Raw genomic sequence first — 57,671 nt, forward strand, 5'->3', positions numbered from 1 at the left:
GCAGGTTATCTACCCATCTCATGAGAAGCTCTGGTTTTTCAGCTTTTTTAGTAATGGCGAAAGAACCGTGCGTCGTTAGACCCGTTAGATTTTTCATCCACATTTGATGTCCATCCGGACCCTTTAGTGGACCTATTGCAATATAATCACCAACTTCTTCCTCTGTATTTGCCCAAGCCGTACTGCGCCAGCCTTGAAATGCACCTACAATTCGGGGAACTGTTTTGATTTTGGAGCCCATAACACTTCCATCCTGTGTAAATGACTCGTTATCAATCAGCCCCTGGGAATACAATCTATGGAAATATTTAATTGCGTTTTTATATTCTTCAGTTGCTGCCGTATAGAATACTTCGTTGTCTTTATTATAGATATGAGCACCGAATTGATTGGAGCCTGTTGGATAATAATCAATAACACCGAAAGCACCGAAAAGCTGTGAGAAAAAATTATTGCCCGGACCTGTAGTAAGTGGGATAACGGCCGATCCTTCAACAGTCTTTTTCTGCTCTTTGAATGCGAGCAGCATTTGTTCGAACTCATCCGTAGTTACCGGAACTTCCAGGCCCACATCCTCCAACCATTGTTTATTTACAAATAGCGGATAACCTACTTCTGGAACAACGCCATCATCGAAGGTTGGGATACTATAAATATGTCCGTCTGGAGCTGTTAATTGTTGCTTTAGCTCAGGGTATTCCACAAACACTTTATTCAAATTTGGTGCATATTCCTCAATTAACTTTTCAAGCGGGATTAACTGGCCTTGTGCTCCATAATTCAACAAATCAATTTCACTTAAAATGGCATGTCCTATAAAGGCATCCGGCAGCTCATCGCTGGCGAACAGCAGCCCTTTCTTCTCGTTCCATTGACTTTGAGCAACATCTTGAAACTTAACGCGGACATTAGTCTCCGCTTCTATATCTTTCCAATAAAGTATTTCTGAGCTTGCGGGCTTCCCATCGAGAACTACTGTAACTATATTCACTTCTTGCAGTTCCTTTGATAGAGGCAGTCCTTCCCTAGGTACCGCATCTTCTTTTGTCTCTTTGTTGCCTGTAGTTTCGCTCGGTGATGAAGATGGCTTATCCCCATTTTTCTTCCCCCCATTGTTGCTCGAGCATGCAGATAATAAAGTGACGCCAAGCAGCATGATCGCCAGCAAAAACACCAGCTTCTGACTTATTTTCATTGCTAACCCTCCTGGATTTTTATCAATCTATGCTAAGGAACGCTGCAGACATTCCAGATAGCCAACTTGACGATTTCATAGGACACCTTTCATGCTTTAACTGCACCGATCATAACACCCTTGACAAAATATTTTTGCAGGAAAGGATATACGATCAGCATAGGCAAGCTTGTCATAATAATAAGAGCATACTTAAGCTGTTCCATTTCCCTCTGATGGCGAACAGCGTCTTCAGCTCCTGCCACAAGATCGGATTGTACAGCGCTTTCAATCAATATGCCTCGTAAGACCAATTGCAGTGAAAACAAATTTTTGTCGTTCAAATAAATAAGAGCTGTGAAAAACTCATTCCAATGATCGACCCCGTAATACAACACCAATACAGCGATGATAGAACTGGAAAGAGGAAGAATAATCCGAAAAAAGTAGGTGAAATGATTGCAGCCGTCTATTTGAGCAGCCTCGTAAAGTTCCTCAGGAATGGACACCTGAATAAAGGTACGGGCGATAATTACATTGAATATACTTACTGCTCCCATAATAATCATGATCAATGGTGTGTTATACAGTCCAAGATCCTTCACAAGCAAATACGTCGGTACTAGACCGCCGCCAAAAAACATAGGGATCAAAATAAATACAATCAACGCTTTTTTTCCAACAAAGCTCCTGCGCGACAATGTATAAGCAATGCCCATTGTCAATGCTACATTCAATGAAGTTCCGCAAACCGCATATAAAATCGTATTGCGGAAGCCAATCCAAACATCCTTGTATTGGAACACCTTTTCGTAGCCCAACGTCATCCACCCTACAGGCCACAACAACATTTTCCCGTTGTTCACATAGGTTGGATCGGAAAATGAAGCAATAAAAATGAAGTATAGCGGATAAAAAATGATCAATAAAATGATGCTTAATATTACATAATTGACAACATCGAAGATGCGGTCCCCTTTGGATAGCTTAATCGCCTTCACTGCTGTTTTCCCTCCTTCATTCCTTTACCACAGGCTTGTGTTTGATGCGCGTCTTGCTATTTGATTGACGGTAATAAGCAGGACCACATTAATAATTGAATTAAATAAATTAATTGCAGTAGAATAGCTGAAATCGGAATGAATCAAACCAATCTTATAAACATACGTACTAATAATTTCTTGCGATGCGGCGGTTAATGGCGTCTGCATCAGAAATACTTTCTGAAATCCAACATTCATAATTTGTCCGACTTGAAGGATGAGCAAGATGGTTGCTGTAGGCATAATACTCGGAAGATCGATTTTCAAAATCTGCTGCCATTTATTCGCTCCATCTACCTTGGCTGCCTCATACATCTCCGGGCTTATCGAAGCGAGTGCAGCCAAATAAATAATGCTCGACCACCCCATATTCTGCCAAACACCAGAAAGGACATAAATGGTTTTGAAATAGGCAGGTTCACCCATAAATAACATTCTCTCACCGCCGAAAGCGGCAATCACATGATTCACAAGACCTGATCCCGGAGATAGGAAAATAAAAACCATACCGACAAGTACAACTATCGAAATAAAATGCGGCGCATAAGTAACCGTCTGCACAATGGACTTAAAGCGCTTATTTCTCGTTTGATTAAGCAGCATCGCCAGAATAATTGGAATCGGAAACCCTACCGCCAATTGGTATACGCTTAAAGTCAGCGTGTTTTTTATGATGGGCCAAAATTGATACGATTTGAAAAATCTTTGGAAATGTTCGAATGCCACCCATTCACTTCCCCAAATCCCTAATACCGCGTTAAATTTTTTAAAAGCCATCAGTACGCCATAAATCGGAATGTAATGAAAGATGAGTAAGTAAGCGATTGCAGGTAAAGCCAAAACATACAATTGATAATCTCTAAAAACTTTTGTAAGGACGCCTCTTCTCTCCTTTACTGTTTCCATGTTCCACCTCTGCTGTTTTCTTTGTTCCGGCAGATCCAAGCTATAGCTGCCTTTCCATTTCACAATATCCGAGGGGCAATCATTTTGTAAATTTACAATTTCTCAGGTCCATGCAATTTATTAGTATTCACCCATAAACCTGCACCCGCTAGCGGTTTACCGGCTGTCAGTAACGAATTGTATATCCAAAATAATTGTATATCACACAAGGTGAAACGGCTGTCGCCGTCCTTTTCGTGATCGCGAGTGTACAATAAAAATAAGAGGGGAATAAACTCCCCTCTTACCAATCACGATTTTCAACTAGACATATACTTGCTGTTCTGTTTCCTATATTCCCCCGGAGTTACTCCAGTCACTTGCTTGAACCTGCGGATAAAGCTGGTCACATTATAATAGCCTACTTCTAACGAGACATCCTTAAGAGGAAGCTTTGTTGAACTTAACAGTTGCTTTGCTTTTTCCATCTTTAGAAAAGTATCATATTCCAATATCGTTGATCCCGTTTGCTCTTTATAATATTGACTCAAATAGGCTTGAGACATTTGAAAAACCTCTGCCATTGAAACAACACTGAAATCAGGGTTCGTATAATTTTCTTGAATGTAAGCGGTCATGCTTTCGGCTGGAGTTTCTTCTTTCTGTTGATTTTGCCTGTCAAGCAGGTCGCTAATTTCCCGGCTAATAGATTTAACAATTTCCACCAGTTCGTCAATCGTTTCAAATTCCTTGAGAAGAAGCGCATTAGGCAAAGCTGCATTGAAGGAGTGGCTGGATCTGTTAATTTCATCGAATGCTCTTACTGCTGTATGTATAATATCGAAGCAAACCATCCTTACAGCAAATAATGTCGTTTGTTTATTTTTAATACTGTTAATCACATCGTTGAGCAGCAACTCGATCTGTTCTTGATTACTCTGTTTAATATAATGACCGAGCTTCTCCACGATCTGTGCCGAATTAAGAACTAGCAGTTGATCACTTAAATGATTTTCTTCGAAATAGATCGATTGTCCAATCCCTTTAATTAGCCGATAATCTATCGCCGACATAGCTTCTAAATAAGACTTCGGAATAGCTGTTGGAGATATATAAATTCCACTTACTCCCATAGTGACATAGCTGTTGCTATATGCTTGCAGCTGCTCCTTTGATTTCTCCAACAACTCTTTCGCTTCAACAACAGCCTCTTGATCGAAATTTATTAGCATAATTAACTTTTGTTGGTCCAGATCATCTCTGACATAGCTTAGCACGGGCTCGGAATCCCTTACCTCCAATAAAGCTTTCATTTTTGCATAGTTCAGGGCAGATTGCCCGTTTAGATGAAAATAAAAAATGGCAACTTGATAGGAGGATTTATCTAATCGCAAACCGACTTCCATTTGCTGCTTCTTAATTTGCTCCTCTGACATGTTTGTCCCTTTAAAAAGATTAAATAAAAAGTAATCCTGCGCCAGAACAGACTGATCCAGCAGCTGAACATTTAACTGTCGATTTTGATGACTTAAATAATCAAGTGCTTCCTTAACAGCATCAAGCTCATTTCCGTTATTTTTGCCCCCGCCCCATAGCATGTCGGAATACTTCTTTAAATTATAAATAGGTCTGTAATTTAGCCTGATCGAGGCCCAAATCACACATGCGCCAAAAAGGAGAAGAATAACCGCAGTATACAGAAATACAAGTCTGGCATCATTAATTTTGTGCAATGCTTCTTCCTTAGGCACTATCGTTATATATTTCCAATTTGTTTGATCAGATTTTATATAGGAAAGAAGGTAAGCATTATGATTAAGTGTCACTGTGTCGTTAATGGAATAGCGATCCTCCCCGAACGAACTCACCATTTCTGTAATATCCAGGGAAGGGTCAGAAAGCAGTGATGCAACTACTTGATTTTCTTTGTCCAGCACGTAAGTATTTCCTGTATATTCATTATTAGCATCCCGCAAAAGTTCTGTTAACGCTTGTTCAGAAACAAGAACCATTAAGGTCCGATCGGCTGTAAAGCCGTCACTCGAGAGTGGATATAAAAACGTAACGACCCGACTTTTCACTTGGTTAGAAACCAATCCTTCGGCAGCCCGTACCTTAGGGTTTTTTAATGTGTTCAATTCATTCTTGATCGCTTCGAAACTCCATGAATCGTATTGATATAATTTTTTTTCGAACAATTGAAGAGGCATAGAGCTTGAAGAGGAATAGATGTATTCATCCCCGCGATGATAAAGGAACATCTCATAAAAAAATCGATCCGTTACCAAATAATTGCGCAGCTCCTTTGAAGCATTAAGAGCATTCAACGGATCATCGCTAAAATGAAAATAGCCAAGATCTCTCCGCAAGGAAATCTGCATGCTAATATTATACAATTGCTGCAATTTATCATCTGTTATGCTGCGCACCTGATCCAGTTTATTAAGATTTGCCGTAAGAATTTCATTTTCCAAACTATTAATAAAATGCAAATTAATAAGTCCGCCCAACACGATAACTGGCAGCATTAACAAGATCATATAAGAAGCAAGATGCTTAAAGAAAATCTTATGCGAATTTGAAGTAAAACTTTTCAATGCTTTCCCTTCCCTCTGAGTCCTTATCCCGGCATTTTGAATGCGTTTACAAAAATCTTATTCTCACTTTGTTTATGAAGGAGAACACATGCTAAAGTCAGTTTAATAACTCATTATAAGTCTTTTCAAAAAAAAGAGAAACCCGGCGTTTTGAAAAAAACGCGGATTTCTCTAATACCTGAGGAGCCAGCACTATACCAACTCCTTTTTTATGCCAACATATTTACTTATTTTTTGCTGGATTGCCGGTCAATCCCGATTGGGTGGCGGACTGCAGGTGGGATGAAGCTTTATGTATAGAAAAAATGAATGAACTATGTAAAACAAATGATTATCCGACTGCTTTTTTTGCAGCCAGCGACTTAATGGCTATGGCGGCGCTTAATAGTTTGTATAACAATGGTATATCCGTGCCTGACCAAGTAGCCGTTATGGGCTTATCGAATATAGAGGTGTCGAGTGTCGAAGTATTCCAATCCTCCGTTATCGACGATTCATGTACCAACCAAAGAAATAGGCATGTTAGCTCTTGATCTTTTATTGGAGCGCATTAATGGAAATACATTTTTGCCAAGGAGAGTTACCCTCCCTACACATCTCGTATTGCGCAGTTCAACTTAGATTTAAGTAACGATCAAAAGTGCAAGTTCCAGAGCTAATATTGCCCCGGAACTTGCACTTTCACTTCAGCAAATTATTGTTCATCCTCTTGTCATTTTCACAAACCCCAAACCTCAACCTCTGTATAGCTGTTCCAGGCATTTTTTGTATTGCCATGCCCGATTATTCTGACATAACGCGCAGTTGAATCGGCAATATCGAAGGTTTGTAAATTATTATTTAAAGCATTCTGCAGGCCGACGCTATGAGTAGTCCAGACGGTACCATCCACCGATGTTTGAATATCGAAGGTAAACGTTCTTTTGGAGGCATCATAAAATGCTATTTTTATAAAGGCAACCGTTTTGCTGGAGCCCAGATCAAATTTGATCCAAGCGCCATCGCCTTCGCCTGACCAGCGCGTGCTCAAGCTTCCATCCACGGCTCTGGCGGGAAGATTGAAATCAGAAGTGCTTGCCGTCACATTCGCTGCAGGTACCGTAAATTTTATAGGCGTTGACGGCGTGATGTCGTCGCTGCAGCTTGTATACGAGGTTACCGCTCCTAAATACATATTCCCGGCCGGGGTGCGCGTATTATTGCACGCATTTGCTGAGCCTGCTTTGACATTGATAACATATCCGGCCGCATTATTCATATCGACGACATTGTTGTAAATATCGTTGTTATATCCCCATCCCGGCGATTTTTCATTTGTTTGAAACGCATCGTTGATTTGCGGGTTATTGTTGCGGTAGCCAATATTATTGCGAATGATGCTATTATTCCCTTTAATATCTATAAAGCTGTCCGCGGCGTTTGCGCCAGAGATGCCCGTCCCATCGAATGTATTGCCTTCTACTATGGTTCCTGTAGCGCCTTCTTTAATATCAATAGATTCAGCCCTTACGTTAGGGCCAATAACGTTATTTTTAATAACATTATGATCCGTTTCCTTGACGAATGATCCCCATTTGCCTACATCTGAACCTACATAAACGCCTTCGCCGTACTGCGGATTTACAGTACCTATATCATAAATGTTAGAGTTTTGAAGCGTATTGAAAGAGCTTCCATCGCGATAATGAATGGCTTCCTCACCAATGTGATAAACCTCTACATTATCGATTAATGTATAATTGGCATTGTCCAGCACAATTCCTTTTTTGGCATTCGTAATTTTCACATTTTTTACAATCCAATAATCGCCTGTCATGTGCAAATTATAGTTTGCACTCGTTCCTGGTCCTTCAAGTATAGCTTTGTTGGAGCTATCGGATTGAAGGATGATTGGGTTAGCAGAGGTGCCATTAGCGCTGGCTACAAATACACCTGAAAACGTCACGCCAGCAGCCAGAGTAATAACATCGCCAGGCGCAGCATTCGATAATGCCGTGGTCAGACAAGCAGATGTGCTGCAAGTAATAGATGCAGCTATCGTTTTTTGAGGCAATAACCCAAAAGACAGCAGCACCAAGCATAGGCAGAAAAAAACAGCATAAATCTTGCTGATAAACCTGCGTTCCTTAATTACCATACAACAACTCCTCCTATTTTCATTTGGACAAGCGGTTACGGCTGGATACTGGATATGGTGGCGGGATCACCTCCTTTATAACAAAGAGCTAATAGGAACGCGTCTTCATTGCGGGCAACTCTGGATGAAGCAAAGGAAAGGGAAACGGAGAGCAAGATTGGAACTTATGTGGTGAAGAAAAGAAGCTTGCGGGTAATGAGCTGTGCCTACATCTTGACAGAAGTATATTTTATTTGTCTTGTTTTTTTTCAAGATCGTGTAGGGATGTTTGCAGATTTATAGATTATGCGAAGAATTGAACATACAAAAGACACCCGATCGGGTGTCTTTTAATGACTCTGTATAAACTATACGGCGTTTCTTATTGATTTCGGATCATATAATCAAAGGCTCCTAGCGCTGCTGTAGCACCTGATCCCATAGAAATAATAATTTGCTTATAAGGTGTATTTGTACAATCACCTGCAGCAAATACGCCAGGAATACTTGTTGCGCCATGACTATCTACAATAATTTCGCCCATACGCGTACGTTCGACCGTGCCTTCTAACCACTCTGTGCTAGGTACGAGCCCGATCTGTACAAATACGCCCTCCAGATCAATATGCTTCGTTTCACCGCTTTCACGCTCGATGTAACTAATGCCGTCAACCTTGCTGGTTCCCGTAATTTCCTTCACTTGAGCATTCTTGATTACCGTTGTATTTGTTAGAGAATTAAGACGGTCTTGCAAAACAGAATCGGCTTTCAGCTCAGGCATGAACTCCAGCACCGTTACTTGCTTCGCGATGCCCGCAAGATCAATCGCCGCTTCAATGCCAGAGTTGCCGCCGCCAATAACTGCGACGTGTTTTCCCGCAAATAAAGGACCATCACAATGCGGACAGTAAGCTACACCTTTGTTCTTGAATTCCGCCTCGCCAGGCACGCCCAGATTGCGCCAGCGAGCACCTGTAGAAATGATGACGGTTTTACTTTTCAGAATAGCCCCATTTTCCAACTCTACTTCAATAAGTTCCTTTTTCTCCAGACGCTTCGCACGCTGCGCCTTCATAATATCTATATTATATTCCTTCGCATGCTCTTCAAGGCTTGCAGCAAGCTTAGGACCCTCGGTATACTTCACACTAATAAAATTCTCGATACTTAGCGTATCATTCACTTGTCCGCCAAAGCGATCAGCGACAATCCCTGTTCGAATTCCTTTACGTGCTGCATAGATTGCCGCACTCGCACCGGCAGGTCCGCCTCCGACAACTAGAACGTCATAGGGCTCTTTGTTTTCAAACTCGGATTGATCAGCAGTACCCAGCTTGGCAAGAATATCGTCGATCGTCATTCTTCCGCTTTCGAAAAATTCTCCGCCCAAGTGAACCGTCGGCACCGCCATAATTTCCTTGCTTTCAACTTCTTCCTTAAAAGCTGCGCCGTCGATCATCGTATGGGTAATGCCGGGGTTAAGAACACTCATTAAATTCAAAGCTTGTACAACATCAGGACAGTTATGGCAGCTTAGGCTGACATAGGTTTCAAAATGATACTCGCCTTGTATGCTTTTAATCTGATCAATGACGTTTTGTTCAACCTTTGGAGGTCTTCCGCTTACTTGAAGCAATGCTAACACTAACGAAGTAAACTCATGTCCTAGCGGTACTCCGGCAAAGGTGACGCCAGTGTCTTCACCGATACGATTTACACTAAAGCTTGGTGTTCTAGACAATTGAGTTTGTTCAATCGTAATTTTGCTGGACATGCTGGATAACTCATTAACTAAATCCAGCATATCTTGAGATACCGAATCGTCTCCTGCACTGACTTTCAGCAGGACGTCACCTTCCATAAGCTGAAGATATTGCTCCAGCTGTGTTTTTATTTCTGCATCCAGTTTCATAGTCTCTCCCCCTTATATTTTACCTACAAGATCAAGGCTCGGCTTTAGCGTTTCAGTGCCTAGTTACTCCTACCTCCTAGTGAACTGAACCCGCTATAGTCTCACTTAACAAGTTAACCAGTCCTTATTTATAATTATTATTATATAGTAACGATTTTCAATGTCAACCTGTTCACTAACTCTTCATATTTGCTAGTATGTATCAAAAAATATAGATTAGTCCTGCAAATGCACATCATGTTTTAATTTTAGCGATGAGAGATTGAAAAAACCAGCCTCACGGCTGGCTTCGATACTTCTTATACAATCAGATTTTCTAACAGCTTAATTGAGCTTCTGGCCGCAATTCGGACAGAAGTTCGCTCCTTCATTTTTCGTGCCGCAATTTGGGCAGAAGTTAGCCTTTTTGCTGTCCCCCTCAGAGGTTGGAGCGGAAGATGCTGATTGTTGATTTTGATTTTGATTTTGATTCTGGTTTTGATTCATGTTTTTCAACATTTCGTTAGCCATATTCATCCCCATCATCATACCCGCCATATCCGAAGCTGCGCCGCCGCCTTGAACTTTGCCCGATGCAATCCCTTCCGTCATAGCTGCCTGCTGATACTTCTGCATATTGCCGATCATCTCATAGGATGCATTCTTCGTAATCATGTCCTGAATTTCCTGCGGATAGTTGAAACTCATCACCTGGAAATTTGTAATGGAGAAGCCGTCATCCAACACCTGCATATCCAGGTCTTCACGAATACCCTTGGCGATATCAGAAGCGTTTGCTTGCAGATTAAACATATCTTTTCCTTCGCGGCTGATCCATTTCATCAATAGCTGGTCAAGCACGGAAGTAATACGGATTTTTACATCCTCTACCAGATAGCTGTTTTTCACGCCAGCAACTTTATTAATAAGGGTAACATAGTCGCTCACCTTAAAATTAAACGTGCCGTTTGCGCGAATAGGCATACCGCCTGGAAGCTGTGGAACAGGGATCATAATCGGGTTTTGCGTTCCCCATCTCACTGTAAATTCCTTCGTGTTCACGAATAGAACCTCTACACGCATCCCACTGTTGAAGCCGAATTTGAACCCTTTTAGCGTAGAAAGAAAGGGAATGATCTCGGAATCTACATTATACTCTCCGTCATCCGTAAAGACACCTTCGATTTTGCCATTATTTACGAAGATAGCATCCTGGCCAGGGCGAATAATGAGCTTGCTTCCTTTTTTAATCTCACGATTGCTCCATTTCCAAAAAATCATGTCATCGCGAAATTCTTCCCATTCTACTACGTTTGCAAATTGATTTCTAAAAAAAGACATTTTCATCCATCCTTTCGATTAAAACCTTCCTCTGCTGCCGCTATGCGAATGTCCGCCGCCCGATATTCCGCCGCCTCCGCGTCCAGAACCGCCGCCGCCGTTGTTTCGTTCGATTTTATGCTTCGTCACTGTTGTATTAATATAACGATCCTCTCGTTCCAGCACTCCGGATTGATTGCTCGCCTCATAGGTTTTAGCATTTACGGTAACACGGCCTCCGGAACGATGAACCATGATCCACACCACTAAGGATGCCAAGCCTAGCGAAACGGCAAGCTGGAACCAGCGATTAAACAAAATATTGTCAGGGTTGGTCCCCGGTTCAAATCCCATATATCTGTGAGCCGTTTTAATATACATTTCAAAAGCTCGCTTATATTCTCCATCTGACAAATTCGGGGTAATTTTATCGCGAATCTTGTTTAATCTCTTGTCATCCAAGTATGTCTCAGCTTTATAAAAACCTGCCAAGTATATTTCACGATTTCTCATATCCAGTGTCAGAATTACTGCATTGCCATGCGGCTTATCATAACCGGGAGCTTGATCGTCATAAAAGTCCTCTGTCAAAATTTGAACGTCTTTATTGTCAGCATTATTAATAGTCAAAATTATAATATCCGTTTCTCTTTCCGCTCCCAGCTCATTTGCCAAGGCAGTCAGCTCGCTGCGTTCGCCTTCTGAAAGCAGGCGCGCTTGATCAAATACTAACTGCTTCTGCTCAGGCGCAGCCATCAAACTTACAGGAACGAGCAAGGAAATAATAAGGCATACAAATGCAACTGCCGATACATATTTTCTCACCAGAATCCTCCTCCCATCAACCACGAGATGGTCTTTAAGGATAGGATAGAAACTCCCCATATTCCCGCGAACCAAGCCATTACCTTGTTAGGGCTAATAGGAGGCTTTCCGACTACTTTGCCGGTTTGGCCGTTCATTGCAAACGTATATACCTTTTTATTGTAATCATAGTATACCATCCACACAGGAAGCAGCACATAATCAGAGTTTTTGAGCCTTGTATTAATTTGCTTATCGGAATAATTGACCGTATTGTAGCCCGCCACAGTAGACCCGATATAGGAGTCAATATAATGCTTTATTTTGTCTTTTACACGCGGCAGCAGCTCATTATCTGTATAACTGTATTTTTCTGCAATATATCCCGCAAGATACTGCGTTTTGAAGCTTTTCAGCTGATCATAAGGAAATGGCTCCAATTTGTCCATCAACTGATCATTCATTTTTTCAGATGCATCAATTGGCACCTTCACATAATTCAAGCGGATTTTTCGATAAATCTCGAAATGCCTGGTTTCGGTGTACCGATAGTCGCCTTGCTCATACATTCTAATTTTTGTGGCACGCCCGTGCACCTCAATATGATTGTCCAGATCATACAGCCAAAAGGGGACGTATAAGCCGGTAATATTTTTGACGCGATCTGCTGTCATGAAATCTTTAGGTGTTAATAGTCCATTTCGGCACCACTTTCGAAAGGCCTTCATCGCTTCTTCCTTTGGAATTGAAAAAGGGATCACCATTACCGGGGCAAGCTTTCCTGACAACCTGTCTCCAAGAACGACCGCTGATCCGCAAAAGCTGCAAGAGGTTGCGCTCGTCTCTTCCTCGGTCATAATGACAGCTCCGCAGCTGTTGCAATGATATTCTAACGTTTTGTCTTCATCTGAAAAAAACTGATTCGCAATTGGATCGGACAGTTGCTCGATATTATCCTGTCTTCCGCAGCTGTGACAAGTCAGCGTTCCTGTCTCTCCATCAAAGACCATCCCGCTGCCGCAATTGGGGCATTTATATTCGATAACCGGCATTTGCTTATTCCTTCTTCTTCATTTTTTCTTTAATGACAGACAGTTCCTGTTCGGTACTCATAGCTGCATTTTCGTCAGAATCGCTAACCGTATCTTGTTCCAATGCTTTGAACTTTTCATCCAGATCAATGGCTTGCCCATCATGCGAGAGCTCCGCTCTTGCCGCCGCTTCATCCAAAATCCGGTTCGCTTCTTCTTCTACAGCCTTGAAGGCATCATGAATCGAAGAGCCTGCAGTATTCAGCTGCTGCTGCAGCTTTACATCTGCCAGCTTTCCCTTCAAGTCTAAACGGCGTGCTTCCAAACGATCTAAATCTGCCGCAAGCTTATCTTGAATCTGCTGCAAGCTTGCAGCTTTAGAGGCAGCCCGCTCATAACCTGCCTGCAATTGCTTCTGCTTCGCCGCCTGCAGTGACTTGCGCTCCAAAAATTTAAGAGCATCGTCATCGTTTGCGGCTTCTACTGCCTTTTCAGCATAACGCTGAAGCTTATTCATTTCGCTTTTCGATTCATCAAGCGCTCTTTTTGCTGTATTCATCTCCGCTTGCGCCGATGCTGCCTCTGCTTTGATTTTGCCAAGCTCCATATTCGCATTTCGAAAAAAATCATCTAGCGCCTTCTCTGGATTTTTTGTACTGTCCTTCGAGGCGTTCACATTAGCTTTCACAATATTTTTGAATCTGGATAAAAGTCCCATGCCGAACTCCTCCTACAAAAAATGTTCTTTAAAATTGTTCTTATTTTATTATATACATTTTCTGCGCCCAAATGGTTTCATATTAAAGCATTATATTGTTATTAGTAAATTTTGCGACATTGTTATGCAATGTCTGCTAGCATGAAAATTTTTAAAGTAAAAAGCCGAGCTTAAGGATAACAATACTCAGCTCGGCTACTTTGAATTTATTGATTTGGCATGCGAATAACTCCTTGCTTGTCAGCCTGCTGGAGCATTCCCTTCGTTCTCATTTGCGGATCTATTAACAGCAATTTCCCTCCATAACCTTGAACATATTGGATAAAGCTGTGCAGCAGCGCTTCGCCGGTAGTATCGATATAAGGCACTTCGCCCATATCAAGCTGTATAATTCCAGGCTTAGAGGAAGCAAGCTGCAGCAGCGCTTCTTTAACTTGCGGAGCACTGATGAAGCTCATCGCCCCCTGAAGCTTTACATGGATGCTGGTCTGTTGATGATTGGAAAAGTCAGCAGCAGCCATTTCCGATATTTTGCCAGAAGCGGATACTGGCATCACTTTACATTGAAATTTGTACCAGCTTGTAGCATTTTTAAATGCTTGACCCCATCCTTTGGCAATACGTTGCAGAACGTTTGATTCTTTGCTGGATTCAAGCGTTCTAACATGAGCAGCAACCATTCGCAGCAGGTAGAAAACGACCGCAGCAGCCATGCCGATCCAAATAGCGGTAACTAAATCAGTTAAAACAGTCAATACAAAGGTACTGATTAGCAATAGGGAATCCGTTGTTTTTGCTTTTAAAATTTGGCTGAATTCCTTCCGCTCACTCATATTCCATGCGACAATCATCAAGATCGGAGCCATACTGGCTAGAGGAATTTCAGACGCCCATCTTGCGAACAGCATAACGACAAGCAGTACAAATAGCCCGTGAATAACCGCTGCGATAGGTGAGGCTGCTCCATTTTTAATATTAGCTGCCGTACGCGCAATGGCGCCTGTTGCGGGTATCCCGCCGAACAAAGGCACGGCCATATTAGCTAAGCCTTGTCCAACAAGCTCCCGATTGCTGTTATGAGCTGTTCCGCTCATACGGTCTGCAACAACCGCAGACAATAATGATTCGATTCCGCCGAGTAAAGCGATCGTCAAGGCCGGAAAGAGCAGCATGCGAATATCGTGCAGCTGAATGTCAAGCCATTGGAATTTCGGCAGTGCGCTTGGGATCGCTCCATATGCAGTACGAATCGTTTCGACATGTGCAGGAAAGAGCAGCATCGCGATTACTGCTGAGGCAATCATGCCAATAAAGGAGCCTGGAATTTTAGGAAGCCAGCGTTGAACCGCCATAATAACTAAAAAGCAAATGATAGCAGTCAAAAGACTGTAGAAATGAACGGATGACAGATGAAGCAGTATTTCTTTCATATTGAGCAAAAAATATTCATGCTTCTCGAGCTGGCCCAAACCAAGTACATTTGGAATTTGCCCGCTGAATATAAGAACAGCTATGCCTGCAGTAAAGCCGATTGTGACGGGACGGGGAATAAATTGAATAGCTTTGCCCACACGCAATAACCCCATCATGATTAATAAAATGCCAGATAGAAAGCCTGCGATTAACAATTCCTTGTATCCATACTGCAGTACGATGGCTAGCAAAACCGGCACGAATGCGCCTGTAGGCCCGCCAATCTGAAAGCGGGTGCCCCCAAACAAAGCGATAATAATTCCAGCGATAATCGTTGTATACAGGCCATACTCCGGTTTAACCCCAACAGCAATAGCAAAAGCCATCCCGAGCGGGATAGCAATCATTCCTACAATTAAGCCTGCAATAAGATCTTTTCTGAACAAATCCCGATTATAGCCAACAAAACGGTCGAGCGCCCTCATGATAAGCACCTTCAATATTCATATATTTGATTATTTGAATATATTAAAGTTACTATACGATGGCTTGACCTGTCAATGCACTCATAATTGAATTACCAATAAAAAAGACCCGCTCTCAACATGCGAGATGGATCGTTTATGTATGGAGTGATGCAAAATTAAATTTACTGTTCATTGCGGAATTCTTCCAACAGGGAAACCGCATCAACCAAATGGTTGTCAAAAATTTGTTTAGCGATTAAAAGCAAATCCTTAATAAGCGGATCCCGCAAGGAATAAGTTACCGTGGTGCCTTCCTTCGTGCCGGTCACTACATTTTTATTGCGCAGCACAGCCAGCTGCTGAGAAACCGCTGATCCTTCTGAGCCCAGAATGGCTTGCAGTTCATTGACACTGCGCGGTCCGTTGCATAGCACCTCTAAAATATGAATACGCATAGGATGGGCCAATGCTTTAAAAAAATCAGATTTGAATTGCTGTATTGATGAACTCATAATATCCTCCTCAGAATTTAAAGCCAGAAACACGTTTTCCGGTGTAATACTATCTTACATTATACATGATCCTGCAAAAGGGGATAGAAGCATATTGCATTCTCAGCTGTTTATGTTTCAAGAAGACCTCCACCCGCCTTGTTAAAGAGACAGGGGAGCCATTTTTCTCTTACACTCTTACAACGTAACTCAACAACCCTATGCGTATCTGCGTTACCTCAAAACGTCTCAATGTATATGAAATTTCATACACAATACGCTGAAGTGACCAAAAAAACACAATTATATATGAAAATTCATACAGAATTGGTGGGCGTTACCTCAAAACGTCTCAATGTATATGAAATTTCATATACATCACGCTGAAATGCCACAAAAAACACAATTGTATATGAAATTTCATACAGAATTGGCCGGCGCCACCCCAAAACGCCTGAAAAACTACCGTTAGTTTGGGGGAGTGCCATCGGGCTACTCCATTCTTCTTGCAATCCTTCCCGAGTTTATCCATTCTTCCCGCAAACTTTCTCGACAAACTTAAAGCCGCCATATTGGCGGCTTTATCCTGACATTGAACGAGCACCTTGCTGTAAAGTTTCAATTTTATCCACTCATACCAGTCGTTATTTCAGCCTTTCTTTTCGCCCTAAAGACAAAGCCTAACAAAGCGAAAATAAGGAACACACTCCCTAGAAACAGGAAAATACTATAAATAGATATATAGTGTATGCTGTATCCGCCCAATGTTGGACCGATCATACTTCCGATGCTGAAATGAATAGACGCGATTACATTGGCAGTCGGCAATATCGCCCGTGGCAAAATATCAGCTGCGTAGGCGAGGCCAAGCGAATAAAACGATCCCACAACGCCTCCCGCAATCGCGAACAGGATGAACAATAATCCTATATTGCTGCCAGCCGCAGGTACCAGGAAAAAGGCCAGCGATCCCACTATTCCGCAGCTGATTAGTACAGGCTTTCTTCCGATTCTGTCGCTCAGCATGCCGAGCGGCAGCTGCAATATCAATCCGCCTATGCCAAATGCCATTAATAAAAGGGATATCCAATGCTGGTCCAATTCAATACGAAGACCATACAGCGGGAAGCTGCTATTCATGGAAGATTCCATCAATCCATACAACAGACCCGGTATAAGCACAAACCACGCAGCGCGATACGTTGCTTTAAAACGATTCTCTTGAGCCGCTTCCTTCTTTATCCGCTCTGGCAGCTCATTCGTAAGCCGCAGCACAAGCAGCAGCACGCTAGTAAAAAACAAGCTGCTTATAATAAACGGAACCGCTTTGCCCAGCGGAAGCAGGTTTATGCCCAGCGGCCCCAAGCTAAAGCCAATCCCGTACGCCATGCCATAAAACGAAATATACTTCCCGCGCCCCTCGGCAGGGCTGGAGCTAATAATCCATAGCTGGGTCGTATAATGAAGCAAACTATCTCCTACCCCTACTATAAACCGCAGCAAAAACCACACCGCCAGCAGCTCAGTAAAAGGAAAAAGTATATTGGCAAAAGTAATAAGCAATATCCCGGCAGTAATAACCTTCTTATAGCCAAAGCGCCTTACAGGCTTCTCGACCAAGAACATCGTACAAAATATCCCGATATACATCGCGGCAGAATTAATGCCATTCAAGCTAGAAGAAACACCCGCTTCCTCAAGCATAATAGACAATAGCGGCAGCAGCATGCCTTGGCTCATGCCAGCCACTATAACGACAAGAAGCAATATAATGAGACGTTTACGAAAGGATAAAGTCGCTGAAGCGATAACATCTGATGACAAAATGATTGCACTCTCCTTGCTTCGATAACAAACTGCAATTTCACCTAACACATTGTATCTTTGCAGGCTGCATCTTGCAAGCAAATCGTCATTACATAATATAGCTTCAAAACAGCGTTAGATGCTTCTCCTTAAATGGCTGAGCACGGTCTTCGGCTTTCTTCCAACTACTAGCTCGCCGTCATCTACATAGCCTTCCTCGCGCCCCGTTAATTCCTGTACAAGCCGTTCTCTCCAGCTTTGCAGTACCGATTGCCACTCCGGGTTACCCGCCAGATTATGCAATTCGCCCGGGTCAACAGTCAGATCAAACAATTGCTCTTCTCCGTTTTGTGAATACCAGATATATTTTTGCATGCCATTTGTCAAATAATGATGCGATAATTCGCCATAGGTGTGTTCCCCGTGCATAAATTCCCGCCAAACGGTGTTTTCTTCTGCCCGGCATAAAGGCAGCAAGCTTTTGCCGTCAACCGATTCGGGAATGGCTGTGTCAGCCGCTTCCAGCAGTGTAGGCATAATATCGCGTAATTCCACCACAGCTTGCTCGCGAAACCCTTTGCCGATGCCTAATCTTCCTGTATAATCGGCCACTATTAAAGGTACTTTCGCACTTCCTTCGTAAGCAAGCGCTTTGCGGAAGAAATGGTGGTCTCCCATCATTTCGCCATGGTCAGAAGTAAATACAACGATTGTGTTATTCAGCACGCCATACTCGTTCAATGCATTCAGCAGTCGGCCGATTTGGTAATCGAGATGTGTAATAAGAGCATAGTAGGCCGCTTTGGCTCGATTGAGGCGGCTTGTGGATATGCTGCCAAATCCGGTCGTTGTATGCTTCGAGCCTGCGCTCGCTATCTCGGGATCAACCCAATCGCCGACGGGTGAATCGGGCATTGGTTCCCCTAAATACATATCAAAATAAGCCTGCGGCGGATCAAATGGCGGATGCGGCCGAACAAAGGATGTCCAAAGAAAAAATGGCTTGCCTGGGTCACGCCTGCGCAAAAAATCAATGGACTCTGTGACCGCCCAATTTGTTGGGTGAAGCCTTTCTTCCAAATGCCAAGGCATAGCAACTGTCGAAGCGTTGCAATCAAGTCCGTTATCCATCAGATCGTAAGAAGCACCAGCTGTTTTTTTCAACCCGTTCAAATAGTCATCACACTCATTATAATGTTCCGCGTACGTATTTCGATCATTATATCGGTTATAGTGCATATAACCGTCATGCAATACTACATGGTGAAAGCCGCATAAACTGCGTGTCGGGTATACATGCATTTTACCTACGCATTGCGTATGGTATCCAGCCCTGGCTAACTCACCGGGCAGCGTATGCTCGTAAGTCCATGGAATATGCTCTTCATAACCTACCCGCCCATGTGATCGCTGGCTCATTCCAGTAAACAGCGCTGCTCTCGCCGGAATACACGTTGGTGTCGCTGAATATGCGCTTGTAAATAGAACGCCATCCTCAGCCAATTTATCTAGATTCGGCGTTTGCACGACAGGATGCCCAAGCACGCTCAAGCAATCGCCCCTCATTTGATCAACGGTTATAAACAGTATGTTTGGTTTCAAAAGTCGTTGCCTCCTTGTAAACAAGATACGCGTATATACCCTCCAATTGGTATTTACGCGTATCTGTTACTATACCTGGTCTAATTATTACTTAACTTTTTTCCACTCCTCATTTGCTTGCTGCTCAATTTTTGTCCCGCCTTGCTGATAATATTTTTCCACGAATTCATCAAACTTCTCAATTGGCCAAACGCCTGTAACGATTTTTACAAAATATTCAGCCCAAAGCTTCGTCTCCAAATCCGGATAATCCAGCTCTGCTGGAACGGTCTTCCAAAATGCATTCGGAATCACATTTTGCGAAGCAACTTCAATAGCTGCGCGTACTTCTTCGGTAGTCCAGCGTCTATCTGTAATAAAAGCCATTCGAATCGGATTATTATAGCCCTTCTTATATAAATCTGCGTAGCTGGTCGTCTGTGTAATTAAGTTTTTCTCTTTATCGTACGTATAGTCTGTTCCTTCAATGCCGTACAGAGCCAGATTAAATCCTCCGCCTTCACTGTCATCAACAAACCAATTCAGGAAACGGAACAATCTTTCCGGATCTTGTGCATTTACAGACAATGCGCGCAGTGGAGCAGCCGCTACTGCATTTACTTGCGGAGTGCCTGATTTACCCTCAGGTCCCTTAGGAGGAGGTATTAAAACAAGCTTGGAAGACGGCGTTGTCTTGTTTAATGCCTCGGACGTCGGGTTCGCTTTGGGATCGACCAGATAAGCATCATTTTCAAATAAGCCTATTTTGGAATTAATAATTTTCTCGTTCAATTGTTTGGATTCCATTACCGGGAAATCAGGGTCGATTAAGCCTTCCTTGTACCACTGCTGCAGCAAAGCGAGCGCTTGCTTCGTTTCAGGAAGTGTGAAGCCTTTCTTGATCTGGCCGTCTCTCTCTATCCAAAAGTTTGGTATTACCCCGTAAGCTCCAAATATAGAATTGAAGCGTGACAGTTTGGTGCCGCTAAAGCCAAAGGTGTCTTTCTTTCCATTTTGATCCGGATCGTCATTAACGAATGCTTTTAGAATGGTATAAAGCTCATCCAAATTTGTAGGCGCTTTCAAATTCAGCGTATCCAGCCAATCCTGTCTGATCAAAATAGAGCCTACATTCGGGCTATTAAATGCTTCCTCTCTCAAACCATTAGGCAGCGCGTAAATCTTGCCATCGAAAGTAACTTGCTCCCAGTAATGCTGCGGAATCAGCTTCATTAAATTAGGAGCAGCTTTTAAATATTCATCAATAGGCTGTACAAGGCCCTGCTCAACAAAGCGGCTTAGCGTCAAAGCATCAATATCGAAAAAGTCTGGAAGCTCACCCGATGAGGCCAACAAGTTCAGCTTCGTATTGTAATCATCGCCAGGCGCTTGCTGGGCAACAAAATCGACGCCTTTCACTCCAGCCTTGGCAGCGGCTTCTGTAAGCACCTTTCTAGCTTCTCCGCCATCAGCCGGATATTCGGCTATTCCGCTATTGCGTAAAAATTGATACGTAATTGCTTTCTCTTCAGCCGTATTGCCTTTTGGTGTTGTTGAATTGGTCGTGCTTCCACAGCCTGCGGCTGTAACAGCCAATACTGCTGTGCAAGCTGCTGCCATTACTCTTTTCCATTTCTTTTGCATACAAAGACCTCCCTATTTATCTCCAAAATATTGGTTAGGATTTAACAGAACCGAGCATAACGCCCTTTACAAAATATTTTTGCAAAAAAGGATAAACAGCAATAATCGGAATAATAGATAGAATAATAGTAGCCGCTATAACCGACTCCGTAGAAGAATCAGACAATTGCCCTGTTTCCTCCGCCAGCTGCTGGCCCGCTATAATTTGTCTGATCAGCAAAGGCAGCGTTGTAAGCGATTTGTCATTCAAATAAATAAGCGCCTGAAAAAAATTGTTCCACAAACCTACCGCAATCCACAATGCCAGCGTTGCCAATACCGGCTTGCATAAAGGAACAATAATAGAAAAGTAAATACGAATTGGATTAGCGCCGTCGATCATAGCCGATTCTTCAATTTCCTCCGGAATTCCGCGAATAAAATTAATAACGATAATGATATTAAATGCGGATGCCAAGTTTGGAATAATTAAAGCCCACAACGTATTTAACAAATGAAGCTGCTTCACAATCAAATATACGGGAATCATACCGCCGCTGAAAATCATTGTAAAGAGAATGACAGTCAGCCATAACTTTTTCCATGGCAGCGTTCTTTTCGCAAGCGGGTATGCCATACTCGATGTTACAAGCAGCGATAATAAAGTGCCCGCAACCGTTATAAATATGGTATTCCCGTAAGCTGTCCAAATATAATCTGAGGAAAGGACGCTTGTATACGCTTGAAAAGTAAAGCTGCGGGGCCAGAAGAAAAAGCCTCCCTGCAATGCTTCCGTCTTTGAGCTTAATGACAGTGATATTTCATGCCATAAAGGATAGAGTGTAATCGCGCTTAGCAGAATAAGGATCAGTCCATTGGAGTAATCAAAAAGTCTGGATAAATAATGTTTTCTCATAGTCACCTCACCATAATCCGCGCTCACCCAAACGTCTGGCCACGCCATTGGTGATCAACAGCAACAGCAAGCCTACGATGGATTGGAATAATCCGGCGGCTGTAGCAAATGAATATCTGCCCATCGTTAAACCTGTCCGGTACACATAAGTATCCAGTACATCCGATACATCGAAAACGAGCGGATTATACAAAATGAAAATTTGCTCAAAACCTACATGCAGAATTTGTCCAGTGCGCAAAATGAGCAGAATAACAATGGTATTCGTTATTGAAGGAAGCGTAATATGCCGTACTAGCTGGAATCTGTTCGCCCCGTCTATCCGAGCGGCTTCATACATTTCCGGATTTATGCTTGAAATAGCCGCCAAATAAATAATGGTTCCCCATCCGATTTCCTTCCACATCTCGCTAATTACCAGGAACCCGCGGAATGATCCAGGATCCATTAATGGGGAGGTTTTCATGCCGAGAAAGCTTAATATCCCGGAACCGGAGGAAAATAAAGAGAACATGATTCCACCCAAGATGACCCAAGACAAAAAATGCGGAAAGTATACAATCGTTTGTACAATTCGCTTAAAGGTCGCATTGTATACTTCATTCAATAACAGAGCCAACAGGATGGGGGCTGGAAAGTTGAATACAAGCTTATAAATACTAATGATGATCGTATTTTTCAGTGCTGTCCAAAAGTCCGGAGCATCAAATAAAATACGGAACCATTTCAGCCCGACCCAAGGACTGTTCATAATCCCTTCCAGCAATCGGAAATCTTTGAATGCGATCATAATGCCTGCCATAGGCCAATAATGAAATATCGCAAAGTATACAAGGCCCGGCAGTAAAAGCGCAAAATAGTATTTGTGCTTGCCCCATTCTTTCCAATGTCTTCTTATATTCCATACCGATTTTTGTCTTGTTGCGGGAGCTGAAGACACTGCTTTCACAAGTAATCCTCCTTTTTCAGTAGTGGTAGAAAGTTTGCCATATGCATATGGTTACGCTTTCATCGTAAAGGTCCCCTAAAAGACAGTAAATCCCCACTCTGCGATTAGAATGGGGAAAAACCGCTATAAATCATGTTACGACGAAAACTTTACATCGATATCGAAAAGGCTACATGACCTTTTTGCGATATTCACCTGGTGTAATTCCTTCATATTTTTTGAAAAATCGGATAAACGTGTGCACATCATTATATCCGATCGCCTCACTAATAGTTTGCAAAGATTTGCTTGTATCCAGCAGCAGCTTTTTGCCTTCCTGCAGACGATATTGGGTCAAATATTCAAGCGGCGGCTTTCCTGTTTCCGCTTTAAACAGCCGGCCTAGATGGCCGCTGCTAATACCTACAGCTTCCGCTACATCTGACATAGCTATATTGCGGTCGTAATTCTTTTCCATATACATAATTGCTTCCTGAATATACGGCGGCGTGCTCGTCTCGCTGCGGATCTCGTGAATATAATCGATCATCGAATAAATAGCAGAATGAATATAAGCTTGCAATTCCGCGCTGTCCTTGTATTTTTCCAAATTTAGCAAATTAACCTCGCCCATTAGCTTTCCAATGTCATAGCCTTCTTCGACAAGTGAACTGAGCATATGGCTCATTAGCATAACTATCATTTGCTGCAATTTAGGCTGCGAATAGTGGTTTTGATGAATATATTTTTCGAACAGTTGCGATACCAGTTTTTCTGCCGCTTGCCGATCTCCCGCCAATATGATGTTAAGCAGCAGTTTTTGGTAAGATGCCGGGTAATCAAATTCCAGCTCTTCGCGCTCTCCGTCGGCATATACGATCTGAGAATTAGAGCTGGCCCAAAACGCTCTATAAGTGACAGCACGGCGAGCCAGCTCATATGCTTCGTACACCTGCCACAATGGCCGAATGCCGCCTGCCACGGCATGAAGCGACACTGCCCAGCGATTATAAGCTTCGTGCTTGATTTGGCCAAAGCATTGCTCCAAACGCTCTTGTTCCGCAGCTTCCAGCTGATCTGAAGAAAAATTGACAATAAAGCCAAACATGCTGCGATCCAGAATGGAACCGGCAACAGAAAATCGAGCAGCCAGCAATTCCTCTGCCAAGCTGTACAAATAAACGTCATTGCCTTGATCCTGAACACCGGCTTCGACGACAATAAGCAGCACAAGAAAATTCGGATGCTCAAAGCAAATGCCCATACGGGCGAATTGCTCAATAATGGCGTTGTCCTTGGGCTGTCGATGGCGCAGCAGCTCCTGCACCATATGCTCTCGAATAATCGGTTTATTCTGATCGACTGTCGTAATAAGATGCCCAATTGCATGATCCACAATATTATACGCATCAGCCTTAATCGTACCAGACGGCCGGGCTACATACTCCCTTAACCGCTCCGCCAGCCTTCTCCATGGATCGAACAGAATAGAAGCAAACAAATAAGATACGCCTAGCCCGGCCAGCAAAATGGCCAATAATATCATGAACGCCTGCCCAATATCCGCTTGCATCTGCTTGCTGTATATCGTGTATGGAGTTAGCTGCAGCAGCGTCCAGCCATATGGCTGAACCTTGTAAGCCGTTACAAAATAACGCGCATCAGGCAACGAAATCACTTCTGTCTTCATTTCCCCATTGTCCAAATGCAAGGCTAATTGTTCGGCATTCAGCCCTGTCTGCGCGCCTGAAACCAATTTATTCTGCGGGTCCAGCACTATAATTGTATCGGCCGTTTCTCCAGCAGCAGGAGAATTAAGTACTGCTTTCATAAAGCTGCCCTTCTGAATATCGATAATAAGCATGCCAAGCGGAAGCTGTGAAGTTGCTGGGATAGATCGAGCAAATGACAGCATCTCTGCATCTGGCATACCACCGCTTCCTTTTACCGTACGAATCCCAGTCCACGATACATGCTTTTCAGTTGCTTCTTTTCTTAAACCCGCTATGAAATCGCTGTCAAAATAATGCGCACTGTCATATATTCCTTCGTTAGTAGTCAACACTTTTTCATTTTGGTAAATATGAAGGGCAAGCGAAGAAATAATCGAGTTCGACGTTGTCCATCCACGAAGCTGCTCTTTAATAACGGAATAATCATAGATCGACAATCGATATGGCTCTTTCAATAAATCGTAGATCGAAGGCGTTAAAGACAACTGGATCGCCAATTGATCGACATTGGCGATCAAGCTGTCCAGACTGCGGTTCATTTGATTCAGCTGATTGGCGGAATGCTCTTCAATGGTTTGGACCAGTTGATTCGATGATCTGTATAAGTTAAAAGCAAGAAAGAGAACCGCTGGTATAAGTATTGTCATAAAAAACAGCATTAGATGTTTGCGGAACAATTTCCTCGGACTCTGCAGCATATCCGATCCTCCTCGCGGGACAGCCTCATGTATTCTAATTATAATACCATGAGGCCATCGCGCAAGTCATACCTGCGTATCTCATAAAAACTACTTACTCACCTATTTACTTCCACTTTCTTTTTCACTTCATTTTGTTGTGAAATTTCTTTTACAGTCAGGCGGTGCGGTCATCCATGACCGTAATAAACCTTCGAATCGCTTCATTCACAGCTGATTGCTGCTCTATAATCAGACAATGCCCCGCTCCATTAATCAGGATGACCTCTGAATCTTGCAGCGTTTTTTTGACACGCTCCATCACTTTATTTGCCTTGTAAATTTTCTCCTCATCCCCTACAAGGAACAGAACCGGCGCTGAAAGCTTGCTCCAAGCTTCCTTGCTAATGACTCGCGGGACAACCGGAAGCTGCGAGCGGCCGTGTGTATAGGCGGCGATTACCAAATCCATCACATGCGGCGGCAGGGAAAAACCTTTCGTGCAAAACCAATCCCACGCTCGGCGTATGCGATCAGGCTTAGGCCATAGCATCGCAGGATAGACTTTTCGGAGCAGCCTCAGAAATGGGATGGGCAAAAATGTCGCCACAGGCGCAAGCAGCACCAGCCGTTCGATTCGCTCTGGCCGCGCTGTAGCATAATTTGAACAGAGCCAGCCTCCCATGGAGTGACCGATAAAGGCCGGCTTTTCAAGCTTAAGCCCAACCAATAATTGATCCATCCAAAGCACAGCATCCTCTGGCGTCCGAATTTGTTTAATCACCTTACTTTTCCCGAAATCTCCTGGCGTATCAATACAAAAAACACGGCAATCCGTCAGCGCTTCAATGGTCGGGTACCACAATGCCGAATTGCTCGTCATGCCATGAAACATTAAGACGGGCTTCCCTTCTTCAGGTCCGCAAGCGATCACATGACACAAGCCGAATTCAGTCTTGATCTCCATCGTTTCATATGGACCTGGCCAGTACGTCATAAGCTTCTCGTAACAATCTGCAAACAGCTTTGAGCCTGCTTCACTTTTAAATATAGGCAATTCACTCAAGGCTGTACTTGTCATTGGCTTTCCCCCATCTCGGATGGCATAAGTGCAGATCGGCAAACCGTCAATATAAACTCAAATTGCTTGGCTAATTGTATGTTTTCAAAACCGTTGATCATACTTTCTAAAAAGAGTCCGTCAAGCAACGAAATGAGCCAATGCACAAAAGTTTCCAGGGGCTGTGACGGATAAAGCTCCCCCCGCTGTACGCCATTATTTAAAAAGGTAAAGATGTTATTATACACAGCCTCATACCGTTCATCGATAAGCTTGCGCCGCTCCTCTTTTCTCCGGCCGGCAATAAAGTATTCATACAAGCAAGGTGCTAGACTAGCATCTACCTCCCGTATACGTTTTTCTTGCTCCTTCATGAATTGTACAAATGCGCTCCATGTACTGCTATCTGACGCGAAATTCAAAGCCATATTGTTATACTCACGACGAAGCAAATCAAGAAAAATATCTTCTTTATTGGAGTAGTAGAGATACACACCTCCGAAGCTCCTGTTAGAGCCTGTTACGATATCGCTCATGGAAGCCGCTTCATATCCTTTTTCTATGAAAACATTTCGTGCGGTATTCAAAATATCCATTCGAACTGCTTCTTTTTTTTGTTGTGTAATTTTAGGCATATAAAATATCTCCGATCCTAAATTAAAACGAGAGTAGTCTCTTTTATTATAAAGAGAGCACTCTCCTTTTACAATGGCCAAAGATCATGAAAAGTCATCTCGCAGGAGGTAATTATGGGCAGATTAGTTCATTTTGAAATTCATGTCGACGATGCGAAGCGCGCCAAAAAGTTTTATGGCGAGGTGTTCGGGTGGACGTTCGAGGATTGGAGCGATTACGCTGTGGCAAGGCTATTATATAGATACAGAAGGCAATATTTTGGGCATTCATCATCCAGATGAGAATGCCAAATAACTTAGCCCATATATGATGATTATAAAACCCAGTCCGCGCGAGGTCTGGGTCTTCATTTTCTAAGCAGCTATAGTGAAAATTCCGTTACGCCTTTTTTATAGGCGTATTTAAGTGTATATGTTTCTCCGTTTTCAAAAGGCATAGTAGCCATTTTTATGCGTGTATAATCCAGCCTGTACTCCTTTAAAACTCTCTTAATTAAAGCAATGCTTCTTGCTTCATCTGTAACAACGCAAAAAATGTTAAGTGCATATTGATTTGGATCAGACACACATTTTCCCATATCAAAGCCGTCCACATAACCAAGCTCTGCATTAGCTAAAAATAAATCTAAATATTCAATCACTTTATTTTTCAACCATTCATCACGTTGATTCCCCTTCGCGCTTTTCATCGGAAACTGTACAACTAACCAAAGCTTTTCACTCATCTCCTACACCTAACTTTCCTGTTGATAAAAATTAACGTACTCCTAATGTCCAAAAAAAGCAAGCTGAATAAAGAATAGAACTGCGAACAAATAAAAGATAGGATGCACCTCGCGCCACTTGCCCCTAACTGCCTTTAAGATCGGATATGTAATAAAACCGACACCGATGCCGGTTGCAATGCTATAGGAAAAAGGTAAAATCACGATAATTAAAAACGCTGGGAAGGCAATCTCAAAGTCGCTCCAGTCGATTTTCGATACAACATTAATCATAAGAAAACCGACAATAATCAACACAGGCGCCGTAATGGCAGGAAATGTGGCAAGCACTGCAATAACTGGAGAAAAAAATAACGTAAGTCCGAGCAGAATGCTAACAGTAACAGCTGTCAATCCCGTCCTGCCGCCAACCGCAACCCCTGCACTGGATTCAATGAACGCCGAGGTCGGGCTTGTTCCCATTACTGCCCCCGTCGTAGTCCCAATCGCATCAGCGAGCAGCGCTCCTCGTGCGCGTGGGAACTTTCCGCCCTTCACCAGACCCGCCTGTTCCGCCACACCAAGCATCGTACCGGTTGTGTCGAATAAGGTTATAAGCAGAAACGTAAAAATAATCGCATAAAGCCCATTAGCAAATACGCCACCAATATCCATCTGAAAAAAAGTCGATGATAAGCCGCTTGGCAGAGCGACTAGCTTTTCAGGCAGCTTCAGCAGCCCGCTGACTCCTGCAATTATGCCGGTAATCAGCATCCCAATAAATAAGTAGCCTTTTACACGGAAAGCCATTAATATCAGCGTTATTATCAGTCCGACAATGGTGAGTATAGCCTGGGGTTCAACAAGTGAGCCCAACGTCAGCAAAGTAGCCGGCGAGCTCACAATAATGCCGGAATTTTGCAAGCCAATAAACGTAATGAACAATCCGATCCCAGCTGTAATCGCGTGCTTCAAGCTGGCCGGGATCGCATCCAAAAGCATAAACCGAAAAGATGTTAACGACAGCAAAATAAACAGCACCCCTGCAATGAATACCGCTCCAAGCGCAGTCTCCCACGAAACGCCTTTGCCGCCGACGACACTGAATGCAAAGTAAGCGTTCAGCCCCATTCCCGGTGCAATGACAATCGGATAATTAGCAGCAAGTCCCATAATAAGCGTCCCTATAATGCTCGCTAATACGGTAGCTACAAACACCCCGTTAAAATCCATCCCCGCTTGGCTAAGTATGCCAGGATTTACAATAACGATATACACCATCGTAAAAAAGGTGGTAATTCCCGCCAACAGCTCTGTTCGAATAGATGTGCTGCGTTCTTTGAACTTGAACCACGATTCCATATCTCTTTTCCTCCATACAAGGATAAACACAAAAACCTAACTAGGTATAGGTTATGTAAAAGTACATACAACCTATACTCGTAGTTAGGAATAATTTCCTTGATGAAAATGCTAGCCCTTAACAGCACTGCTGTATGCACCTTTAATGAAAAAGTTTTGGAACGCTACAAATACAATCATAATAGGTAAAAGGGCGATCATAGCACCTGCCGATACTAGCCTCGTGTTGGTAACAAAAGTTCCCTTTAAGTCGTATAATCCGACGGTTAACGGATATGTTTTGGGATCCTGTAAAACTAGAAGCGGCCATAAAAAGTTGTTCCAGGCACCTATGAAGCTTAATATTGCAAGTGTAGCCAGCATTGGCTTTACCATAGGTATCAATATATACCACCAAACCTGCCAAGGCAAAGCTCCATCAATAATTGCCGATTCATCAATATCCTTGGGAATGCCTACAAAAGCCTGTCTCAATAAAAAGATGCCAAACGCAGATACAGCCCCTGGAAGTATGACCCCTGAAAAGGAACCGATAAGATTTAATTTATCTAAAATCAAATAAATGGGGATCATCGTTACTTCACCTGGAATCATCATGGTCGCAAGTATAATTAGAAATACCGTATTTTTCCCCTTGAAATTCATGCGTGCTAACGGAAATGCAGCTAACGAACAAAATAGTACTGGCAGCAGCACACCCCAGAACGCTAATATTGTGCTATTCCACAAATATAACGGGATAGGGAGTGAGTTCCAGACGGTTATAAAGTTTTCAAATGTAATATTTTCGGGAATAAATTTAGGCGGAAATGAAAAAATCGCTTCGTTTTGCCCTTTTAGTGCGGTGGAAACCGACCATAAAAAAGGAACAATCGTAATAACAGCTACTAGCGTTAATAAAAAATAAGAAACGATATAGCGTGTGATTTTCATACTAGTAAGTGATCTTCTCATTTTTATACTAGGCTTTTTGGTTGTCATTGTATTTGTCTGCATGCAGCCACCTCCTTAAGACGGGCGATCCAGGGCTCTTTTGTTAATTAATGTAATAATCAAAATAATAATAAACAATATAAAGGAAACGGCGCTCGCATACCCCATTTCCAATTGCTTAAATGCCTTATCAAACACGAGATAGACGATAGTTGTCGAAGACCCGATCGGTCCGCCCTCCGTCATTGCCAGCATAAGTGTGAATTCCTTGAAGGCTGACATCGTTGACATAACGGTTATAAAGAAAATAATAGGTCTCAGCATCGGAAACGTAATGTAAAAATGTTTTTGCCTAAAGCCTGCACCGTCCAATTCAGCAGCCTCATACAAATCGGTTGGCACGGACTGCAAACCAGCTAAGTAAAATAGCATATAATAGCCTAACCCTTGCCAAATAGTAACTAGTGCTAAGCTAATCATGACAAACTGTTTGCTGGTCAGCCAGTTGATCGGCGCGATGCCAAATAAGCTTGCGACATAATTAAAAATCCCGTCACTAGCAAAAATCCAATTCCACAAAATCGCTGTAATTACAACAGAGACAAGTGCAGGAAAATAATAGACCAGACGATAAAGCTTTATCCCGATCAGCCTTTGATTGACAAGAATCGCGATAAACACAGGAAGCACGACCAGTGCAGGCGTTACCAATATCCAATAATAGAAGGTATTGCCTAAAGCGCTCCAAAACTTCTTATCATTAAATGCTCTAATAAAATTATCTATCCCCACCCAATCTACAGGCTCAAATACATTGTAGTTTGTAAAGCTAAGTACAAGCGCCGCAAGAGCTGGGATTAAACTGAACGTTGCAAGCAATAATCCGGCCGGTGCGAGAAACATCCATGCGTGTCTTGCTTTGTACATGCAACCTCTCCTCACATAGGTATTTCTGCATTTGGATAAAGGTAAGGCATCCACTATGCTTATGCACCGATGAATGCCTTACAACAATTTCTAAATTTTCACACTAAATGAAAGGTCAATTTATTTCGTTTGTAATAGTTCATTAATGCGTGCCTCAGCATCTTCAATCGCTTTTTGCGGGTCTTTATTTTCAAGCAATACGCGTTGGAATTCTTCATTGACCGCTTTATTAATTTCGGAAATATTTTCGACAGGCGCGAACATATCTTTAGCGCGCTCTAACTGCGCAGCTGCGTAAAACTTGCCTTTTTCTGACGGATCTTCAGAATTTTCGCCTTGTGTAAAATACTCATCCGCTGCAGCTTTCTTGACAGATGGAAGGATTGCGACGATCTTGCTGAATTCGAGTTGGCTTTCAGCATTCGTAACAAATTTAGCAAACGCCAACGCCTCTTTAGGCGCCTTTGATTTGGCTGATACGGCTATATTCATAATGGCAATATGATAATAGCCAGACGTTCCTAGAATGGAAGGAGCGGCATCAGACTTTTTGTAAACTTCAGGCGCCAAATCATTAACCTGACGGAAAAGCTGAGGACCTGTGCCCCACCATGCCATTTTCTCTTGTGCATACCATTCATTTGGTTTCGCTTGCCCTAATAAAATTTCTCTTGGAATAAGACCTTTATCAAATCTTTCTTTAAATTGCTTAAATACTTCAACGGCTTCGGGTGTGTTGATAGCAGCACTCTTGAGGTCACTTGAAACTAGAGGAATTCCGTTTTGCGGAAGGTATAAATGAATATCCTTTGGCGTATTTCCATATACGCCTAATTTCTCATAAAGCACTTCTGACATTTGCCAAGCTTCTTCATCTGTAGCAGGCGGGTGATCAAATCCGGCTTTTGCCAGCAATTCCTTGTTGTACAACATTCCGCCAGTAGATAAATACCAAGGCAGCGCATAGGTTTTATTTCCTAAGTTGCCCGCTTCCCATACGCCTTCAAAGAAGTCATCCTTTACATCTGCAGCTTTTTCAGTGAGATCAGCAACTGCTCCAACAGCTGCCAGCTTCTTTAAGTAATCCGTATTCAAATTCAATACATCTGCCAGCTGCTTAGAAGCCGCTGCAGTCAATACACGCTGTTCAACGGTATCATACGGAATATCCTCCCATATGACCGTTACACCTTCATTCTCTGCTTCAAATTGATCAATTAATCCGTTAATGTAATCATCGAAAGTAGGGCTTAATGAAATGGTCCAAAATTTAATTTCAACATTTTTCTTCGATCCACCAGCGTTAGCACAGCCTACAATCAGTACCAAACATAACGCAACCAATACAGTTGAAAGCCCTTTCATTTTTACCAATGGTCTCATTCCCCCTTTTTTTCAAACATTAATAAATACATGATAATTCTTACAGATATTCCTGATACTGATTCTATTTAAGTCCACTTGCTCTGTCAATACGTTCCACCCTGATTTATAAAAAAAATTACTTTTTAATTTGTAAATGGCGGCATTTTTTTTCACCGAAAGATAAATACTCGCTAAAACCAAGGATACACGGCTCCGCCGTCCTTTGGACTGGCGCGTTTACCGTTGAAATATAAGAAAAGATATAAGGTTACAAAAACTTATACTTTCTTATTATTAAATAAACCCAGCCTGAGTTACAGGCCGGGTTTGGAATATAATGATAAATCTATTTAGGGATATTCTTATTTCTTTCATCTCAATGTTCCCTCGCATATTCAGCGCTTTCTTTTATACGAGCAATATCATAGCCAGTCGGGTTTTGGAAAGGACGAAGTCCAAATTTCGGCGCCACTGCAAAAATATGATCAAAAATATCCGCCTGAATCGATTCGTATACTCCCCAATTAATATCATTGGCAAATGCGTATATTTCCAGAGGCAGCCCATTTTCGCCTGGCGCCAGCTGTCTGACAATCAGCGTCATATTCTGATGAATTTTCGGATGATTTCTGAGATACTGCTGTATATACACTCTGAACACGCCAATGTTCGTAAGATGTCTTCCGTTCACCTTGCTTTCCGTATTAATCTGGTGTTTTAGGTTATATGCTTTGATTTCCTCTACCCTTGTCGTGATATATTCAGTAAGATAGTGAATTCTCTGAAATTGCTCAAGCATTTCCTCCGTACAGAAAGTAATACTATTCGTATCGATATATACACTTCGTTTAATTCTTCTGCCGCCTGATGCCTGCATCCCTCTCCAGTTTTTGAACGAATCTGAAATGAGCGCATAGCTCGGGATCATCGTAATCGTTTTATCGAAATTCATGACCTTAACCGTGTTCAAAGTAATGTCGATCACGTCACCATCGGCATTATATTTGGGCATCTCAATCCAATCTCCTACACGCACCATATCATTGGAGGATAATTGAACACCTGCCACGAGTCCTAATATGGAGTCCTTAAAAATAAGCATTAGAACAGCTGACAATGCACCTAGTCCGCTAAGAATAATAAGCGGGTTCTGACCGATGAGATTCGAAATCACCACAATGCCGCCGATAATAAATAGAACAATCTTGATAACCTGAATGTATCCCTTGATCGGCCTGATCTTGGACACTTCAAATGAGCGGTAAATCGCCTCGAAAGCGTTGAGCAGCGCATTAAATACCGCGATGGTTACGATAATTATATAAGTTACCGCAGCTTTTTCAATCAAAGTCTGATAGGCTGGAAACATTGACGCAGAGTTATAAATTATAATCGCCGGCACGATATGCGACAGCTTGTGGAACACTTTTTTCTCTACAATAATGTTATCCCATGTAAACCGGTTGTTATTAACGATATGAATGATCGTCTTTAGCACGATTTTTTTTGTTATGAAATTAGCCAGTATGCAGACCAAAGCTATCAATATAATCATAGTTATATTCGAAAGATAACCAATGGCTTGCTCAGTCATTCCATAATCATCCAGCTGTTTTTTTATAAATCCCATGGTTTGCTCGCCCAAGCCATTTCCGTCCAGCTGCTTTTTTAATAAATCCATGGTTTCCTCCTAATTCTTGTACATTGGCCTACTATTATAGAGGAATTTTAGTTGTTAAGCAATTTTTCATGGTTACTACTAATAAAACACCTTCAAGGTTGATTACATGTCTTACGACATGCTTTCAAACTCTTGAAGGTGTTTACTATATGGTATGAGAAATACTCTAATCATTGAGGCTAGGAGATGATATTTGACGTTCCTTCTTTGGTCTTTAATTTAGCAATAAGTTTATCTCCTTCTACGTCCAGGTTCGGCAGCAAACGATCTAACCATTTTGGCAGCCACCAGGCCTTATCACCGAAGACCGCCATGACAGCAGGAACTAGTGCCATACGAATGATGAAAGCATCGATTAGAATACCAACAGCAAGCGCAAAACCAATTTGTTTGATCATAATATCATGGGCGAAGATAAAGCCCGCAAAGACAGACACCATAATCACGGCTGCAGCTACTACAACGCGGCTAGCTTGATCGTATCCGTGAATAACACTCTCCGTCCCGTGATGCCCATGAACGTAGGATTCGCGCATAGAGCTCACAAGAAAAACCTGATAATCCATCGCGAGCCCATACAGAATGCCTGTAACCATGATCGGCATAAAGCTTAACAGCGGACCACCCGTGTCGAAACCAAAGAAGGCATGCAGCCATCCCCATTGATACACGGCCGTAGTGACACCGAAGGTGGCAAGAATACTGAGAAGAAAACCGACCGTCGCTTTGACCGGAACAATTATGGAACGGAATACCAGCAATAAAATAATAAGCGAGAGAATGACGATAATTCCCACGTAAAGTGGAAACACCTCAGCCAGCCTCGACGACATATCAATGTTGATCGCTGTAAATCCAGTTACCCCAATCGAGACATCATTCGCCTGCGCCATGCTGGAGTCCGAAGCGCGAAGCTCTTGTACCAGGTTCTTCGTCTCAGTGTCAGTTGGGCCTGTTTCCGGAATAAGACTTATAATGGCCATATCGCTAGTTTGGTTCAAGCCCATAAGGCTGACCAACGAAACATTGTCATGATTCTGCAACTCATGAACCAATAAGCCTAGTGTCTCGGGTGATAGTATATCCGAGGAGCCCTGAGGTTCGACAACCAATAGCAACGGGCCGTTGAAGCCCTCGCCAAAGCCATCTGAAATCGCATCATAGCTTTGTCTTGCTGGGGTATCCAAGTTCGCCGTCGCACCAGAAGGAATACCCATTTCCATTTTTGTCACCGGAATTGCCGCCAATCCAAGGAGCACTATGACGCCGACAATAATGATCCAGCGGCCTTTCACAACTGCAGTTACCCAGCGCTGTGCAGCCCTATTACGAGTTTGCTGTGCAGCATTACTGCTCTTCAAACGAGCTTTTGCCGAACAGATTCGCTCACCTACCAGGGCAAGCAGAGCCGGCAACAGGGTGAGGGCAACCAATACATTAACAAGAACTGCCAGAGCCGCTACAAGCGCCATCGCAGATAAGAAGCCAATTCCGATCACAAGCATGCCGCATAAAGCAATTATGACGGTTAATCCGGCAAAAAACACAGCACTTCCGGCAGTGCCGACCGCTCTGCTCGCAGCTTCCTGGGCGCTAAGTCCCTGTTCGAGAATCATGCGGCGCTGACGGTTTACTATAAACAGAGAATAGTCGATGCCAACAGCGAGCCCAACCATAAGCGCAAGGACAGGCGTAAGATCGGTCATATGGAACATTTTCGAAAAAGCATAAGCTCCTCCTACACTTATCCCAACTCCCATAAGAGCAGTCATAAGCGGCAAACCTGCTGCAACAACTGAACCGAGCGTCATGAAAAGCACAACAGCAGCGACGACAATGCCGATTGCTTCTGTCGAACCAATGGCTGGCTTGCTCATAAGCGAGTCGCTTGGCAATGCCGTGATTCCAGCCTTCTCAACAGCTTTAGCAGCTTCGATGACAGAGTCAGGAACCGAATCCGGCAGTGACATTTGTTGCACGGTGAATTGGAACTGGAACAAAGCAACGCTGCCATCAGAAGCAAGCATCACGCCAGGTATCGGCATGCCATTAACGATCAGCGGACTAAAGGGAGGCATTTCACCAGCAGCTGCTTGTGCGGCTTCATTTCCTTGGGCAGCGTCACTCGTCGAAACCCCGGCTTTTGCAGCCAATTCTATAGGATTAATGACATATTCAAGGTTATATACCTTATTAACAGCTTCGGCGATAGATCCTAAACGTTCCTCTGTGTCCAAGCGTTCACCTTGAGGCGCCTTAAACAAGATGCTTGCTTGTCCTCCAGAAGCTTCCGGCAGTTCTTTCGCTAACTGGTCCAGCACCTTCTGAGACTCCGTGCCCTCTATTTTCATTTCGGAACTGACATGTATGCCATTGACACCGAGAATAGCGAGAACAATCCCGAGAATTGCAATCCAACTGATGATGAAGTACCAGGGTTTCGTATATGCTGACTTGCCTAATTTATATAAAAAAGTGGACATATGGCAGAATTTCTCCTTTACCTACTAGAATTACGATGACAATACGCTAAAAACCGCTGCGCAAACAGTTGAACATAGTGTCTAAATATTGGTCGAATGTGACAGCGTCAGCAGCTTCGGCGGTTGAATGTTCTGGAAGATGCACGTTCAGGCTGCCGTCCAGCAAGGGCATTACGGCCCCATAAACCGCGCCGGTAAGAAGATGGGTATATCCTTCGGGATAACGTCCGCGAGACAGCTCGTTTAACATTTCCAAAGCGTTTTTTTGCAAACCATAAAATGCGCTGAGGATATACGGCTCTAGTGTGGGGTACTGTTTCGAAAGTGACACGAGCTGGCGTAATTTGCGGATATGCTCTGCCGTCAATTGCAGTTTCATCAATTGGTACAGGCTGTCTAGCAAGGACATCTCCTCGTCTAATGCCTCTATCCATTGAATGACTTCATCCGCTCCCTTAAAGTTAACGGCAGCTGCAGCCACCGCTTCCTCCTTGCAGGAATAATAATTAGCGAACGTTCTCCGAGAGTAGCCAGCCTGCTGAACGATATCTTCCACGACGAAGCCATCAAGCCCCCTCTCCTGGGCAAGTGCGAACGCTGCATCGGCTAGCGCATTCGCGGTTGCTTCCCTTTTCATATCCCGTAGGCTATATTTTTTCATTATTAACCGACTACGCGTACACCTCATTTCAGAAGTTAATAGTAATATATATTCGATAATTGCTCTTTTCTATTATTGCCCAATGGGCAAAGTTGCACAACGGGCAATTGTTACAGTTTTGTGGCGGTCGCAGTCTATATATTAATGAAAAATAAAAAGCACTCAAGGCCAAGACCTTGAATGCTTAGAGAACGAATTCAATTAATATTATTCCTTCCAGCTTTCGATTCCAGTCTCGAATTGCTCGAATGCATGCGGAATCGAAGCTTCCATAATGTCTGAATAATACTCGTAACCTTCAGGTACATCAGTCCATTTCATTCCAGCCTCGATATGCCACGGGTTACGGTTGAGCAGCTTGTTAAAGATCCGAATAGCTTCCACTCTTGTAATCGGCTGGTTTGGATTGAACGTATGCTGCGTGAAATCAGACAGCGCACCCTGCTTTTCTGCCGTTGCAATGGCCTGTTCAGCCCAATGTCCTGCTACATCCGTATATGTGCTCTCTGTTGCAGCATCCCATTTATACACATTCGCAAGGATCTGCGCGAATTCTGCACGCGTAATTTGCTTCTTCGGCTTGAACGTATTATCGCCGGAACCTACCATCCATTTATTATTAGTTGCAACGGAAATAGCATCTGTTGCCCAATGGTTTGCGCTTACGTCCGAATACGATACTTGGTTGGAGCTCGCAGCAGATGTATACAAACGGGACAAAATTGCAGCAACCTCAGCACGGAGAATGCCGCGATCCGGCTGGAAAGTTCCATCAGGATATCCAACCATATACGGGCTATGGTCACCTGCAGCTTTTACTTTTGGCTGTGCTGAGAAGCTGAATTTTACAATTGTATCACCGACATGGATGATTCCATCTTTAATAAAGCTGTCATCCCCAAAAGCTTCCTCGCGCTTGTCGTTGCGGCTATCGAAAACGACGTATCCATCCTTCTCGCCTAAGAAGTAGTAATCGCCATCTGCGTAAACCATCCAGCCATATTCACCGCTGTCAGAGCTGATTTGCGGGTTATGGTTTTTGTTTGGTGAAAAGTCTGGCAGTTCAGGCAGATTAACTAGCGTTCCAGGCACTCTGCCTTTGGAACGGTTCAGCTCTGTATCTGCCCAATACAGTTTCATATTCACATCTGTAACAGGCTTATTGGTGATCGTGTCGAGAATCGTGCCGTACGGATCTACCAAATCAACCGATAAACTTGCTTTTCCATCACTGTCAACAATCAGCTTGCCTGCAGGGCCGGCCAGCTTTTCCCCGTTTGGCGCAATAACGTTCATCGATAATTTGTATTCGCCAGGCGCTACTTTCGGAAGTGTGAAGCTTCCGTCTTCATTCATTTCAATTTTCGGCACATTCATTTCTTGGCCGTTTGCCGATATTATTTTTCCAGTTACATTCAAGTTATCTCCGATTAACTTCGTAATCTTTTCCTGAACGACTTTTCCTCCGTTCGCTTGGTCAGAAACGATGACATCGGCTTTCATTGTAGGCGTTTCAACTACATTCACATAAGGCGCTACTGGTTTAACTGTAACCACATTGGACGGGCCTTCATATGGACCCGAAACAACCGTCAATCGAATATGATACGTTGTGCCATTCGTTAATCCAGTTACCGTTGCGCTTGTAGAAGATGCATCAAGCACCTCTGATGTAACAGCAGGCGTAAATGTGTTACCATCTGTGGATTGTTCGACGATAATGTCCGTCGCTCCCAATAAAGCAGGGAAACTCAAAGTAACCTGCCTATTGCCTGCAACAGCTGACAGATTGCTTACAGGTGCAGGATCCGCTGCTTTAACAAAAACAGTAAAAGTTTTTTCACTTGTCAGACCGCCCTCTGTAATCGTTGCCTTCAAGGTCACATAAGTTCCTGATTGAGCAGTAACCGGTCTTGTTACGTTTCCATCCTGATCGATAACAGAAGGCTGATCCGAAGACCAGATTGTAGTAACATTCTCACCCTGTTGCAGAGTAATGTTGTTTCTTACCGAATTTTTTGTATCACCGGAATTAAACAAAATATCAGTGTTGTCTTCTGCTGTTTCAATAGCGTGAATAGCCTCTTTGTAATCGTTAATAATTTGCTCTGCTACTCGGTTAGCGATTGCTTCAATAATATCTTCAGCTGATTCGCCAGAGTTGACATATAGTCCGCCTTTATCAATTTCGTCAATAAAATCTTGGCTGATTTCACTGAATTCTTCATCGGATATACCAACATATTGTAAATCGTGGCTATTGAATGAACCCTTCAAATCGTCCAGTTGCTCAGTAGGATCTTCATTAATGTTAACGACGTAGCGCAAAGGCGAATAAGTATCCCACGCGATATCCTTTACAGCTTCGCCTAATGTTTTGGTAGAGGTGGAGAAAAGCTTCATATTGTCAAATGAAAAAATCGAGATAATCTGACAACCATGACTTATATGACTAACGATTGGACCAAATTCATCGCCATAAGCTTCAGGCAGAGCTAAATTTTTAATGATTTGTTCTCCGTTATCCCACATATTAAGGGCCGTGTCCGTTACATTAATTTTAATGCTGTGTTGAGTGGATGCCCCTTTTGTATATGTTCCGATTCGTGTAACGACATCTGTCATTGCACTCAAGGCTCTCGACGGCTCATTGTGCAGAGCGTCCGCGTTCACGCCATTGATCATATATACATTGATAGCGCCTTGAATATATAAAATTGCGTAACCGCTTAATTTTCCTTCACTATCAATCTTCGTATTAAATAGGAAACCTCCGCCTTCCATGCTATGATAATCCACTTTGGATTCATCCATATCGAAGGTGATGATTTTCTTGCCGGAAGGAGTTCCGCTTGTCAGCATAAAATCCTTGTAGGCAGGTGCAGTATAACCGTAGAAGGTTAATGTTTTACCGTCATTAGTAATTTGGACATGATTATAATCGGCTGTTTCAACCTCCGGGGGAGTGGCATTATACCAGCTTTCGTATCCGGAATGCACATGAGTTTCCTCTACATCCACTGGATTCGCACTTGCATCCATGATGGACACATATTTAGGATTTACGCCCCCTGCTTGCAGCTTGGCTTTAATTGCGTCATTTAATTGGCTTTCAAAATCAGAAGGGTCATATGTATCTATTGTTCCAATATTATAGTAAACCTCTGCTACCGGCGATAGTGCGTGCGCCATTGACGTATTCGTAACTGTTAATAGAAAAACGACTACCATCGCAATCATTTTTTTCTTCATCTGATTCACCCATCCTGTAAATTTAGTAATAATGACTCGTGCCTTTATCCCCATTTCATGATGATTTACGCAGACAACACCCTCCAAATTAAGAATTAAGTACCTTGCAAAAAACGATTCCACTACTAGTTATTCAAGCTGTTGATTACAACATAACAGAGATATCTCTCAAAAATCTCTCAAACGTCACTGCCAGATGGTAGTTTTTTGAGAGATCTTTAACGTATGATAGTATCTATAGGGGTGTGACATAGACATGAAAAAATGGATTGGCTTCCTGGGTGCGGTATGTGCCTTAATCGCCATACTCTATATGATTTTTAGTGATGATGATACAAGCGCAGTCCATATAAAAGCTGTAGATGGCATACTAGACCTGCGAGAGCTTACTGGTTCACCATTCGTATCTTTAGCAGGCGATTGGAAATTTACAGCCGAAGCCTTTATCGCCCCGACTCTCTTTTCGAAAGAAGCGAATAATGTAAAGGTGCCCGGTCCCTGGGCGCCGAATGCACAATGGGGTTCCTATCAGATAACCGTGTATTTGCCTGATCACTGGTCTGATATCGGTCTCCGCGTCCGTAATATTTGGTCTGCTCATACCATCTACATTAATGGTACAGCAGTCTCGGAAAAAGGAAACGTAGCCGCTTCCAAAAAAGAAACCGTCCCGGATAACCCTGCTTATGAGGTATACTTTAAACCGGATAGCCGGCAGCTTCTTATTACCGCTCACGTATCCAACTTTTACAATGCAAGAGGCGGCATTATCCTGCCGATCGATATAGGCGACGCTGAGCATATGAAGGAGGACGTGCATCGAGATCTTTCCCTGGAATGGACAGCAGTCCTATGCTTGCTGCTGTTCTGCATGTTCCATATGACCATCTTCCTGCTGCGGACGAAGGATGAAGCATTTTTATACAGCGGATTGCACTTTCTTCTATTAGCGTTAGTCATTGTGCTGCGCGGGGAGCGGCTTTTAATACGTGAATTCCCTTTCTTGCCCTTTGAGCTTTATTTTCGTCTGCAAGACACCGTGACTCTCCTAATGGCTGTATTGATTATTGTCTTTATTGCCAAAATGATTCCTAACATTATGAACCGAAAGACGCTGTATCTGCTTTTTCTTCCGGTTCTGGTTTACACCTTTTTTAATGCAATTCTTCCGGCCAGAACCGTGTCGGGCGTGCAATATCAATTCTTTTACTACATCGATGGATTATTCCTGGCCATTATTATTCGTATCATCTATCTAATGATTAAAAATAAAATAGCTATACGCAGAAACGAAGCTGTCATTCTTTTATCCCTGCTTTTGTTTCTAACCATCTTCGCTGTAAGCAGTTCATCAGATAGTTTATTCTTCTCCGGCCGCAACATTTTGAACAGAATCGGATTGATCGGGGGAATTATAACGATGAACGTTTTTCTCGGCATGCGTCTCATGAATCGGGCTGCGGAATCGGAACAGCTGACCGCCCGATTGAAGAAGGCAAACGATGCGAAGGATAATTTCTTGAAGGTCGCTACGCAAGATTTGCAGAGACCCCTGCATGATGCCGGCCATTTAATTAAATCAATTACCCGCGAACACAATCACGAAAAGCAAAGCGAGCAATTATACCTGGCTGAACAGCTAATTGGAAACATGGTATATCTGCTGAGAGATCTGCATGATTTTACCCGTATTCGATTTGATGATTACGCCATCCAGCTTAAATCCACCAATCTTCGAATGGTTATGCTTCATGTTGTCCAGCTGATGCAGCTTACATTTACGAAGAAGAGAATTCAGGTCCACGAAAATATTTCAAAGAAGCTCTATGTATGGGCCGATGAGCAGCGTCTGACACAAGTATTATTGCGCATGATGACAGAAATATCTCACGATACCGCAAATGACAGCCTTACTATAGAATCCATTCGGGATGGCGAAGATGTTCTGCTTCGTGTGACGTCAAACCGCAAGTTAACGACAGCGTTTCGCGAGCGGCAGCCTTCTTCCGGGCTCATGATGACGGAGGAACTTATCCAGCAAATGAATGGGAGTATATCGTATGAACGTAAGGACTCTGGTATCCGGGTTACGCTCAAACTAGCCTTCAGCGAGTTCAAGGAAATGGTTACTGTCGAACCATCCGAATACGACATGCGGCCTGCCTTATCGGTAGAAGACCGAGAGCTGGAAACGATCCTAATCGTTGATGACGATGTGATGCACGCGGAAGTCATGAGGGGCATGCTGAGCGAAACCTACAAAGTACGTATTGCCTATACAGCTCAAGAGGCGCTTGACTATTACAACAATCACCCGGAAATAGCAATGATGGTCATTGATGACATCATCCCGGGCAATATGAATAGTCTCGAATTGCTTCAGCAAATCCGTACGCAAGCACCTTTAATGGATTTGCCGGTCATCATGATGATTTCTTCCGAATACCCAAGGCATATTGAAAAAATCTTTGCATCTGGAGCAAATGATTATTTAATAAAGCCTTTCTCAAAAGAAACATTGATGGCTCGCCTCAATGCCGCCGAACAAACAAAGCAGTCTATGCTGAAAGCTATTGAGTATGAAATGGCCTTTCTGCAAACTCAAATCAAACCGCACTTTTTATACAATGCGCTTAGCAACATTATTTCCTTTTGCTATACGGATGGAGAACGTGCTGCCTACCTTCTGACGATGCTCAGTTCCTTCCTACGTTACATATTTGAATCAAGTCGGGATGGACAATACTCTTCCCTTCAGAAGGAACTAGAAATAATTGAAGCCTATGTGGAAGTGGAGAAAGCAAGATTTGGCGAGCGATTAACATTTGCCTATGACATCAATCCGATAATCGCCGCTGAGAACGTATTGATTCCCAGCTTGCTTTTACAGCCTTTAGTTGAGAATGCCATTCGCCATGGCCTATTCGACAAAGAGGGTCCGGGTCATGTTCAGGTTTCGATTACCTTACAGGAAGCTCACTTATACATACGAGTTACTGATGATGGTGTAGGCATGTCAGCAGCGCAATGCACTCAATTAATGGGGGGAGCGATTGCCAATGCCGGCATCGGATTTACAAATGTGCGCCGGCGCGTGCATGATCTCACCCAAGGCAGCCTGGAGATTAGCTCATCGCCAGGCAAAGGAACAATCATTCAAATCATAATTCCGATCAAGGAGGGACGAAATGATGTGGAAAGTAATCATCGTAGAGGATGAAAAGCCGATTCTGGGGCTGCATGCCAGATTGCTGGAAACCTATGGGCCCTTTCAAATTGTAGGCTGCTTCGAATCGCCGTTCGATGCGCTGCAGGAAATACCGAAACATGATTTGGACGCCCTTGTGCTTGATATTGAAATGCCGAGAATGACGGGACTTCAGCTTGCTCAAACCTTAGTGGATAACGGCATAGACGTCCCTGTAATCTTCACAACCGCTCATCAGCAATATGCTGTACAGGCCTTCCGTGTCCAAGCACTCGATTATATCTTGAAACCGATGACTCCAAATATAGTTAAGCGGCTGGATGAACGGCTTCAGAAGTATTATGGGGTGAAACAGAAGCAAACGAATAAAAATGAACTCCATATCCAGCTTTATGGGGAAGCATACGTTAAAAAAGGGGATCTTCTGGCAAAATGGCCTACTCGCATAACCGAGGAGCTATTCTATTATTTCCTGCTTCATGAAAATAAATTGTGCTTAAAATGGAGAATCATCGATGATATATGGGCGCATGTAGAGGAAAAACGCGCGCTTTCCAATCTATATAATACAATTTATCGGATGCGGCAGCTTTTTATGGAGCTGGATGTGCCTATCGTAATTGATCGGATCAATAACGGATATGTGATGAATACCAATAACAGTATCGTAATCGAGCCCAAGGAAAGGCCGGATGCGCTTCTGCTGGAGTCAAAAGGATATTTATGGGCCTATCATTTGGAGTCGATTGTTTAGGGCACAAAAAGAATCGCCTAGAGCGATTTCTTTTTGTGTTCAATCTGTCATATTTCGAATTTGGGAATTGTCTGCAACCACTGTAAATTTAAGAAAACTGCAGCCCGCACGCCACATATTGTTTAATTTCTTCCGCATCATCCATGCTCAAGGCCGTATTTGCTATGGATCTCAGAAGTGCTCTGTCATATTGACTTAACAGACTTCTCATTTGCAACATCGCCGCACCGCTTATACTAAATTCATCCAAGCCCATTCCGAGCAGCAGCGGGGCAGCCAAAGGATGAGCAGCCATCTCGCCGCACATCCCAACTTTCTTTCCCTTCTCATGCGCTGCTGTAATGATATTGTGTATCAATCGTAGCACCGCCGGTTGCAGCGGATCGTTTAATTCGACCAAATGAGCAGCCGTTCTGCTTGCCGCCATCACGTATTGAATTAGGTCGTTCGTTCCAATACTGAAGAAATCAACCTCATCTGCTAATCGGCTGACCATTAATGCTGCTGCTGGTACCTCGATCATCATACCGATTTCCATCTTTTCATTATACGAAACGCCCTTCTCTTTAAGCTCGCGCTTAATCGCTTCCACTTCGGCTACCGCTTTTCTCCACTCAGACATAGTGGAGATCATTGGGAACAGCAATTTGATGTTTCCGCAACTGCTTGCTCTTAGAGCAGCCCGAAGTTGGGTTCTGAACTGATCGAGATGCTGAAAAGATATACGAATGCCGCGATTGCCGAGGAATGGATTATCCTCTCTCTCCAGCTTAAGTGAAGACAGCTGCTTGTCTCCACCCACATCCATCGTCCGAATAACGATTGGTGCCCCTTGACCAAAGACCGAGATTACAGCTCTGTAGGCTTCAAATTGTTCATCCTCTGAAGGAAAGTCCTCTCGCCCCATGAACAAAAACTCAGTTCGAAATAAACCGACTCCATCAGCGCCATTCAGCTTCGCAGTGTGCGCCTCTGCAACCGAACCAATATTGGAGACGACTGCTGGAAACGGCTCTTTTTCTGCTAAGGAAAACGAATGTGTATCTGGCGACGATTCCTCGGACTTTTCAAATTCTATCAACTTCTGATACATGTATTGCAGTGCCTCATAGGAATCTATCATTAATAAACCTTCCGTTCCATTCAACAAAAGCCACTGGCCATCATGTATATCAAGTAGCCCTTCTTTTATTCCCACTACGGCAGGTATGCCCATGGAACGAGTTATGATAGCCGAATGAGACATTGTCCCTCCGGCCGCCATTGCCAGACCCGCTATTACTTTGGGATTCAGCCGTACGGCTTCCGAAGGCGTAAGATCATCACATAGCAAGATCAGTCCCGCCTTGTCTTCAAGCGCTTTAAACTCCTCCTCTTCTCCCCGTAAATTCCGGATGACTCTGCGGCACACATCCTCTACATCTACCGCTCTCTCTTTCAAATAATCGTCATCCAAAAGTTGAATGTCCTTTATGATTTCCTTCATCGTTAACTCAATGGCTAGCTGGGATGAGTAATATAACTGCTTGATTTTGTCCCTTGCAACGCCGATCAATGCTGCATCTTTCAAGAGAAGCATCTGCACTTCTATAATTTCCGCATCGTCCTTCCTATTTTCCATCAATAAGCTTGAATGGATATTATTTAAATCTCTGCAAGCTTGATCAACCGCAGCATCAAAACTTTTCAATTCAGAAGGAACCATGGACGGTTTGATCATCGCGTTCCCTTGCGGACACCGCGATGCCGTCCGTATAATAAATGCTTGACCGAATGCAACCCCCTCGGACGCTGATATTCCTGTCAAATGCATGCTTTCATCCTCCAAGGTTGTGATTATTACATTCATCGAACTGCAACCATGATTGAACTTACGACTGCTGTTGGTATTTTAATGTTTTGAAGTTAAGATCATTCCAATTTCCTCTATTGCAAGCTCTGCGTGTTCCCCTTCAGCAGCAACAATAATCTGATCCTCAAATTTGGCCCCTATTGAAATCATTGCCACCAAGCTTTTAGCGTTGAACTTAATTCCCTTCTTTGTTAAATATATATCGCAAGGGTAACGAACAGCAGCCTCAACAATCTTCCTGGCAGGACGTGCATGAATACCCGTTATGTTTGTAATTGTGTAGGTTTTTTGCATAGAAGCACTCCTATAATATTGATTTAATTCTATCCTTCAGCTTTTCCGCTTCCATTCCGAAGATCGCCTGTATGGATCCTTTGCCCAAATGAATGACGCCCGCTGCTCCCAATTCTTTTAGCCTTTGCTCATCCACAAGCCCCTCATCGCGAACAATAACCCGCAAACGTGTAATGCAAGCATCAATGCTTTGGATATTGACCACACCGCCAAGCGCGTGAGCCACCATAACAGCGGTATTCTCACCTGCTGAAATTCGTTCATCGGTTATCTTCACTTTGTTCCCGTCACTTTGCTCCCGGCCAGGGGTCATCAAATTCAATTTCACTATCATAATACGGAAGAGAAAATAATACCCGACTGCAAAGATCATCCCGAACGGTATGATGAGCAAAGGTTTCGTTGCAAGCGGAAAATTAATGGCATAATCTATAAAGCCAGCTGAAAAACCAAATCCATGCTTAATGCCAAGCTCAGCGGCAATAAACGCACTTATCCCCGTAAGGATTGCATGGACAACATATAATAGCGGGGCAGCGAACATAAATGCGAATTCCAGCGGCTCTGTTATACCGGTCAAGAACGATGCTAACGCAGCACTTAGAAAAATCGATGAAATAAGCTTTCGTTTTTCAGGCTTTGCCGAATGAACGATAGCAAGTGCAGCCGCCGGAAGCGCAAACATCATGATTGGGAAAAACCCGGTCATAAACAGTCCCGCTGCAGGATCTCCAGCGAAAAAACGATTGATGTCGCCGCGATATACTTGCCCGCCGGCTTCGACATAAGTCCCGATTTGGAACCATGCAATATTATTCAAAATATGATGAAGACCAAAAGGAATCAGCAGCCGATTGGCAATCGTATAAATTAAAGCGCCAATGCCTCCAAGGCCGGTAATCCACTTTCCAAAATCATTCAGAATGACCTGGACTGGACCCCATATCAAGCCTAACCCAACCGCGATAAATACCATCGAAAATGAAGTAATGATCGGAACAAACCTTTTGCCCGAAAAAAAGCCAAGCCAATTTGGCAGTGTAATATTGTAATATTTTTTATAAAAGAAAGAAGCGACAAGCCCTGCTAGTATGCCCCCCATAACACCCATATTCAGCTCGGCGTCCAGCATAGACCAGCGCGAAAATACTTTTGCAACTTCGACAAACACAAAATTTAAGACCAAATGAGCAATAACAGCAGCCAATGCTGCAACCGCATCCCCTCCGACACCTATCCCGATACTGATCGCGAAGATAAGTGGGAGATTGTCGAAGATAGCAGAACCGCCTGCATCTAAAAATGGGGCAATATACGTATTTAGCCATCTACCGAAATCGCCGAAATGAAAGTCTTTCTCGTAATCGATATTGCCGAACCGAAGCAGAATAGATGCCGCAGGCAAGACTGCGACAGGCAACATCAAGGATTTTCCGATTTTTTGCAGGAAAGCAAACATACTTGAATCTCTCCTCAGCCAACTGACTTATTTCAGTGCGATACGTAATACATTCGGCTCCGCTGCTCGAACTTCGCGGTAATCACATTCAATATAATCAATAAGCCGCTCTCCGATGGCGATTACAATAACATGCGCGACATATCCCGCCTTGCGAATGTTATGAATATCGAACTCCATAAGAGTCTGCCCCTCTGTTACGATGTCATCTGTCTTAACCGACACATGGAAGCCTTCGCCTTTTAGATCGACTGTATTAATTCCGATATGGATAAGAAACTGTAATCCAGATGAATGCTCAATCAATATGGCATGCTTCGTATCAATAACATGACTTACTCTGCCTGTAACAGGTGCAACTACGCAGCCGTTCAAAGGTTCTATTGCTACTCCCTTCCCGATCAATTCGCGGGAAAAGGCTTCATCCTGTACCTCGTGCAGCGGAAATAATTTACCAGCAACCGGTGCCACAGCCGCAACATAGTCCTGTTTTTGTTGCGTACGATCCAGCCATCTCTGAAACATTGTGCATCGGTCACTCCCTTCCAATTGGAGGCTGGACCTGAAGAAGACGGTGTAAATGTACGGCCAAATAGCCAATCTCATCCTCAGAAACTGTAACGTCCAGTTCTTCTTTAATTAGCCCGGTTATTTGGGTGGCAAGTGCAAATAACTTTGGATAATGGGTTTTTATTTCCGCTGTCAACGGATTATGAATATGACGACCTGTCAGCAGTCGCTCAAGCGTTCCCCGAATATGTGTAATGAGTCTTATGTAATCGCTTCCCATTCTTTGCAACCTTGCTTTCATTTGTTGCTCAATATACTCTACGATTCGATTCAAAAGCCCGGTTATTCTCACCAATTGTCCTACGGTTACATTACCGGCACAAGAATGCACATGAAGCGCCAAAAAACCTACCTCGTCTTCCGGAACAAGAATACCGAACCGTTCACTAATCATAATGGCGGCTTGGGCGGCGATCTCATACTCCAGCGAAAAACTCATTTTGGTCTCGTGAAGAAACGGATTAATGATTTCCATCCCGTTTTGCAATCGGTACATAGCAAATTGAATATGATTTGGGAGCGCAAAATAGACTTTAGGCTGCACTGGCGTGCCCATCCTCTCTTTTACGCTTTCGATAATCTGCTCCGAGATTTGAATAACTTCCGGGTCAATGTTCTCAACCAGCTCCTGAAATTGTTGGGCAGGCTGCTCCTCATCCAACCGGTATCGCTTCTCGATCCGAGGATCTTCCATATCGACCCACTTGCTTCCTTTGAAGTCAAATCCGATGCCTTTGCCAACTAAAACGTACTCCTTGGACGCTCCGGGGTCTAGAGTCAGAATGACGTTATTGCCTACGATGCGATCAATTTGCAACATTCCTTTTCTGGACAAATCCATCCCTCCTGCGGAATATAGACTAGCACAAAAAAAGAAAAAGCCGAAGACTTCGACAAAAAGTGGTGTCGAATATCTTCGGCTCATGCCTAGTCAACTAGTAACACGCCTAATATTTTTATATATTATTATACGCTTCTCTTTATGTCAATAAGACTTCCAACTTTTCACTTTTTTTCAAAAGTTATTTTTTTTAGTTGACAAACTTTACTAACCCGATATATGCTAATTCCAGCCGAATACGTAAGGCAACATAACGTGCAACCGCAAGGGCATGAGTTATGTAAGCAGTGATTATGCTTACACAACTTGTGCCTTTTTTGTGTTCACGCAGTGCTGCCACATACCGGAAAATGGCAATTGAGATGAAAAAGGAGTCATGAATGATGTTCAAAAAACGAATGTTTGTGTATGGGATGATCTTGCTGTTAATACTTTCACTTGCTGCTTGCGGCAGTAAAACTGACAACCAATCGGGGCAATCCTCACCAACCCCGGCCTCCAGCAATACTCCGTCCAGTGAACCAAGCACGAACGCGGAAAAAGCCGGCTTAACCGGCGAATTCGAAATTCAATACTTCGTTGGCGGTTATGGCGACGCTTGGTGGCTGGAAGTAATCGAAGCATTCCAAAAAGCCAATCCTGAGCTTAAGATCAAACAATCTGCAGGGCCAAAAATTAATGAGCAAATGAAGCCTCGCTGGATTCAAGGCAACCCGCCTGATGTTGTCTATATTGATGGAGCCGGTTCTAACGAGCGCCAAATGATCGATGATGGACAGTTGCTTGATATTACAGACTTTCTGAGTACAGCCAATAACGTGGATGGTGAAAAACTAACAGATATTCTCATTGCACAGCCAACGGCTTATGAGGGCGGCAAAAGCTATACGCTCCCGCTTGTATTCGGCTCATGGGGACTTTTCTACGATAAGGCGCTATTCCGTGAGAATGGCTGGTCCGCTCCTAGCAACTGGGGCGAATTTATCGAAACTAGCGAGAAGATTAAAGCATCTGGCATACCTGCCTTGATTCATACTGGCGTTTATCCATACTACATTAACGGCGGACTGCTTGATTCCGCAATTGTCGCAGCCAATGGAGGGGACGGCTCGATCCTAACGCGCCAAGCAAACCTGGAAGAAGGCAGCTTCTCTGGTGAACCGGTGAAAAAAGCGCTGAATCAAATCATTGAGCTTGTCGACAAGCAGTTGATTGACAAAGGCTCCGTATCCTTGAATCATACCGATTCACAAGCACAATGGCTGCAACACAAAGCCGGATTCATTCCGAATGGTCTGTGGCTGGAGAACGAAATGAAGAAGGATATTCCAAGCGGTTTTGAATTCGGTTTCCTTCCTTCGGTCGCCCAAGATGTGGGTCAAAATAACATTGTCATTCCTTACACGAATACGATTGCCATTGCCAAGGATGCGAAAAATCCTGAAGCGGCAAAAGCATTCCTCGAATTCGCGTTCACTAAAGCAAATGCCATACGCTGGGCAGAACTAACAGGAGCGCTTATGAACATTAAAGCAGATCTTAGCTCTTCCTCTGCAAGCGAAGTCGTCAAAGATGCGATGAGCTTCTTTAACTCTAATCAAACGACCGTTGCTCCCGTTGCCGTACTGAATGCGGACGTCGAAAAAGTGAAGCAAGACGCGATTGTAGCCTTGACTGTGAGCAAAATCACGCCTGAAGAATGGATGAAACGCATGGAAGAAGCAGCAGCAAAAGCACGCAAGCAATAATTTCGATATACAAACGCATAGCGACAAACAAGCAGCCAATAAGGAAAATGCCTGCCATACGAATGGCCTCTCCCTTATTGGCTGTCTGATTGATCGACAGGTTAAGAAAGGTGAACGCGATGGCACAACAAACTAGACGCAATGCATTTATTATATTTTTCTTGCTACCCACTTTTTTGTTCTTCTGTTTATTCACCTTGTATCCAATCGTGAAAGGCATTCATATTTCTTTATTCGATTGGTCCGGCAGCTCGAAGAACATGGATTTCATCGGCCTGGATAACTTTCGCGAGCTGTTTAGCGATCCGATTATTTGGACGGCAATCAAAAACGATTATTTCCTTGTTGTTGGCAAGGTTATCGGCATCATGCTGCTTGCAACCTTCTTCGCAATAGCCGTTACACGCCTGAAGGTAGCGGGCAGTAAATTTTATCGGGTTCTCTTCTTTATTCCGAACGTTATATCTGTCGTCGTCATCGGTGTGCTATGGCGATACGTCTATAATCCGAATATGGGCTTTATCAATTCCTTCTTGTCGCTGTTTAGCAGCGAGCCGGTTCAAATTACTTGGCTGGGATCCGAGAACCTGGCCATGTGGTCACTACTGTGGCCTTCCATTTGGGCAGGTATCGGCTTTTATATGATTTTGTTAATTGCCGCGATATTAAGCATTCCAGCTGACCTTTATGAGGCTGCCAATCTGGACGGCGCTTCTCAGGGCAAACAATTCTGGTCCGTAACCCTGCCTTTGATCTGGGAGCAGATGAAGGTCAGTATTCTGCATATCGTCATGACTACCTTGAATGGTTCTTTTATTATCGTCTGGATTATGACCGAGGGCGGCCCTGACAACTCTACTCAAGTTATGGGATCTTATTTGTATCAAATGGGCTTCCGGCAATATCACATGGGATATGCAGCTGCGATTGGCGTGTTAATTCTTGTGCTTTCCCTAATTACTACACTAGTTCTTCAGCGCCTGCTTAGCAGAAATACTACCGAATTGGCTTGAGGAGTGAAATTGACAAAATGATCTTAAAAAAACAAAATCCGTTGGTTCGCATCATCACTAACGGAATACTGCTCTTATGGACTGTCGCGGTACTATACCCTCTTCTCTGGACTATGATGGGCGCTCTAAAAGATAACCAGCAGTTCTTGCTCAAGAACCCTTGGGCGCTGCCGGAATTTCCGTTGCTTTGGTCCAATTTTACTTATGTATGGAGTAAATACGGTTTTAGCGGCTTCTTTATCAATTCAATCATCGTAACCATTTTCAGCATCGCACTATCTGTTTTTCTCGCTGCTACGACAGCTTATGTATTAGCTAGGTTTACTTTTAAAACGGGACGCACGCTGTACTACTTATATCTGTCTGCTATGATGATCCCTATGATTCTAGGCCTTATTCCGCTGTTTTTCCTATTGAATGACATGGGGTTAATCAACACGCTAGCTGGTCTGATTATCGTTTACACCGCCAGCGCACTGCCCTTCGGAATATTTGTACTCGTCAGCTTTTTCAAAATGCTGCCAAAGGAACTGGAAGAAGCGGCTTTCATTGACGGCGCCGGTTACTCGCGCACCTTCTTTTCCGTCATGCTGCCGCTGGCCCGCTCCGGCTTAATATCCATAAGTATTATGAATGGGTTAAATATATGGAACGAATATATTATGGGAACGGTGTTCGTCAACGATCCGAAGCTGTATACACTGCCGGTCGGCATTGCCGTCATGCAGACGGAAATGCAGTATCGGACGGAATGGGGACCGCTATTCGCCGGCCTGCTGCTTTCCATCGTCCCGGTTCTCATCGTTTATATCATATTCCAACGACAAATCGCGGAAGGCGTAACCGCCGGCGCCGTAAAATAAAACAAACTAAAGGGATATCCCGTAGTCATTCGACCTTGTGGATATCCCTTGCGTTATTTAATCAGTGACTATTTTTAAAGCTACTGCAACCAGATCCCTCCAATCAATACCCCCGTCTCCGTTCAAAACGGCTTGCTTCACAATGCCCCAATCCGAATTGGCCGCGGTTTGCCGTAGGTTGTCTCTACAATAGCCAAATATCTATCGCTCATTTTTACATCGCCTTCCAAGCTAAATAGGGGATATCCACGGTCGATTGAACGCAGGATATCCCCTTCCATCTTATTCGGTTAAATACGACTATTGCTTGTGACTGGCCTGGTTAGTTGCGGCGCTCGATTGCCTTCAACAGCAGCGTAACCGATTCGGCGCGCGTAGCCGTATGATTAGGAGCGAACCTGTTAGCTCCCATGCCGTTCACGAGACCTTCCTTGACCGCCGCTTCCACGGATGCCTTAGCCCACTGCGGAATATCCGAGTCATCCTTGAATGAGGTTTGTTCAACAGCTTCTGCATTCAGCTTCAATGCCCGTACAGCCATTAATACCATCTCGGTGCGGCTAATTTTTGCATTCGGCCGGAAAGTGCCATCTGTATAGCCGTTAATAATACCGGCTTCAACTGCTTGAGCGATCGCTTGCCTTGCCCACTGGCCAATATCCGCTTGATCGCTAAAATTCAATACTTGGTCACTTCCTTGCAGTTTCAAAGCTTTGGTCAGCATAACGATAAACTCTGCCCTTGTAATCTCGGCATTTGGTCTGAATGTGCCGTCCGGATATCCGTTAACGAATCCTAGCACAACTGCCTGCTGAATAGACTCCTCAGCCCAATGCTTCGTTACATCTACGAAAGTCACTTCGTTGGAATCGTCGATGCTCTTCACTACAAATACGGCAAATGTTCCGAAGCGATCTACTTGAGCTGTAACCGTATTTCCGCTTACGTCACCGCCGATTTCTATCCATTCTTTCTCCGATTCATCATAGATAAACAAAGACGCTTTAGTACCGGCAGCCAGCTTGCTTGAATCGAAGTTTACCGTAACCGTAGCCGGCTTTTTAAGCTCATCGGTCAGATTATTCGAGACCTCAATGACAGAACTGATCAATTCGTCCTGATTGCGTACAAGAGCACTCGGATCAGTGATCTTCTTCAGCACGAGATGAAGCGTCTTGCCTGTTGATTCGCTTGGTATCGCAATCGTCATTTCTTTATTCAAGCTAACCGTTCCCGATTGTCCGGGAGCAAGAGTCAATTCGCCTTCCGGCTTGCTTCCCGGGATTGTAACTGGCGGCGTAACTACCGTTGCCGCTGTACCGATATCATCGGCAACAACCTTATAAGTGTAAATCCCACTAGCCGGAGTAGAATCGCTTTCTTTCACGCGAACTTCGATCTTGTCTCCTGCAACGAGCACCGGAGTTGCCAAAGTCTTTTGCGCTTCTCCCGTTCCCGAGGTCCACGCTTGTTTTTCCGCATTGGACTCACCGATAATTCTAAACTCCAAAGCAGTACTTATCGTAATCAGAGTTTGGCCCACTGCTGCGTTCACGGCCGGCCGGGTAATGGATACATCCTTCGCAGTCGGCGTATCTGGTTTTTCCATTCCCGGGACTTCTGAAGCGTTATAGGCTTCAATCGCATGATTTAATGCGACAACCACTTCATCTACCGCCTCTTGTGTCGCCAATTTATTTTCGATAAGCTTCTTGGCCAGTGCGATTGCCGCTTCCAGCGCCTCCCGCGCCGATCTTGGGTATTGACCCGGCTCATCGCCTTGCACCGTTTCTTCTAATCTTTTTGTTGCCGTTTCAATAGTTTTTGCCAATTTGGATTTGTCTGCAGCATAAGCTTCTATTTCATAGATCGAGTATCCCCAACCTGCATTAAACGGCTCCATCGCAAAGACGCGAATGTATTGAACAGGCCGTCCTCCGATATCGCTAATTGTAATCTTGCCGCCGGTAAATTCCGTGATCTCTTTCATATCGAAATATTCTATGCCATCCAAAGAGCCTTGCAATTTAAACAACTTGGCATAAGCTGCTTCCCAGGAAATGTACACCTCAGACAGTGTGTACGGATGGCCAAGGTCAACAGATATCCATTGTTCCTTAGAGCCATGCAGGCCGCTGTCTTCATTCGATCCTAATCCCGTTGCTTTCTTGGAGGACCAGCGGCTGGATAGATCTTTATCTGTACCGTCAACCGCCTTATCTCCCGTCCGGGTACTATCGGGGTATACGCTTGAGGTAGATGTCGGCTTGTGCAGAGCCAGATTTTCCCTCCGATTATCCCTGTCTTCCCCTGTAGTCCGAGTAATTGTTAAGTTATCAATGCGTCCCATTGCCTGGTTCATGATCTTCTCCGTAGGCAGCACAAAGCTGGACGAGTAACGAATATTATTAATAGGCTCCTTAGTGCTTTCTGCTACTCCAACGGATTCACCATTCACATATAGCTTCGTCATACTGGTATTGGATTCACTGGATCCTGTCCTGTACGTCAATTCCTGCGCCAGTTCAATGTTAACCCATTCGCCCGCAGGCAACTCGTAATCAAACAGAAATTCATAAGCAATCCCCAGTTCGCCGCGCTTGAACCCCAGCTTCCCGGTGCCGTTCATATTGGCATACAGGCTTCCGTCCTTCCCTGAGAACAGCTCGGTATTCTCCGGAATTTCGGATAGATTAATATCCAAAGACACCGTATATGGGAATCCGACACTGTCAAACGGCAGCGAAATATAACCGTCCCCATTCAAGGCAATTCCATTGTTATCGGTACCTTTGTCAAGTATCCCGTTTACAACTTGTGCATCGTACCTGTTAGGCGAACCGTCTTTCGAGTACCCTCCATCCAGTTCATCAAACGTATATTTCGCAATGACATCGCCACCCGATCGGACATATCGCCCCGGATTGGCTCCTCCAGCGGTATGATATAAAGCTTCTACGCGTTTCAAGAATTGTTCGGCAGTTTGTCCCTCTGTTTTTTCACCGTACCACGTTTTTTCGGCTACAATGGCAACCGCGGGTTTCATTCGATCGAAAACATCGAATTCAGAGAATCCTCCGCCAAATGATGTCATATCGTTCCAAATTGCGAACTCGGCGCCTTTGGTTTGCGGGTGGGCCATCGGCATAATAGCCGTTCCAGCTGTGTACTTGGGGTCCTCGAAATTATTGACATCGAAATTATTGTACAAATTCGTTAAATTCAGCCGATCCGGGAAATTGGCATTCGAGCCTGGCACAATATACAGCCAGCCGCCATCGGTATTAATAATGTCGTAGCCAGCCTCATACATTTCCTTAACATCTGATCTGGCTGGTGACCAAATGTTCATTGTAGCTTGATTGGTGACCGGCGTCTTGCCGTTGTACCCTCTAGTGCCCAGCTCGCCCCAGATCCTCGTTTCGTATCCCTTTCCGTTAACATATTTAATTAATTTGTCCGTATAAGCGCGCATCTCCTCCGAGTAGGCCTTATCGTATTCATCTGTTCCAACATGAAATTTTTTGGACTGAATAACCGGATCCTCTCCATCCAAATACTCATCCAGTAAATCCAATACAATATTGACTGTATGGGCATCACGAATGTCAAGGGATCCTCTCTTCAGCATCTTCACCCCGGGTATAGCTCTGAATACCTCCGAATGATAAGGCGTATCGATTTCTGTAACGACATCGATCCCGAACTTTTTCATATCGATCTGATACTGCTTGTACTCTTCCTTGGTGTAGTATCCGTCTTGAGATACAATCTGCGGGTATTTTGTACTTTCCAAACGAAACGCGGAATAGCCGGAGGTGCCCCAATAATCATTCACGTGAATCTGTACTTCATTCAACTTGAACCAAGCCATGTAAATCGACATTTCTTGAATATATTCAAGCGGAATATACATTCTTCCGACATCGATCATGCCCGCTCTGACTTCATATTTCGGATAATCGCGAGCGAATCCTTTCGGCACACTGCTATGATCTTTATCCTGATAAAGAATTTGTGTAATCGAAATTCCGCCATACAATACTCCTTTAGCTTGTGAGGACGAGATAACAATTTTGTCATCGATGTCGAGGGTATAGCCCTCTTCACCAAGAATGGCTTGTTTACCATCCAGTGCCAACACAATATCGCCTTGCTGTGCCATTCCAGTGTCAATTTGAATATCCTTGTTAAGCATACTTTTAAAGTACATTTGTATCGTCTGGGCCGTTTCATTCAAGGAATCATCGACCACCACAATCCTTGAACTTTCGGTGATCGTGAAACTACCTGTATGACCTTTCCATTCACGCAAGCCCGGCAACACGGGGGGAACGAGGTTATCTCCAGCTTCTTGCACATATTGTCCGGGGATAACAATATTAATATCCGCTTCCGATGTTGCGAAATCACTTGGATCATACTTGTTTTCAACCTTGTAGAGCACATTGACATCCATAGCAACCAATGGTTGATAGACCGAACCATCCATGGCGATGATTTCCTTCGTATCCGAGCCAAACAAACTGATTTGATAGTCGTCATGAACAGTTGGCAAAATGAGCTTCTTGCCATCCCCCGATAGTTTTAGTGCCTGTTCTTCAGCTGTTTCCAGTACATTCTCCGCTGTAACTGGTCTATCTTTGTATGCTTCTATTTCATAAATACTGGAGCCAAAAGTTCTAATGCCATCCGAATGCGTCCATTGTTTATATTGTTGATATTTAATATATCTGACAGGCTGACGATTGAAGATGATTTCCTTTATCTCGCTAATCGCGCCTGCCCGACC

At 43.6% G+C, this 57,671-nt stretch carries 42 protein-coding genes and 1 pseudogene (2 of these 43 cut by a window edge); 8 read left to right on the forward strand and 35 right to left on the reverse strand.

All coding sequences use genetic code 11. The features are described 5' to 3' along the window. The 4 genes from V1L65_RS17190 to V1L65_RS17205 all read right to left on the reverse strand — a co-directional run. Positions 1-1,195, reverse strand: the 5' portion of a protein-coding gene (locus tag V1L65_RS17190) for an extracellular solute-binding protein (protein ID WP_331700444.1). The gene continues 476 nt to the left of window position 1, outside the view; 1,195 of the gene's 1,671 nt are visible here — the first part of the coding sequence; its start codon is at positions 1,193-1,195; the stop codon falls past the left edge of the window. An 89-nt stretch (positions 1,196-1,284) separates the two neighbouring features. Next, positions 1,285-2,166, reverse strand: coding sequence for a carbohydrate ABC transporter permease (locus tag V1L65_RS17195; RefSeq protein WP_331700503.1), 882 nt, complete (start codon positions 2,164-2,166; stop codon positions 1,285-1,287). A gap of 33 nt (positions 2,167-2,199) precedes the next feature. After that, entirely contained in the window at positions 2,200-3,123 is a 924-nt protein-coding gene (locus V1L65_RS17200) for an ABC transporter permease (protein ID WP_331700445.1), read from the reverse strand. Between the two features lie 299 nt (positions 3,124-3,422). Beyond that, complete coding sequence (locus V1L65_RS17205; protein WP_331700446.1) at positions 3,423-5,699, reverse strand: helix-turn-helix domain-containing protein; 2,277 nt, start codon at positions 5,697-5,699, stop codon at positions 3,423-3,425. A 263-nt stretch (positions 5,700-5,962) separates the two neighbouring features. Here V1L65_RS17205 and V1L65_RS17210 point away from each other — a divergent pair, with 263 nt between their 5' ends. After that, positions 5,963-6,232 (forward strand): substrate-binding domain-containing protein, encoded by a 270-nt coding sequence (locus V1L65_RS17210; protein ID WP_331700504.1) that lies wholly within the window; start codon positions 5,963-5,965, stop codon positions 6,230-6,232. After that, positions 6,219-6,320: a hypothetical protein gene (locus V1L65_RS17215; RefSeq protein WP_331700447.1), complete on the forward strand. Its 102-nt coding sequence runs from the start codon at positions 6,219-6,221 to the stop codon at positions 6,318-6,320. Before V1L65_RS17210 ends, V1L65_RS17215 begins: the two co-directional genes overlap by 14 nt. 97 nt (positions 6,321-6,417) lie before the next feature. On the opposite strand, the gene V1L65_RS17220 is transcribed toward V1L65_RS17215, so the two are convergent. The 16 genes from V1L65_RS17220 to V1L65_RS17295 form a co-directional block, all read right to left on the reverse strand. Next, positions 6,418-7,836, reverse strand: coding sequence for a galactose-binding domain-containing protein (locus V1L65_RS17220; protein ID WP_331700448.1), 1,419 nt, complete (start codon positions 7,834-7,836; stop codon positions 6,418-6,420). Between the two features lie 361 nt (positions 7,837-8,197). Next, a complete protein-coding gene (gene ahpF, locus V1L65_RS17225) occupies positions 8,198-9,727 on the reverse strand; it encodes an alkyl hydroperoxide reductase subunit F (protein ID WP_331700449.1) in 1,530 nt (509 codons plus the stop codon). A gap of 324 nt (positions 9,728-10,051) precedes the next feature. Beyond that, a complete protein-coding gene (locus V1L65_RS17230) occupies positions 10,052-11,047 on the reverse strand; it encodes an SPFH domain-containing protein (RefSeq protein ID WP_331700450.1) in 996 nt (331 codons plus the stop codon). An 18-nt stretch (positions 11,048-11,065) separates the two neighbouring features. Continuing rightward, entirely contained in the window at positions 11,066-11,854 is a 789-nt protein-coding gene (locus V1L65_RS17235; RefSeq protein ID WP_432502453.1) for a TPM domain-containing protein, read from the reverse strand. Then, positions 11,848-12,882 (reverse strand): TFIIB-type zinc ribbon-containing protein, encoded by a 1,035-nt coding sequence (locus tag V1L65_RS17240; RefSeq protein WP_331700452.1) that lies wholly within the window; start codon positions 12,880-12,882, stop codon positions 11,848-11,850. The genes V1L65_RS17235 and V1L65_RS17240 overlap by 7 nt, the downstream gene beginning before the upstream one ends. 4 nt (positions 12,883-12,886) lie before the next feature. Continuing rightward, on the reverse strand, positions 12,887-13,579 hold the full coding sequence (locus V1L65_RS17245) for a PspA/IM30 family protein (RefSeq protein WP_331700453.1): 693 nt from the start codon (positions 13,577-13,579) through the stop codon (positions 12,887-12,889). Between the two features lie 206 nt (positions 13,580-13,785). Continuing rightward, positions 13,786-15,477 carry a SulP family inorganic anion transporter gene (locus tag V1L65_RS17250; protein ID WP_331700454.1) on the reverse strand — a complete coding sequence of 564 codons (1,692 nt, stop codon included), beginning with the start codon at positions 15,475-15,477 and terminating at the stop codon, positions 13,786-13,788. A 164-nt stretch (positions 15,478-15,641) separates the two neighbouring features. Next, positions 15,642-15,971, reverse strand: coding sequence for an ArsR/SmtB family transcription factor (locus tag V1L65_RS17255; protein WP_331700455.1), 330 nt, complete (start codon positions 15,969-15,971; stop codon positions 15,642-15,644). Between the two features lie 603 nt (positions 15,972-16,574). Next, positions 16,575-17,858, reverse strand: a complete 1,284-nt coding sequence (locus V1L65_RS17260) for an MFS transporter (RefSeq protein ID WP_442955705.1) — start codon at positions 17,856-17,858, stop codon at positions 16,575-16,577. A gap of 33 nt (positions 17,859-17,891) precedes the next feature. After that, positions 17,892-19,358 carry an arylsulfatase gene (locus V1L65_RS17265; RefSeq protein WP_331700456.1) on the reverse strand — a complete coding sequence of 489 codons (1,467 nt, stop codon included), beginning with the start codon at positions 19,356-19,358 and terminating at the stop codon, positions 17,892-17,894. Positions 19,359-19,445: 87 nt separating this feature from the next. Continuing rightward, the gene (locus tag V1L65_RS17270; protein ID WP_331700457.1) at positions 19,446-20,981 is read right to left on the reverse strand and encodes an extracellular solute-binding protein; all 1,536 of its coding nucleotides are present in this window, start codon (positions 20,979-20,981) and stop codon (positions 19,446-19,448) included. Between the two features lie 34 nt (positions 20,982-21,015). Beyond that, positions 21,016-21,876: a carbohydrate ABC transporter permease gene (locus V1L65_RS17275; protein ID WP_331700458.1), complete on the reverse strand. Its 861-nt coding sequence runs from the start codon at positions 21,874-21,876 to the stop codon at positions 21,016-21,018. Positions 21,877-21,883: 7 nt separating this feature from the next. Continuing rightward, on the reverse strand, positions 21,884-22,825 hold the full coding sequence (locus V1L65_RS17280; RefSeq protein ID WP_331700459.1) for an ABC transporter permease: 942 nt from the start codon (positions 22,823-22,825) through the stop codon (positions 21,884-21,886). 169 nt (positions 22,826-22,994) lie between these two features. After that, positions 22,995-25,235 carry an AraC family transcriptional regulator gene (locus V1L65_RS17285; RefSeq protein WP_331700460.1) on the reverse strand — a complete coding sequence of 747 codons (2,241 nt, stop codon included), beginning with the start codon at positions 25,233-25,235 and terminating at the stop codon, positions 22,995-22,997. Positions 25,236-25,392: 157 nt separating this feature from the next. Then, positions 25,393-26,295 (reverse strand): alpha/beta fold hydrolase, encoded by a 903-nt coding sequence (locus V1L65_RS17290; RefSeq protein WP_331700462.1) that lies wholly within the window; start codon positions 26,293-26,295, stop codon positions 25,393-25,395. Further along, a complete protein-coding gene (locus V1L65_RS17295; protein WP_331700463.1) occupies positions 26,292-26,909 on the reverse strand; it encodes a TetR family transcriptional regulator in 618 nt (205 codons plus the stop codon). The genes V1L65_RS17290 and V1L65_RS17295 overlap by 4 nt, the downstream gene beginning before the upstream one ends. 114 nt (positions 26,910-27,023) lie before the next feature. On the opposite strand from V1L65_RS17295, the pseudogene V1L65_RS17300 reads away from it, so the two are divergent. Beyond that, a pseudogene (locus V1L65_RS17300) lies at positions 27,024-27,204 on the forward strand (VOC family protein). 67 nt (positions 27,205-27,271) lie between these two features. Here V1L65_RS17300 and V1L65_RS17305 read toward each other — a convergent pair. The 9 genes from V1L65_RS17305 to V1L65_RS17345 form a co-directional block, all read right to left on the reverse strand. Beyond that, positions 27,272-27,634, reverse strand: a complete 363-nt coding sequence (locus V1L65_RS17305; protein WP_331700464.1) for a hypothetical protein — start codon at positions 27,632-27,634, stop codon at positions 27,272-27,274. 42 nt (positions 27,635-27,676) lie between these two features. Beyond that, positions 27,677-28,975, reverse strand: a complete 1,299-nt coding sequence (locus V1L65_RS17310) for an NCS2 family permease (protein WP_331700465.1) — start codon at positions 28,973-28,975, stop codon at positions 27,677-27,679. 111 nt (positions 28,976-29,086) lie between these two features. Next, entirely contained in the window at positions 29,087-29,971 is an 885-nt protein-coding gene (locus tag V1L65_RS17315) for a carbohydrate ABC transporter permease (RefSeq protein ID WP_331700466.1), read from the reverse strand. 12 nt (positions 29,972-29,983) lie between these two features. Then, a complete protein-coding gene (locus tag V1L65_RS17320) occupies positions 29,984-30,835 on the reverse strand; it encodes a carbohydrate ABC transporter permease (protein ID WP_331700467.1) in 852 nt (283 codons plus the stop codon). 120 nt (positions 30,836-30,955) lie between these two features. After that, entirely contained in the window at positions 30,956-32,200 is a 1,245-nt protein-coding gene (locus tag V1L65_RS17325) for an ABC transporter substrate-binding protein (RefSeq protein WP_331700507.1), read from the reverse strand. A gap of 376 nt (positions 32,201-32,576) precedes the next feature. Continuing rightward, complete coding sequence (locus V1L65_RS17330; RefSeq protein WP_331700508.1) at positions 32,577-33,830, reverse strand: mechanosensitive ion channel family protein; 1,254 nt, start codon at positions 33,828-33,830, stop codon at positions 32,577-32,579. A 230-nt stretch (positions 33,831-34,060) separates the two neighbouring features. Then, positions 34,061-36,364 (reverse strand): MMPL family transporter, encoded by a 2,304-nt coding sequence (locus V1L65_RS17335; protein WP_331700469.1) that lies wholly within the window; start codon positions 36,362-36,364, stop codon positions 34,061-34,063. Positions 36,365-36,410: 46 nt separating this feature from the next. Beyond that, positions 36,411-37,025: a TetR/AcrR family transcriptional regulator gene (locus V1L65_RS17340; RefSeq protein ID WP_331700470.1), complete on the reverse strand. Its 615-nt coding sequence runs from the start codon at positions 37,023-37,025 to the stop codon at positions 36,411-36,413. A gap of 207 nt (positions 37,026-37,232) precedes the next feature. Continuing rightward, complete coding sequence (locus tag V1L65_RS17345; RefSeq protein WP_331700471.1) at positions 37,233-40,331, reverse strand: S-layer homology domain-containing protein; 3,099 nt, start codon at positions 40,329-40,331, stop codon at positions 37,233-37,235. A gap of 202 nt (positions 40,332-40,533) precedes the next feature. On the opposite strand from V1L65_RS17345, the gene V1L65_RS17350 reads away from it, so the two are divergent. Continuing rightward, the gene (locus V1L65_RS17350) at positions 40,534-43,497 is read left to right on the forward strand and encodes a histidine kinase (RefSeq protein WP_331700472.1); all 2,964 of its coding nucleotides are present in this window, start codon (positions 40,534-40,536) and stop codon (positions 43,495-43,497) included. After that, entirely contained in the window at positions 43,469-44,239 is a 771-nt protein-coding gene (locus V1L65_RS17355) for a response regulator (RefSeq protein WP_331700509.1), read from the forward strand. The genes V1L65_RS17350 and V1L65_RS17355 overlap by 29 nt, the downstream gene beginning before the upstream one ends. An 88-nt stretch (positions 44,240-44,327) precedes the next feature. On the opposite strand, the gene ptsP is transcribed toward V1L65_RS17355, so the two are convergent. From ptsP to V1L65_RS17380, 5 genes are read right to left on the reverse strand one after another with little or no spacing between them, the layout of a single operon-like run. Beyond that, complete coding sequence (gene ptsP / locus V1L65_RS17360; protein ID WP_331700473.1) at positions 44,328-46,088, reverse strand: phosphoenolpyruvate--protein phosphotransferase; 1,761 nt, start codon at positions 46,086-46,088, stop codon at positions 44,328-44,330. Positions 46,089-46,130: 42 nt separating this feature from the next. Beyond that, complete coding sequence (locus V1L65_RS17365; protein WP_331700474.1) at positions 46,131-46,385, reverse strand: HPr family phosphocarrier protein; 255 nt, start codon at positions 46,383-46,385, stop codon at positions 46,131-46,133. A 10-nt stretch (positions 46,386-46,395) separates the two neighbouring features. Then, positions 46,396-47,844 (reverse strand): PTS transporter subunit EIIC, encoded by a 1,449-nt coding sequence (locus V1L65_RS17370; protein ID WP_331700475.1) that lies wholly within the window; start codon positions 47,842-47,844, stop codon positions 46,396-46,398. Positions 47,845-47,871: 27 nt separating this feature from the next. Then, on the reverse strand, positions 47,872-48,369 hold the full coding sequence (locus V1L65_RS17375) for a PTS sugar transporter subunit IIA (RefSeq protein WP_331700476.1): 498 nt from the start codon (positions 48,367-48,369) through the stop codon (positions 47,872-47,874). Between the two features lie 10 nt (positions 48,370-48,379). Further along, on the reverse strand, positions 48,380-49,255 hold the full coding sequence (locus V1L65_RS17380) for a PRD domain-containing protein (protein WP_432502401.1): 876 nt from the start codon (positions 49,253-49,255) through the stop codon (positions 48,380-48,382). A 380-nt stretch (positions 49,256-49,635) separates the two neighbouring features. Here V1L65_RS17380 and V1L65_RS17385 point away from each other — a divergent pair, with 380 nt between their 5' ends. The 3 genes from V1L65_RS17385 to V1L65_RS17395 all read left to right on the forward strand — a co-directional run bounded on the left by V1L65_RS17385 (position 49,636) and on the right by V1L65_RS17395 (position 52,879). Then, entirely contained in the window at positions 49,636-51,003 is a 1,368-nt protein-coding gene (locus V1L65_RS17385) for an extracellular solute-binding protein (protein WP_331700478.1), read from the forward strand. A gap of 119 nt (positions 51,004-51,122) precedes the next feature. Next, the gene (locus tag V1L65_RS17390) at positions 51,123-52,016 is read left to right on the forward strand and encodes a carbohydrate ABC transporter permease (protein ID WP_331700479.1); all 894 of its coding nucleotides are present in this window, start codon (positions 51,123-51,125) and stop codon (positions 52,014-52,016) included. A 17-nt stretch (positions 52,017-52,033) separates the two neighbouring features. Continuing rightward, complete coding sequence (locus tag V1L65_RS17395; RefSeq protein WP_331700480.1) at positions 52,034-52,879, forward strand: carbohydrate ABC transporter permease; 846 nt, start codon at positions 52,034-52,036, stop codon at positions 52,877-52,879. 322 nt (positions 52,880-53,201) lie between these two features. Here the strand turns inward: V1L65_RS17395 and V1L65_RS17400 are convergent, their stop codons facing one another. Beyond that, positions 53,202-57,671: the 3' portion of a galactose-binding domain-containing protein gene (locus V1L65_RS17400; protein ID WP_331700481.1), read on the reverse strand. Its footprint extends 1,077 nt past the window's final position; the window shows 4,470 of its 5,547 coding nt (coding positions 1,078-5,547); its start codon lies off the right edge, out of view; it ends in the stop codon at positions 53,202-53,204.

The organism is Paenibacillus sp. IITD108 (genome assembly GCF_036541265.1).
Taxonomy (GTDB): domain Bacteria; phylum Bacillota; class Bacilli; order Paenibacillales; family Paenibacillaceae; genus Pristimantibacillus.

Coding starts and splice junctions, on each gene's coding strand:
- V1L65_RS17200 (WP_331700445.1), bottom strand. CDS start 3,123: ATGGAAACAGTAAAGGAGAGAAGAGGCGTCCTTACAAAAGTTTTTAGA.
- V1L65_RS17215 (WP_331700447.1), top strand. CDS start 6,219: ATGTTAGCTCTTGATCTTTTATTGGAGCGCATTAATGGAAATACATTT.
- V1L65_RS17220 (WP_331700448.1), bottom strand. CDS start 7,836: ATGGTAATTAAGGAACGCAGGTTTATCAGCAAGATTTATGCTGTTTTT.
- ahpF (WP_331700449.1), bottom strand. CDS start 9,727: ATGAAACTGGATGCAGAAATAAAAACACAGCTGGAGCAATATCTTCAG.
- V1L65_RS17230 (WP_331700450.1), bottom strand. CDS start 11,047: ATGTCTTTTTTTAGAAATCAATTTGCAAACGTAGTAGAATGGGAAGAA.
- V1L65_RS17240 (WP_331700452.1), bottom strand. CDS start 12,882: ATGCCGGTTATCGAATATAAATGCCCCAATTGCGGCAGCGGGATGGTC.
- V1L65_RS17245 (WP_331700453.1), bottom strand. CDS start 13,579: ATGGGACTTTTATCCAGATTCAAAAATATTGTGAAAGCTAATGTGAAC.
- V1L65_RS17250 (WP_331700454.1), bottom strand. CDS start 15,477: ATGAGGGCGCTCGACCGTTTTGTTGGCTATAATCGGGATTTGTTCAGA.
- V1L65_RS17255 (WP_331700455.1), bottom strand. CDS start 15,971: ATGAGTTCATCAATACAGCAATTCAAATCTGATTTTTTTAAAGCATTG.
- V1L65_RS17270 (WP_331700457.1), bottom strand. CDS start 20,981: ATGCAAAAGAAATGGAAAAGAGTAATGGCAGCAGCTTGCACAGCAGTA.
- V1L65_RS17275 (WP_331700458.1), bottom strand. CDS start 21,876: ATGAGAAAACATTATTTATCCAGACTTTTTGATTACTCCAATGGACTG.
- V1L65_RS17285 (WP_331700460.1), bottom strand. CDS start 25,235: ATGCTGCAGAGTCCGAGGAAATTGTTCCGCAAACATCTAATGCTGTTT.
- V1L65_RS17290 (WP_331700462.1), bottom strand. CDS start 26,295: ATGACAAGTACAGCCTTGAGTGAATTGCCTATATTTAAAAGTGAAGCA.
- V1L65_RS17295 (WP_331700463.1), bottom strand. CDS start 26,909: ATGCCTAAAATTACACAACAAAAAAAAGAAGCAGTTCGAATGGATATT.
- V1L65_RS17305 (WP_331700464.1), bottom strand. CDS start 27,634: ATGAGTGAAAAGCTTTGGTTAGTTGTACAGTTTCCGATGAAAAGCGCG.
- V1L65_RS17310 (WP_331700465.1), bottom strand. CDS start 28,975: ATGGAATCGTGGTTCAAGTTCAAAGAACGCAGCACATCTATTCGAACA.
- V1L65_RS17315 (WP_331700466.1), bottom strand. CDS start 29,971: ATGCAGACAAATACAATGACAACCAAAAAGCCTAGTATAAAAATGAGA.
- V1L65_RS17320 (WP_331700467.1), bottom strand. CDS start 30,835: ATGTACAAAGCAAGACACGCATGGATGTTTCTCGCACCGGCCGGATTA.
- V1L65_RS17325 (WP_331700507.1), bottom strand. CDS start 32,200: ATGAAAGGGCTTTCAACTGTATTGGTTGCGTTATGTTTGGTACTGATT.
- V1L65_RS17330 (WP_331700508.1), bottom strand. CDS start 33,830: ATGGGATTTATAAAAAAACAGCTGGATGATTATGGAATGACTGAGCAA.
- V1L65_RS17335 (WP_331700469.1), bottom strand. CDS start 36,364: ATGTCCACTTTTTTATATAAATTAGGCAAGTCAGCATATACGAAACCC.
- V1L65_RS17340 (WP_331700470.1), bottom strand. CDS start 37,025: ATGAAAAAATATAGCCTACGGGATATGAAAAGGGAAGCAACCGCGAAT.
- V1L65_RS17345 (WP_331700471.1), bottom strand. CDS start 40,331: ATGGGGATAAAGGCACGAGTCATTATTACTAAATTTACAGGATGGGTG.
- V1L65_RS17350 (WP_331700472.1), top strand. CDS start 40,534: ATGAAAAAATGGATTGGCTTCCTGGGTGCGGTATGTGCCTTAATCGCC.
- V1L65_RS17355 (WP_331700509.1), top strand. CDS start 43,469: ATGTGGAAAGTAATCATCGTAGAGGATGAAAAGCCGATTCTGGGGCTG.
- ptsP (WP_331700473.1), bottom strand. CDS start 46,088: ATGAATGTAATAATCACAACCTTGGAGGATGAAAGCATGCATTTGACA.
- V1L65_RS17365 (WP_331700474.1), bottom strand. CDS start 46,385: ATGCAAAAAACCTACACAATTACAAACATAACGGGTATTCATGCACGT.
- V1L65_RS17370 (WP_331700475.1), bottom strand. CDS start 47,844: ATGTTTGCTTTCCTGCAAAAAATCGGAAAATCCTTGATGTTGCCTGTC.
- V1L65_RS17375 (WP_331700476.1), bottom strand. CDS start 48,369: ATGTTTCAGAGATGGCTGGATCGTACGCAACAAAAACAGGACTATGTT.
- V1L65_RS17380 (WP_432502401.1), bottom strand. CDS start 49,255: ATGGATTTGTCCAGAAAAGGAATGTTGCAAATTGATCGCATCGTAGGC.
- V1L65_RS17385 (WP_331700478.1), top strand. CDS start 49,636: ATGATGTTCAAAAAACGAATGTTTGTGTATGGGATGATCTTGCTGTTA.
- V1L65_RS17390 (WP_331700479.1), top strand. CDS start 51,123: ATGGCACAACAAACTAGACGCAATGCATTTATTATATTTTTCTTGCTA.
- V1L65_RS17395 (WP_331700480.1), top strand. CDS start 52,034: ATGATCTTAAAAAAACAAAATCCGTTGGTTCGCATCATCACTAACGGA.